The sequence below is a fragment of the Vibrio sp. ArtGut-C1 genome (assembly GCF_002105475.1).
GTDB classification, from domain to species: Bacteria; Pseudomonadota; Gammaproteobacteria; order Enterobacterales; family Vibrionaceae; genus Vibrio; species Vibrio diabolicus.
Genome location: NZ_NCTH01000011.1, coordinates 1 through 57,671, shown reverse-complemented (window position 1 = coordinate 57,671; position 57,671 = coordinate 1). Strand labels below are relative to the sequence as shown.

49 protein-coding genes and 1 riboswitch (1 of these 50 running past the window's edge) are annotated in these 57,671 nt (G+C 43.6%); of the genes, 26 read left to right on the top strand and 23 right to left on the bottom strand.

The genetic code is table 11. The features are described 5' to 3' along the window. Nucleotides 1-639, bottom strand: partial view of a tRNA uridine 5-oxyacetic acid(34) methyltransferase CmoM gene (gene cmoM / locus B7360_RS11790; RefSeq protein WP_031780158.1) — the 5' portion only. It extends 153 nt beyond the left edge of the window; the window shows 639 of its 792 coding nt (coding positions 1-639); it begins with the start codon at nt 637-639; its stop codon lies beyond the left edge, outside the window. Between the two features lie 114 nt (nt 640-753). Between cmoM and elyC the strand changes: the two genes are divergently transcribed. Next, nucleotides 754-1,539, top strand: a complete 786-nt coding sequence (gene elyC / locus B7360_RS11785; protein ID WP_006742121.1) for an envelope biogenesis factor ElyC — start codon at nt 754-756, stop codon at nt 1,537-1,539. A 72-nt stretch (nt 1,540-1,611) separates the two neighbouring features. On the opposite strand, the gene torR is transcribed toward elyC, so the two are convergent. After that, nucleotides 1,612-2,322 carry a two-component system response regulator TorR gene (torR, locus tag B7360_RS11780; protein WP_005390726.1) on the bottom strand — a complete coding sequence of 237 codons (711 nt, stop codon included), beginning with the start codon at nt 2,320-2,322 and terminating at the stop codon, nt 1,612-1,614. 266 nt (nt 2,323-2,588) lie between these two features. On the opposite strand from torR, the gene torD reads away from it, so the two are divergent. From torD to B7360_RS11755, 5 genes are all read left to right on the top strand, one after another. Beyond that, the gene (gene torD / locus B7360_RS11775) at nt 2,589-3,236 is read left to right on the top strand and encodes a molecular chaperone TorD (RefSeq protein WP_065645390.1); all 648 of its coding nucleotides are present in this window, start codon (nt 2,589-2,591) and stop codon (nt 3,234-3,236) included. 467 nt (nt 3,237-3,703) lie between these two features. Further along, nucleotides 3,704-4,708: an HTH-type transcriptional repressor PurR gene (gene purR, locus B7360_RS11770; RefSeq protein ID WP_053807169.1), complete on the top strand. Its 1,005-nt coding sequence runs from the start codon at nt 3,704-3,706 to the stop codon at nt 4,706-4,708. A gap of 285 nt (nt 4,709-4,993) precedes the next feature. After that, nucleotides 4,994-5,083, top strand: a riboswitch (cyclic di-GMP riboswitch). A gap of 116 nt (nt 5,084-5,199) precedes the next feature. Then, nucleotides 5,200-5,790, top strand: a complete 591-nt coding sequence (locus B7360_RS11765; protein ID WP_005390721.1) for a TfoX/Sxy family DNA transformation protein — start codon at nt 5,200-5,202, stop codon at nt 5,788-5,790. 115 nt (nt 5,791-5,905) lie between these two features. Beyond that, the gene (locus B7360_RS11760) at nt 5,906-6,592 is read left to right on the top strand and encodes a TVP38/TMEM64 family protein (RefSeq protein ID WP_046874737.1); all 687 of its coding nucleotides are present in this window, start codon (nt 5,906-5,908) and stop codon (nt 6,590-6,592) included. A gap of 20 nt (nt 6,593-6,612) precedes the next feature. After that, nucleotides 6,613-6,933 (top strand): hypothetical protein, encoded by a 321-nt coding sequence (locus tag B7360_RS11755; protein WP_005390719.1) that lies wholly within the window; start codon nt 6,613-6,615, stop codon nt 6,931-6,933. A 37-nt stretch (nt 6,934-6,970) separates the two neighbouring features. Here the strand turns inward: B7360_RS11755 and B7360_RS11750 are convergent, their stop codons facing one another. From B7360_RS11750 to topA, 4 genes are all read right to left on the bottom strand, one after another. Then, complete coding sequence (locus tag B7360_RS11750; RefSeq protein ID WP_006742124.1) at nt 6,971-7,774, bottom strand: alpha/beta fold hydrolase; 804 nt, start codon at nt 7,772-7,774, stop codon at nt 6,971-6,973. 110 nt (nt 7,775-7,884) lie between these two features. After that, on the bottom strand, nt 7,885-9,342 hold the full coding sequence (gene glgA, locus B7360_RS11745) for a glycogen synthase GlgA (RefSeq protein ID WP_101911861.1): 1,458 nt from the start codon (nt 9,340-9,342) through the stop codon (nt 7,885-7,887). Further along, entirely contained in the window at nt 9,332-10,549 is a 1,218-nt protein-coding gene (gene glgC, locus B7360_RS11740; protein ID WP_005390714.1) for a glucose-1-phosphate adenylyltransferase, read from the bottom strand. Before glgC ends, glgA begins: the two co-directional genes overlap by 11 nt. Nucleotides 10,550-11,159: 610 nt before the next feature. Further along, a complete protein-coding gene (topA, locus tag B7360_RS11735; protein ID WP_005390711.1) occupies nt 11,160-13,790 on the bottom strand; it encodes a type I DNA topoisomerase in 2,631 nt (876 codons plus the stop codon). Between the two features lie 438 nt (nt 13,791-14,228). Here topA and B7360_RS11730 point away from each other — a divergent pair, with 438 nt between their 5' ends. Then, the gene (locus tag B7360_RS11730; protein WP_005387884.1) at nt 14,229-14,477 is read left to right on the top strand and encodes a YciN family protein; all 249 of its coding nucleotides are present in this window, start codon (nt 14,229-14,231) and stop codon (nt 14,475-14,477) included. Nucleotides 14,478-14,542: 65 nt separating this feature from the next. On the opposite strand, the gene aroA is transcribed toward B7360_RS11730, so the two are convergent. Together aroA and B7360_RS11720 are read right to left on the bottom strand one after the other, a co-directional pair. Then, entirely contained in the window at nt 14,543-15,823 is a 1,281-nt protein-coding gene (aroA, locus tag B7360_RS11725) for a 3-phosphoshikimate 1-carboxyvinyltransferase (RefSeq protein WP_005390707.1), read from the bottom strand. A 289-nt stretch (nt 15,824-16,112) separates the two neighbouring features. Further along, entirely contained in the window at nt 16,113-16,589 is a 477-nt protein-coding gene (locus tag B7360_RS11720; RefSeq protein WP_085343563.1) for a glycine zipper 2TM domain-containing protein, read from the bottom strand. A 39-nt stretch (nt 16,590-16,628) separates the two neighbouring features. On the opposite strand from B7360_RS11720, the gene aat reads away from it, so the two are divergent. From aat to infA, 3 genes are all read left to right on the top strand, one after another. Further along, nucleotides 16,629-17,336: a leucyl/phenylalanyl-tRNA--protein transferase gene (gene aat, locus B7360_RS11715; RefSeq protein WP_085343562.1), complete on the top strand. Its 708-nt coding sequence runs from the start codon at nt 16,629-16,631 to the stop codon at nt 17,334-17,336. Continuing rightward, entirely contained in the window at nt 17,333-18,034 is a 702-nt protein-coding gene (locus B7360_RS11710; RefSeq protein ID WP_085343561.1) for an arginyltransferase, read from the top strand. Before aat ends, B7360_RS11710 begins: the two co-directional genes overlap by 4 nt. A gap of 81 nt (nt 18,035-18,115) precedes the next feature. Then, on the top strand, nt 18,116-18,334 hold the full coding sequence (gene infA, locus B7360_RS11705) for a translation initiation factor IF-1 (RefSeq protein ID WP_001040192.1): 219 nt from the start codon (nt 18,116-18,118) through the stop codon (nt 18,332-18,334). A gap of 139 nt (nt 18,335-18,473) precedes the next feature. Here infA and clpA read toward each other — a convergent pair whose 3' ends face one another. Both clpA and clpS read right to left on the bottom strand, forming a co-directional pair. Next, entirely contained in the window at nt 18,474-20,741 is a 2,268-nt protein-coding gene (clpA, locus tag B7360_RS11700) for an ATP-dependent Clp protease ATP-binding subunit ClpA (protein ID WP_085343560.1), read from the bottom strand. A 50-nt stretch (nt 20,742-20,791) separates the two neighbouring features. Continuing rightward, the gene (gene clpS / locus B7360_RS11695; protein ID WP_031780157.1) at nt 20,792-21,112 is read right to left on the bottom strand and encodes an ATP-dependent Clp protease adapter ClpS; all 321 of its coding nucleotides are present in this window, start codon (nt 21,110-21,112) and stop codon (nt 20,792-20,794) included. A 704-nt stretch (nt 21,113-21,816) separates the two neighbouring features. Here clpS and cspD point away from each other — a divergent pair. Next, nucleotides 21,817-22,035 carry a cold shock domain-containing protein CspD gene (gene cspD / locus B7360_RS11690; RefSeq protein ID WP_005378407.1) on the top strand — a complete coding sequence of 73 codons (219 nt, stop codon included), beginning with the start codon at nt 21,817-21,819 and terminating at the stop codon, nt 22,033-22,035. A 187-nt stretch (nt 22,036-22,222) separates the two neighbouring features. Here the strand turns inward: cspD and B7360_RS11685 are convergent, their stop codons facing one another. Next, the gene (locus B7360_RS11685) at nt 22,223-24,448 is read right to left on the bottom strand and encodes an NADP-dependent isocitrate dehydrogenase (protein WP_085343559.1); all 2,226 of its coding nucleotides are present in this window, start codon (nt 24,446-24,448) and stop codon (nt 22,223-22,225) included. A gap of 311 nt (nt 24,449-24,759) precedes the next feature. Between B7360_RS11685 and B7360_RS11680 the strand changes: the two genes are divergently transcribed. Next, entirely contained in the window at nt 24,760-25,461 is a 702-nt protein-coding gene (locus B7360_RS11680; protein WP_085343558.1) for a pseudouridine synthase, read from the top strand. Between the two features lie 85 nt (nt 25,462-25,546). Here B7360_RS11680 and B7360_RS11675 read toward each other — a convergent pair whose 3' ends face one another. Both B7360_RS11675 and B7360_RS11670 read right to left on the bottom strand, forming a co-directional pair. Continuing rightward, on the bottom strand, nt 25,547-26,224 hold the full coding sequence (locus B7360_RS11675; RefSeq protein WP_085343604.1) for a DUF2057 family protein: 678 nt from the start codon (nt 26,222-26,224) through the stop codon (nt 25,547-25,549). Between the two features lie 76 nt (nt 26,225-26,300). Then, on the bottom strand, nt 26,301-27,380 hold the full coding sequence (locus B7360_RS11670) for a porin (RefSeq protein ID WP_005378424.1): 1,080 nt from the start codon (nt 27,378-27,380) through the stop codon (nt 26,301-26,303). A gap of 515 nt (nt 27,381-27,895) precedes the next feature. Between B7360_RS11670 and dinG the strand changes: the two genes are divergently transcribed. The 5 genes from dinG (at nt 27,896) to xthA (ending at nt 32,378) form a co-directional block, all read left to right on the top strand. Further along, nucleotides 27,896-29,971, top strand: a complete 2,076-nt coding sequence (gene dinG, locus B7360_RS11665) for an ATP-dependent DNA helicase DinG (protein ID WP_085343557.1) — start codon at nt 27,896-27,898, stop codon at nt 29,969-29,971. Between the two features lie 14 nt (nt 29,972-29,985). Then, nucleotides 29,986-30,771 carry a TSUP family transporter gene (locus B7360_RS11660; RefSeq protein WP_005390688.1) on the top strand — a complete coding sequence of 262 codons (786 nt, stop codon included), beginning with the start codon at nt 29,986-29,988 and terminating at the stop codon, nt 30,769-30,771. After that, complete coding sequence (locus B7360_RS11655; RefSeq protein WP_012841995.1) at nt 30,768-31,313, top strand: primosomal replication protein; 546 nt, start codon at nt 30,768-30,770, stop codon at nt 31,311-31,313. Before B7360_RS11660 ends, B7360_RS11655 begins: the two co-directional genes overlap by 4 nt. Next, nucleotides 31,313-31,477: a pleiotropic regulatory protein RsmS gene (gene rsmS, locus B7360_RS11650; RefSeq protein ID WP_085343556.1), complete on the top strand. Its 165-nt coding sequence runs from the start codon at nt 31,313-31,315 to the stop codon at nt 31,475-31,477. The genes B7360_RS11655 and rsmS overlap by 1 nt, the downstream gene beginning before the upstream one ends. A gap of 94 nt (nt 31,478-31,571) precedes the next feature. Continuing rightward, nucleotides 31,572-32,378 (top strand): exodeoxyribonuclease III, encoded by an 807-nt coding sequence (xthA, locus tag B7360_RS11645; protein WP_085343555.1) that lies wholly within the window; start codon nt 31,572-31,574, stop codon nt 32,376-32,378. A 97-nt stretch (nt 32,379-32,475) separates the two neighbouring features. Here the strand turns inward: xthA and B7360_RS11640 are convergent, their stop codons facing one another. The 6 genes from B7360_RS11640 to B7360_RS11615 form a co-directional block, all read right to left on the bottom strand. Then, a complete protein-coding gene (locus B7360_RS11640; protein WP_085343554.1) occupies nt 32,476-35,196 on the bottom strand; it encodes an ImpA family metalloprotease in 2,721 nt (906 codons plus the stop codon). Between the two features lie 154 nt (nt 35,197-35,350). Next, nucleotides 35,351-36,028 (bottom strand): ABC transporter permease, encoded by a 678-nt coding sequence (locus tag B7360_RS11635; RefSeq protein WP_005390676.1) that lies wholly within the window; start codon nt 36,026-36,028, stop codon nt 35,351-35,353. 3 nt (nt 36,029-36,031) lie between these two features. Next, entirely contained in the window at nt 36,032-36,772 is a 741-nt protein-coding gene (locus B7360_RS11630) for an ABC transporter permease (RefSeq protein ID WP_006742137.1), read from the bottom strand. An 81-nt stretch (nt 36,773-36,853) separates the two neighbouring features. After that, nucleotides 36,854-37,624 (bottom strand): ABC transporter substrate-binding protein, encoded by a 771-nt coding sequence (locus tag B7360_RS11625; protein ID WP_012841998.1) that lies wholly within the window; start codon nt 37,622-37,624, stop codon nt 36,854-36,856. Between the two features lie 82 nt (nt 37,625-37,706). Then, on the bottom strand, nt 37,707-38,477 hold the full coding sequence (locus tag B7360_RS11620; protein ID WP_005378438.1) for an ABC transporter ATP-binding protein: 771 nt from the start codon (nt 38,475-38,477) through the stop codon (nt 37,707-37,709). A gap of 264 nt (nt 38,478-38,741) precedes the next feature. Beyond that, entirely contained in the window at nt 38,742-40,217 is a 1,476-nt protein-coding gene (locus tag B7360_RS11615) for a 54K polar flagellar sheath protein A (protein WP_085343553.1), read from the bottom strand. Between the two features lie 455 nt (nt 40,218-40,672). Here B7360_RS11615 and B7360_RS11610 point away from each other — a divergent pair, with 455 nt between their 5' ends. From B7360_RS11610 to B7360_RS11570, 9 genes are all read left to right on the top strand, one after another. Beyond that, nucleotides 40,673-42,220 carry a DUF3360 family protein gene (locus B7360_RS11610; protein WP_005390668.1) on the top strand — a complete coding sequence of 516 codons (1,548 nt, stop codon included), beginning with the start codon at nt 40,673-40,675 and terminating at the stop codon, nt 42,218-42,220. Between the two features lie 305 nt (nt 42,221-42,525). Then, a complete protein-coding gene (gene pflB / locus B7360_RS11605; protein ID WP_005390666.1) occupies nt 42,526-44,802 on the top strand; it encodes a formate C-acetyltransferase in 2,277 nt (758 codons plus the stop codon). A 152-nt stretch (nt 44,803-44,954) separates the two neighbouring features. Then, nucleotides 44,955-45,932, top strand: coding sequence for a lipid A deacylase LpxR family protein (locus tag B7360_RS11600; RefSeq protein ID WP_085343552.1), 978 nt, complete (start codon nt 44,955-44,957; stop codon nt 45,930-45,932). A 211-nt stretch (nt 45,933-46,143) separates the two neighbouring features. Next, nucleotides 46,144-46,884 carry a pyruvate formate lyase 1-activating protein gene (gene pflA / locus B7360_RS11595; protein WP_005390663.1) on the top strand — a complete coding sequence of 247 codons (741 nt, stop codon included), beginning with the start codon at nt 46,144-46,146 and terminating at the stop codon, nt 46,882-46,884. 154 nt (nt 46,885-47,038) lie between these two features. Continuing rightward, nucleotides 47,039-47,704: an energy-coupling factor ABC transporter permease gene (locus tag B7360_RS11590; RefSeq protein WP_006742143.1), complete on the top strand. Its 666-nt coding sequence runs from the start codon at nt 47,039-47,041 to the stop codon at nt 47,702-47,704. Nucleotides 47,705-47,840: 136 nt separating this feature from the next. Further along, nucleotides 47,841-48,341, top strand: coding sequence for a YfbU family protein (locus tag B7360_RS11585; RefSeq protein WP_005390659.1), 501 nt, complete (start codon nt 47,841-47,843; stop codon nt 48,339-48,341). Nucleotides 48,342-48,827: 486 nt separating this feature from the next. After that, on the top strand, nt 48,828-50,762 hold the full coding sequence (locus B7360_RS11580) for a PrkA family serine protein kinase (protein ID WP_005390658.1): 1,935 nt from the start codon (nt 48,828-48,830) through the stop codon (nt 50,760-50,762). A 47-nt stretch (nt 50,763-50,809) separates the two neighbouring features. Next, nucleotides 50,810-52,081: a YeaH/YhbH family protein gene (locus B7360_RS11575; RefSeq protein WP_005390656.1), complete on the top strand. Its 1,272-nt coding sequence runs from the start codon at nt 50,810-50,812 to the stop codon at nt 52,079-52,081. 11 nt (nt 52,082-52,092) lie between these two features. After that, nucleotides 52,093-53,652: a SpoVR family protein gene (locus B7360_RS11570; protein ID WP_006742146.1), complete on the top strand. Its 1,560-nt coding sequence runs from the start codon at nt 52,093-52,095 to the stop codon at nt 53,650-53,652. A 77-nt stretch (nt 53,653-53,729) separates the two neighbouring features. Here the strand turns inward: B7360_RS11570 and kdsB are convergent, their stop codons facing one another. From kdsB to msbA, 4 genes are read right to left on the bottom strand one after another with little or no spacing between them, the layout of a single operon-like run. Then, nucleotides 53,730-54,485, bottom strand: a complete 756-nt coding sequence (gene kdsB, locus B7360_RS11565) for a 3-deoxy-manno-octulosonate cytidylyltransferase (RefSeq protein ID WP_085343551.1) — start codon at nt 54,483-54,485, stop codon at nt 53,730-53,732. Continuing rightward, nucleotides 54,485-54,664, bottom strand: a complete 180-nt coding sequence (locus tag B7360_RS11560; RefSeq protein WP_085343550.1) for a Trm112 family protein — start codon at nt 54,662-54,664, stop codon at nt 54,485-54,487. Before B7360_RS11560 ends, kdsB begins: the two co-directional genes overlap by 1 nt. After that, nucleotides 54,645-55,652 (bottom strand): tetraacyldisaccharide 4'-kinase, encoded by a 1,008-nt coding sequence (gene lpxK / locus B7360_RS11555; RefSeq protein WP_085343603.1) that lies wholly within the window; start codon nt 55,650-55,652, stop codon nt 54,645-54,647. The genes B7360_RS11560 and lpxK overlap by 20 nt, the downstream gene beginning before the upstream one ends. A 5-nt stretch (nt 55,653-55,657) precedes the next feature. Continuing rightward, entirely contained in the window at nt 55,658-57,406 is a 1,749-nt protein-coding gene (gene msbA, locus B7360_RS11550; RefSeq protein ID WP_085343549.1) for a lipid A ABC transporter ATP-binding protein/permease MsbA, read from the bottom strand. Nucleotides 57,407-57,671 lie beyond the last annotated feature (265 nt).

Below are 57,671 nucleotides of genomic sequence, written 5' to 3'. Positions count from 1 at the left end.
GGAACGAATACCAGATTTGCCACAAATACTAAAACCAGAATCTTCTATCCATTGGTAGACTTCTTCAGGTTTTAAGCCTTTTTGTGGCTGTAGTTTAAATCTTTTTCGGTGGGGCATGCCGTCTAATATATGAGGAATGTTGCCACAAACCACGTTTTTATAGACTAAACCATGGTGGTTATAGAACATCACTGATGCAATGCCTCCCGGTTTTACTTGTTCTAGTACCGTTTCAAGTGCGGCCTTAGGATCGACCAACCACTCCATGACGGCGTGAAACATAACAAGATCCACCTGTTCACCCATATGCTCACCAATGGATTGGACAGGCGAATGAATCAGGCGATACTGCTCAAGCAAACCGTTTTTTTCAATATCCTGCTTAGCCAACTGCAGCATTTCCGAAGATAGATCACATAAAGCGATTCGATGTCCGAGCTTAGCAAGCTTTTGCGACATTTGTGCCAAACCACCACCGGCATCCAACACCTCTAGGGGTTGCTGGTCAGCATCTAATTCACTTAGAATCTGTAGAAAATCTTCCCACACAATGATTTGGCGGATCTCCCCTTTGTCGGAGCCGTAAATATTTTTTGCAAATTTGTGGGCGATATCGTCGAAATTGCGGTCTTCTGTCACTTCTGCTGAGTTATCATAACGGATTGTGCCGCTATTCTGGCACAAGGAAAGCAGGAATAAAGAGGGGTACCCTCATTTTTATTATCAATTGATGTTTTTTCGGACTATTTATGTATGTTTGAGCTGAAAAAAGTAGTGTCAGCCTTGCTTATGCCACTTCCGGCATTGCTGCTGATAGGCTTGTTGGGTCTTGCTCTCATTAGTTTTACCACAAAACGTAAAACTGGCTGCTTCGTTGTTCTATTCTCTTTTGTTGGCATTTTTCTTGTTGCCTTCCAACCTGTATCAACCAAGCTTCTTATGCCATTAGAGCGAGAGCATAAAGCCTTTTTGCCAGTTTCTGGCACCATCGACTACGTGATGGTTTTAGGGAATGGTCATGTTATCGATGACGAAATTCCACCCACCTCGCAGTTAAGCCGTGCAGCATTAATGCGCTTAACTGAAGGCATTCGTATTTTAAGAATGTATCCAGGTGCTAAATTAATTTTGTCTGGCTATGCTGGCGGTTCTGAAATTAGCCATGCGAGAATGATGGCGAACGTTGCCCTTGCGTTGGGAGTCGCGAAATCCGATATCATTTTATTAGAAGATGCGAAAGATACGTGGGAAGAGGCGCGTCAAGCGGCTGCATTCGTTCAACAAAAGGAGATTGTGTTAGTGACTTCTGCGAGTCACATGAGCCGTGCATTGTATGAGTTCAACGCAGCAGGCATAAAACCAATCCCAGCCCCGACCAACTTCTTAGCTATTAGCGAAATCAGTCAACCTTGGGATAAATACTCACCTAAAGCGCGTTACTTAGAACAAACAGAGCTTTATTGGCATGAGTACTTGGGCAGCATTTGGCAAAGATTGCGTGATACTGTCGGCCAAACACCAATGGTTGAAGCAAAGTAGTACTATATTGAAACCACAAAAAAGGAGAGCCGAAGCTCTCCTTTTTCTTTTTAAGACTTAGGTTTGTTCAGTTTAATCACCAGCAAACATATAGCCTTCGCCGTGCACCGTCACAAAAATTTGCGGATTCTTTGGATCAAACTCCATTTTTGCACGCATACGTCGAATAAGAACATCAATAGTACGATCATTGGGAGCATCAACTCGGTGGCTGATCATATTCAAAATACGCTCGCGACTTAACACCTGGTTAGGGTAAGACGATAACGCCACCAAAAGTTCGTATTCTGCTTTGGTCAATTTTACGGGTTCGCCGTTACGGCTCAGCGCACGACGTTGAATGTCGAATGTCCACTCTCCAAAACGTACAATATGTTCTTCACTGGTTTCGTTCGCTTTCGCGCTACCGCTACGCGCTGCTGAAATACGCCACAGCAAGTTTTTTACGCGAACCAACAACTCCCTCAATTCAAAAGGTTTTGTCACATAATCGTCAGCGCCCATTTCTAGGCCTACGATTTTATCAATGCTATCCGTGCGTCCTGTTACTAATATGATACCAATATCCGATTGGCTACGTAATTCACGAGTAAGCATCAGGCCGTCTTCACCCGGCAGGTTGATATCCAGCATGATTAGGTCTACATCACCCGCTTGCAGGACCTCACGCATTTCTGCGCCACTCTCTGCTTCGCTGACTTGGTAACCCTCATTTTGGAAATATCCCGCAAGCTTACTACGAGTTACAACATCATCTTCTACGACTAATACGTGATAGCTCATTTACACCACTTTTCTGTCTTCTTATTATCCAAGACGTATTCTATTCATAACTAGTAACATTTCTAGTCATAGATACATTAAAAAGCAAGATTTAGCGTTTTTATTGATTCAAAACAAGCTTACCCATCGCTATTAATAAACGTTAATTTTTGACCATAAAACATAATAATTATAGTTACTGCTATTCATTTTAATTGATTACACTTAGGGGATATCCCTAATTGACTTTGTGATGCACAACTTGAAGCATCATTCAGGAGCCCAAAATGCAAGAAGTGAAAGCTTTTAATGAAAAACGCGCTGAAATTTACTGGTGGTTTTCGAGCTTGTTCGCAAAAGAGCTAACAGAGAAAGAGCTGGAAGCCTACCACAGTGTTGAAATTCGTAGTTTTCTAGCAGGTTTAGGTGAAAATGAGTCGCTGAAACCAGCCGTTGATAGCCTCGTTGATGCGCTAAACCGATTGCAAGATCGTGAAGACGCTCAATTGGAGCTTGCTGCTGACTTTTGTGAACTGTTTTTGAAGACAGAAAAATACGGCGCTCTTCCTTACGCATCGATGTACATCGGTGAATCAGGTTTGCTGAATGACAAGCCAGCCGAGGAAATGGAAAAGTTGATGGCAGAATTTGGCGTTCAAGTAGATGAAAATCTAAAAGAGCCTGCGGACCACTTAGCCGTTGAACTCGACTTTCTCGGCAACATGATTATCCGCTCAAACGAGCTTGAGCAAGAAAAACACATGGAAGAAGCCTTCGTTAAACAAAACGACTTTATCCAGCAACAGTTGATGTCTTGGCTACCTCAGTTTGCAGACAAATGTAAACAATTCGACGAATTTGGGTTCTACTCGAACGTCGCGAAACTATTAGTTGCATTTTGTAAACTAGACAGCGCTTACCTTCTTGGGGAATAATTGCTGCCTATTTTTTTAAGGAGCCCGCCTATCGGGCTTCCTGTATACCTGAAATAACTGAATGTAAGTAAGTTGGGTATATTATTCGTTTGCCTTAACTTAGCTCAAAGACGCTTGGTTATTTAGCAGTCAAAATGTGACTTCAAATACACAAATCTCTTGCTGAAAACATTGCTAGTCAGTCCACATAGGGCTAAAATGTGAGCGCAAACGATTAAATATGATTTATATGTAAACCGCTGAAATATAGCGGTTTTTGTGTTTTTTAACAGGTTGATGGCAATTTCTCATCAGATAGAAAAAAGATAAAATTCATCGACCGATGCTGCTACGTACCCTTTTGTCGTGCTTGGACCAACCGCTGCCGAAACACTTAGCGCCAACCTTAGATTGCTGGGTGTAAACCATTAGAGCATCAGGTACATCCAACACGACATATTTCAGTAGCTCGATACAGGACACCATTTATGGCCACTATAAAAGACGTTGCTCGCTTAGCCGGCGTTTCCACTACGACAGTTTCGCACGTTATCAATAAAACGCGTTTCGTTGCAGAAGCAACGCAAGAAAAAGTAATGAAAGCCGTGGACGAGTTGAATTACGCGCCAAGTGCGGTTGCACGCAGCCTAAAGTGCAACTCAACTCGTACGATTGGCATGTTAGTAACGCAGTCAACCAACCTATTCTTCTCAGAAGTGATTGACGGGGTTGAGAGCTACTGTTACCGCCAAGGCTACACTCTGATTCTGTGTAATACGGGTGGGATTTACGAAAAACAACGCGATTACATCCGTATGCTGGCTGAAAAACGTGTTGATGGCATCCTAGTGATGTGTTCTGACTTGACCGAAGAGCTTAAAGAGATGCTTGACCGTCATGCCGACATTCCTAAAGTGGTCATGGATTGGGGTCCAGAAAGCTCACAAGCGGACAAGATCATGGATAACTCAGAAGAAGGTGGCTACATCGCAACCAAACATCTGATCGACAATGGCCATACTGATATTGCTTGTCTAAGCGGTCATTTTGAAAAACTTGCTTGCCAAGAGCGCATTGCAGGTTTCCGTCGCGCGATGAGCGAAGCAAACCTAGCTGTAAATGAAGATTGGATCCTTGAAGGTAACTTTGAATGTGATACGGCCGTATTAGTCGCAGATAAAATTACAGCAATGGACAAACGTCCGACAGCGGTATTCTGTTTTAACGACACAATGGCTCTGGGCCTAATGAGCCGCCTACAACAAAATGGTATCAAAGTTCCTGATGATATTTCAGTGATCGGCTACGACAACATCGAGCTTGCGGAATACTTCTCTCCACCGTTAACAACTATCCACCAACCTAAACGTCGTGTGGGTAAAAATGCGTTCGAGATCCTACTTGAGCGAATCAAAGATAAAGAACACGAAAAGCGAATTTTCGAAATGCAACCTGAGCTTGTAATTCGAAACACCGTGAAGAAAATGAACTAAAATTCGCCAAATATAACGATGTCAAATAAGCGCTCTAAAAGGGCGCTTATTTTTTACCTCTAAATAACTTTTCCCTGACTTAGGTTTGTTAGACAAAAAATCCCGAATCTCTAAGTCTCTGTTTTATATGTAGGTAAATCACACTCCCTCACAACCTCGAGATCATCCCGCCTTATTCTCAAATATGCACAAACATGCGCTTGCCGACACTTTTTATTGAACCAAAATCACACTTTTACGGGTAAAACGTGATGTTAATTCAATATACGAAGTATGCTCATTCTGTCACGCACAGGGCAAACCATTCGAAAGGGTGGGACGCAAAGCCTCCGGCCTGAACCATAGTACTATATGGAAGGTAGCGGGGTTACCGATGGCAAGTGTGCAAGCGATGACTTTACCCTGTAATGACATTGCTTTTGCGCATGTTTGCTACTCTCTCGGACCTGACTTTTGGTGGCGTAATATTAATTACACCGAGATAACAAAACATGGATAAACCAATACTCAAAGACTCTATGAAGCTATTTGAGGCACTTGGTAATATCAAGTCGCGCTCAATGTTTGGTGGCTTCGGACTATTCGCTGATGAAACAATGTTTGCACTAGTTGTAAATAATCAGCTTCATATAAGAGCAGACCAACAAACTTCATCTGACTTCGAGAAACAAGGGCTAAAGCCTTACGTTTATAAAAAACGTGGCTTCCCAGTCGTTACTAAGTACTACGCAATTTCCAACGATTTATGGGAGTCTAGCGAACGCTTAATCGAAGTAGCTAACCAATCGTTGAAAAAGGCAAAGCTTGAAAAAGAACAGCAAGCAACTACAAAGCCTAATCGCTTAAAAGATTTGCCTAACTTACGACTGGCTACTGAACGCATGCTAAAAAAAGCAGGCATTGAGTCAGTAGAAAAACTGGAAGAGGAAGGTGCACTTAACGCTTATAAAGCGATAAGAGATACGCACTCTGCAACCGTCAACATTGAACTGTTATGGGCACTAGAAGGTGCTATTAACGGTACTCATTGGAGCGTTGTACCTCAAGCTCGCCGAGATGAGTTGATGAATGGCCTCCAATAAAAGTCGGCCTTAAAAACTATCTTGTAAAACCGCAGTCTAATCTGCGGTTTTTTTGTGAAATTTTTTCGACTTTCCTTCTGTCTTATTACATATATCCCAAATTGGAATCATAAATATGAATAAGAAACTGATATTAGGCCTAATCCTGGTCGCGATCATTATCTTTTTAGGCGTTAACTTTAGTCAGTATTTAACGTTGGAAAATGCAAAAGCCCAACAAGAAGCGCTGACCACATACATCGATCAGAACTTTGTTTTTTCGGCAGCTATTTACTTTTTTGCCTACATTGCAATTACCGCTTTTTCTATTCCTGGGGCTGCTGTGGTTACATTACTTGGTGCGGCTCTATTTGGTTTTTGGACGAGCTTATTACTGGTTTCTTTCGCCAGTACTATGGGTGCAACGCTAGCATTTTTAAGCAGCCGATATTTGCTGCGTGACTGGGTACAAAACAAGTTTGGCAATAAGTTAATCGCAATTAACCAAGGTGTCGAAAAAGACGGTGCATTTTATCTATTTTCCTTGCGTCTCATTCCGGTATTCCCTTTCTTTCTTATCAACTTGTTGATGGGCTTAACGCCAATGTCTGTAGGTCGATTTTACCTTACTAGCCAAGTAGGTATGTTGCCAGGCACTGCAGTTTACTTAAACGCCGGTACTCAGTTAGCAACAATTGAAAGCCTGTCAGGCATTATTTCACCTGCGGTATTGGCCTCTTTTGCGTTACTGGGGCTGTTTCCAATCATCACTAAATGGGTTATGAATAAAGTAAGGCCAACACCGAGTCAGCAAAACTCATAATTAGTAAGTGGACGTGTTTAATGAAAATATTCATTGCTAAAAACCCAGCAGAAGCGCATATCGTGTGCGAATTATTGAAAACCGAGCAAGTCTACTGTGAAGTCCGCGGAGAAGGTATTTTCGGTTTAAAAGGAGAGCTGCCGTTTAGTGATGATACCGATCCTTATGTCTGGCTTTTTGACGCCAAACAACAAGTAAAAGCAGAAGGAATAGTACAAGCCTACCGCAAACAATCCGATGGAAATGAGTATCAAGATTGGCAGTGCCCGAAGTGCCATGAGGTAAACGAGGGGCAGTTTGGTGCTTGTTGGCAATGTGGACATCAAATAGGGGAGCCTTAATAACTCCCCTACTCCTACTCAATCGATTTATTCAGCGCTAAGCAGAAACCGTTTGCTGCTTAATAAATTCGATGGAATGTTGATTGAAATCTTCAGGGCGCTCAACATTACAAACATGACCACAGTTGGGGATCTCTCGTAAAACACTAAGCTTATGCGCCGCAACCATTTCTTTAACAGGCTTAATAAACATGTAATCTCTGTCGCCCATTAAATAGAGTGTGGGAATGGGTAACTCTCGATCTTTAAAATACTTCATTAAAGGATTTACATCAGCAGCAAGAATAAACCAACGTTTAAATTCTTTTTGGCAAAGCTTCTTGGCCTCACGAATAAAAAGATGGCGAGACTCTCGCTGGCTTCTCTGTGGCATAACAATGTACGCAAAAAGTTTGTAGAGCCACATGTACGGCAGGATATGCTTACAAAAATTACCTAATTTAACCAATATTTGAGAACGAGTATTGAGCCTTGTGACAGCGCCACCGAGTACCATTGAACGCACGCGCTCTGCTGATAATTCAGCAAGGTTTCGAACAATAATGGTACCAAGTGACATACCGACAAAATGAGCGGATTGGATCTTTAAATGATCCAATACTTTCAAAATATCTTGGGTAACTTCCGTAAAGGTATAACGGCTGGCAATGAGCTCTTTAAGTAACTGATTTGACTTTCCATGACCTCTTAAATCGATCAGCAATAAGTTAAAGTGTTGCTTGTAAGCTTTGATTTGCTTGAACCAGATAGAAGAGCTACCGCCAGCACCATGCACAAATACAACCCACTCATGACTAGTAGGGTGCAAATAGGTTTTATGAAAAAGTAGCGGCTGGGTCATATTCAAGTATCAAAAAGGTCGTGCTATTGAGTAAAAAGCCATCCTACCACACTCCCCTTACTCAAGATAATAAAGGCACCTCATTCGGTGCCTTTCGTTACAATTTTAAGTTAATTTAACGCCGAATTGTAAAGTTGCAAATAAGCTTCTGCGGCCTTTTGCCAACAAAAATCTTGTTGCATCGCGTGCAACTGTACTTTATTCACTTCAGGTTCGTTTTGAGCATAGAGCAACAGTGCCCTTAGCATCGTTAACAACAATGCCTGCGGTGTCGGTTCGAAAAAAACAAACCCCGTCGCTTCAGAAGGGTTCACATCATAATCGTTGACGCTGTCTTTTAGACCACCGACACCACGTACTATCGGCAATGTCCCATAAGCCATACTATAGATTTGGTTTAAACCACATGGTTCAAACTCAGAAGGCATCAGAAAGAAATCAGAACCCGCTTCAACGATATGCGCAAGTTCATTATCATAGGCTTCTACGAAGACAAATTTACTAGAAAACTGTGCAGCAACCTCTTCTAGCTGAGCGGCTAGTACAGGGTCTCCGGTCCCAACGACAACTAGTTGAACATCGTGCTTCAAAAAATCGGCCAAAGCAGGCAACAAGTAATGCACACCTTTTTGCTGGGTCAACCGACAAACCATACCGAACATGGCTACATCTTTTTCAGGCAAATTTAGCCGCAGTTGTAATGCTTGTTTACACGCTTTCTTGCCTTGCGTCATACTTTGTTGGTCAGCGCAGTAATTAACTGGCAAGTAAGTATCCGTTTCCGGGTTCCAAGCACTGTAATCACAACCGTTCAAAATACCAACTAAGTCCTGCGCGCGTTGCTGAAACTCCCAAGCCATTCCATGACTGCCAAGCTCTGTTTTGAGTTCCTCTGCGTAAGTAGGGCTGACCGCGTTTATCTTATCTGCATTCATTACACCAGCTTTGAGCATCGTAATATGCGTTGCACTCACCGCAGCATCGGGAACGTTTCGACAATGAAACTCTGGCAAGCACTGTACGTCTTCATAACTAAATACGCCTTTAAAGACCGCATTGTGAATTGAAATGACGCTTTTAGTATGAGCAAAAAACGGATCATTGCTATACCTGTGCTTGAGCAAAAATGGAACAAGACCAGTGTGCCAATCGTTCGCGTGTACGATATCCGGCTGAAAAGCAAGCTTCGGCAACATGTCTAAACATGCCGCACTAAAAAACGCAAAGCGCTCACCGTTATCGGTATACGCTTGGTTGTTCTCCGCATACATCGATGGTCGATTGAAATACGGCGGACAATCAATCAGGTAAACAGGATTTTGACCTAACATGAGCCGCAAAACTCGATACTCCGAATGCGGCCATGATGTTAATTCTGTTTCTAATACAACTTCTGCGTCTGCGAGTTTATCAATACTGCTGTACGCAGGGATGGTAATTCTTACGTCTTGCTGTAGGTTTTGAAGGGCTTCCGGTAGTGCCTTGGCAACATCTGCCAAGCCACCACTTTTAATGAGGCCTTCAACCTCAGAAGCTACAAACAGAATAGATAAGTTGTTAGTAGCCAACTCGAGCTCCTTTCGGAATAACAACAATGCCCTCCTCAGACACATGGAAGTGTTTTTTATCTTCTTGAAGATTCACACCAATCTGAGTACCAGGAGCAATATCGGCATCCTTATCGACAATCACACGACGTAAAACACAGCCTTCGCCAATTTTCACGTCACCAAGAAGGATACATTCGCTGATATCGCAAGCAGATGCAATATTACTGCGGAACCCAAGCACCGACTTTTCTATTCTTGAGCCTCTGACGTAACTGCCATTACATACCAAACTGTCGATGATCTGAACACGGCCATTGTCAGAGTCTGTAAATGTCGCTGGCGGCAATGGAGGATAATAAGTATGCAGCGGCCATTTACGGTTATATAGTGAAAACGGTGCGTCTTTTTCTAGCAGATCCATGTGCGCTTCCCAGTACGCATCAATGGTTCCCACGTCACGCCAGTACACCTCTTCTCTTTCACCGCTGATTTTGTTAGTACTGAAGTCATACACGAACACGTCACCTCGAGGGAACATCTTAGGAATAATATCCTTCCCAAAATCATGTGATGAAGCTTCATTATCCGCATCTTCAACCAACTCAGAGAATAACACCTGAGCTTCAAAAACGTAGTTACCCATTGAAACTAAAGCGTAATCAGGATCGCCAGGAATTGACTTCGGGTTTGCTGGTTTCTCTTCAAAGCCTATCATGCGACCTTCACTGTCCACTTCGATAACCCCAAATTGCGACGCCTCTTTTAGTGGCATACGCAATGCAGATACCGTCAGAGAAGCCTGCTTTTCTGAATGGAAGTTCAGCATTTGTTTGATATCCATCTTATAGATATGGTCAGAGCCAAAAATACAAACTTGCTCTGGTTCCTCTAATTCCATAAAACGGAGATTTTGATAGATCGCGTCTGCCGTTCCTTCGTACCAACGCTTACCAGTGCGCATTTGAGCAGGAATAGGATCGATAAAGCGGTCAGTGATGCCATTAATGTTCCAGCCCTTTTTTAAATGATGGAACAAAGATTGAGATTTAAATTGGGTGAGGACGTAAATGCGCATTAAATCCGCATTTACAAAATTGTTTAGAGCAAAATCGATCAATCGATAGCTACCACCAAACGGTACCGAAGGTTTACTACGAGATTCTGTTAAAGGTCTCAAACGAGAGCCTTCACCGCCAGCAAGAATCATTCCCAAAACACCAGCCATTTGTTGTTCTCCATATCGTTATAGCTTGGATTTGGTACTCGCTTGAATGAGTCATACTCGGGGAGTCAAGCGAATACATTTAGTAACCGTATCAGGAGTTTCTTTGAACTCTTACAACACGATAAAAAAGCTACGGCACTTCCAGTATGCAACGTCCACTCTTTTCTTATTTTTCGACGCAAAATGCACACAGTTGCACTAATTTTTGTAATAAATTATCTAAGCAGGTTCTAAATTACAATTTTTAATACGCCATTCTGTGTTCCATACAGTTCTTGCTTACTCAAGACGATATCTAGATCACACATGCAAAAGCAAACGATTACATTATGAAAACAATTTACGAACGGATTCACTACACCACCGACTTTTTGAGCTTAATATATAACAAATATATGAACGCAAAATGAAAGTTACGACGAATGTTTTTTACATAAAAAATACGTTCGCTACCAATAAATCGTGACTCTGGTGTTTTCTAGCGACAATGGTGCTTGTTAAAGTGAGGAAAGGTCGATTAAAGGAAGAATGCGCAGGAGAAAACTGTCGGCCCCTACGCAAAAAAGGCAGCGATATCGCTGCCTTTTTACATTACCTTAATGGTGCATTTTTATGCTTTCGCTTTTTTACGCTTATCTGTGACTTCCCACTTACCTTCAACAAAGAGCGCTGTCCAACCAGATGGTTTGCCGTTCTCTTCCGAACGAACGTAGTTCTCTTTTGTTTTGCGACTAAAGCGTACAACTGCAGGACGACCATCAGGATCTTCTTGCGGTGCGGTCGCTAGGTATTTGAACTTCTCAGGTAAACGCTCTTCAAAACGTGCCAGTTCCGCAACCAAAGGAGCACGTGTCTCGCGCGATTTCGGGAAGTTGCTTGCTGCCATAAATAGACCTGAAGCACCATCACGAAGTACGAAATACGCATCTGAGTTTTCACATGGTAACTCGGGGAAATGAACAGGATCTTCTTTCGGTGGCGCGACTTCGCCATTCTTAAGAATCTTACGAGTGTTCTTACACGTTTCACTCGTACAGTCCATGTATTTACCAAAGCGACCGTTCTTAAGCACCATATCAGAGCCACATTTGTCACATTCAACAACTGGACCATCATAGCCTTTGACTTTGAACTCACCGTATTCAACAAGGTAGCCCTCACAGTTCGGGTTATTACCACAAACATGCATCTTACGCTTGTCATCAATCAGGTATGCGTCCATCGCTGTTTCACAGATCGGACAACGCTTTTTAGCACGAAGAGCTGCGGTTTCAACGTCTTCTTCTAGAACGTTAATAATACCTTCTTCGTCACCCAAGTTGATGGTTGTCTTACAACGCTCTTTTGGTGGTAACGCGTAACCTGAACAGCCTAAGAACACACCTGTCGAAGCAGTACGGATGCCCATTGGACGGCTACACGTCGGACACTCGATATCCGTCATGACGATGTGGTTTAGCTTCATGCCACCTTCTGACTCATCCAATTCCGCTTTTTCAAGATCGCCAGTGAAATCAGCAAAGAAGTTATCTAGCACTGCTTTCCAGTTCACTTCACCTTCAGCGATTTGGTCCAGTTTCTGTTCCATGCGGGCAGTGAAGTCGTAGTTCATTAAATCGTTAAAGCTGTCATCAAGGCGGTCGGTAACAATTTCGCCCATTTTTTCGGCGTAGAAACGACGCTGATCAACTTTTACGTAACCACGATCTTGAATCGTAGAAATGATCGATGCATAAGTCGAAGGACGGCCAATGCCTCGTTTTTCCAGCTCTTTAACCAGTGCTGCTTCAGTGTAGCGCGCAGGTGGCTTTGTAAAGTGCTGTTTAGGGTCAAGTGACTCTAAGCTTAGCTTATCGCCAAGTTGTACCGCAGGAAGGATTGTATCCTCGTTTTTGCCCATTGGACGCTGTACACGAGTCCAACCGTCAAATTTAAGGATACGGCCTTTTGCTTTAAGCGTGTATTCTGCCGCTTTTACGCTGATGGTTGTTGAATCGTATTCTGCTGGTGTCATTTGACACGCGACAAACTGATTCCAAATCAAAGCGTAAAGTTTGTGCGCATCAGCATCGACACCTTGCAGGTCTTCCGCTTTAACACCCACATTTGAAGGACGGATCGCTTCGTGCGCTTCCTGTGCCCCTTCTTTACTGCCATACGTCAGCGGTTTCGCTGGTAAGTACTTATCACCAAATTCAGAACCAATAAAGTCACGTACAGCGTCCACAGCCTCGGCACTTAGGTTAGTCGAGTCAGTACGCATATAAGTGATGTAACCGGCCTCATAGAGGCGCTGAGCTAGCATCATGGTCTTTTTCACGCCGTAGCCCAGACGTGTACTCGCTGCCTGTTGAAGCGTAGAGGTGATGTAAGGTGCTGAAGGCTTGCTCTTCGTCGGGCGATCTTCACGCTTACATACTTCGTAACTTGCATTCTCAAGCACAGACATCGCTGCTTTGGTTTCTGCCTCATTAACTGGCTTAAACGCAGAACCATCTTTCTGAGCAACAAGTAGTTTAAAGTCCGCTTTGTCTTTCGTTTTCGTATTCGCATGAATATCCCAGAATTCTTCTGGTACAAACGCGTTAATCTCACGCTCACGCTCAACTAATAGTTTCACCGCAACAGACTGCACGCGACCAGCAGATAAACCACGAGCCACTTTTTTCCAAAGTAGAGGTGAAACCATAAAACCAACGACACGGTCCATGAAGCGACGTGCTTGTTGGGCATTTACACCATCCATGTTCAGCTCACCAGGTGTCTGGAAAGCTTGTTGGATCGCGTTTTTCGTAATTTCGTTAAAAACTACACGTTTGTATCGCTCTTCATCGCCACCGATGATCTCACGAAGGTGCCATGCGATTGCTTCCCCTTCGCGGTCCAAGTCGGTTGCGAGATAAACGCAATCTGCGTCTTTGGCGAGTTTTTGTAGTTCGTTGACAACTTTTTCTTTGCCTGGAAGGATTTGGTAATTCGCTTCCCAGTCATGATATGGGTTAATCCCCATTTTTTTGATCAACGCTTTGCGGTCTTTCTCTTTTTTAACGCGCGCTTTCTCTTCCGGACTCATCCCTTTTGTTGAGATGGCTGCGGCTTTTTTCTCACCAGTGCTTTGACCGGCCGTAGGCAGATCACGCACATGACCAACACTAGACTTAACAATAAAGTCTTTACCAAGGTACTTATTTATCGTCTTTGCCTTGGCTGGTGACTCCACTATAACGAGTGATTTACCCATAACTGACTCTAACGTCCTTCATAATAATGCGGGTAGAAACCTTGTTTAAAGGCCACCCGCATAATGTTCTATTTCATTGCTTCTTTTTTTACTATTGTGCGAGATGAAAAGAAGATCAACTGCTTTTTTGAAATTCAGATCCGATTGGTTGACAATTCATCGTCTTTATACTTCAAAGAGACAGGGTTCTGAAAGGTATTGAGCGGCATATCTAAACAGGCAAACTTAGCATCCGCTAATCCAATGCAATAAATTTTGTTACGCATCACAAAATAGTTTCGTTCAGTGGCTCTGTCATACTCCTCCAACTAATCATACTTACACTCTAAAAATTGATCTGTTTAGGCTAAGTGAACGATTGACTGAATTAATCATGCAAACCCATTTTAGTTGTAGGTATACTCAGCGTTCTCAACTGAAATGAATGGTAGAAAAAGTATGTCTGATAGAACGTTTATCGAAGAGTTCGACCTTCTTTTGATCGCTAACCAAATCATCCAAGAGCACGATGATTACATCGAAGGGATGCGAGCAACAAGCGTAGAAGAAAAAGAAGGTGTTTTAGTTTTTAAAGGTGAATACTTCCTTGATGACAAAGGTTTACCAACTTCAAATACGACTGCAGTATTCAATATGTTCAAATACTTAGCGCATCACCTTTCCAAGGAATTTACGCTGGTTAAATAGTAGCGGAAAACAAAAAAAAACCAGAGTGTTATTCACTCTGGCTTTCCTGTTTCAGGTCAGGATATTTAGCAGCTTAAAGCCTTAAGTTTGTCGAAGTAGTCAGGGAACGTTTTCGACGTACACTTTGGATCGTTGATCGTCACAGGCGTATCACTAAGTGCCACCAGCGAAAAACACATCGCCATTCGATGATCATCGTAAGTATCAATCGCAGCATGCTTTAACTGAGAGACAGGTTTGACGATGATGTAGTCGTCCCCTTCTTCCACTTCCGCACCAACTTTACGTAATTCCGTCGCCATAGCTGACAAACGGTCTGTTTCTTTTACACGCCAGTTATAAACGTTACGAATAGCAGTAGTGCCTTCGGCAAATAGCGCTGTTGTCGCGATGGTCATTGCAGCATCAGGGATATGGTTGTAATCCATATCGATGCCTTTCAATTGACCAACACGTGAAATTACGTAGTCATCACCCCATTCAATTTCTGCACCCATTTTTTCAAGCGCATCAGCAAATTGAATATCACCTTGAATGCTGTTTTTACCGATACCCGTGACTTTAACTTCTCCGCCTTTGATGGCTGCCGCCGCTAAGAAGTAAGAAGCAGAAGACGCGTCACCTTCAACCAAGAAATCACCTGGAGCGATGTATTGCTGACCGGCAGGAATCACAAACTCTTGATAGTCGTTGTTGATCACATCGACCCCAAACTGCTTCATGATATGCAGGGTGATATCGATATAAGGCTTAGAAACCAACTCGCCTTCGATGTTGATGCGAATTTCACCTTCAGCCAATGGCGCAGACATTAAGAAAGCGGTCAAGAACTGACTTGAAATGGATCCATCGATAGAAACTGTACCTGCTTTTAGGCCAGTACCGACTATTTTGAGAGGCGGAAAGTTCTCGTTTTCCATGTACTCAACGTTCGCACCAGCATCTTTCAGTGCCGTGACAAGGTGACCAATTGGACGCTCTTTCATACGAGGTTCGCCCGTCAGTACATACTCCCCTTCTCCAAGACAAAGAGCCGCAGCTAATGGTCGCATCGCAGTGCCAGCATTACCGAGAAATAACTCTACCGGTTCTGAGACAGAAAACGGACGCCCAAGGCCTTCAACGAGACATTCTGTTTTATCTTCGGAAAGTTGGTATTGAACGCCGAGTTTAGTCAGCGCATTCAGCATATGACGGATATCATCACTGTCGAGGAGGTTAGTAAGGCGAGTTCTGCCTTTAGCAAGAGCAGCAAGTAAAAGAGCTCGATTAGAAACGCTTTTAGAGCCAGGAAGATTCACTTCCCCTTGAATTTTATTGATAGGTTGTAACGTTAGGCTTTCCATTAAAAGTTGATAATCCTTTGTGCCCTCAACATACGATTTTTATGAGGGCTAAACAATTCTTCGTGAATTCAGACTACCCAAAAAAACACGACAAAACCAGAGTAAATCGGCGCTAATTAATGAATATCCTCAAGCAGCCTAAAGATACAGAATTAAAGGCATTACCAGCGATGTAAATAAGAGCGAAAGAAGCACGACGAAACAGCAAGCTATTTCGACTTTATTTGACGATAAGCCAGCCCTACTGTGCATGCCTGGTTAGGCTACCTTAGGTTAAAATAACGTAGGATTAATAAGCGATATCAACCCTAACTCCATCATCAAAATATAAGATACGAACTTCATCCCCTCGACTAAATAGCATATTTTTATCAACATCTTGGATAACATTAATCAGCTTGTCGCCCTTCACTTTGATGAGTAGCTCAACTAACTTATATTCAACCGTGTATTGGTAATTACTTTGATTTTGTGCAACCGCTGCACCTGCAAGTGCACCCACTGCCGTCGCAACTTCTCGTCCAGTACCACCACCAAATTGATTGCCGACTAAACCGCCTATTGTGGCACCAAGTAGCGTTTTCCAACCATTATTTTTCGATTGAACGACCTCTTGCTGAGTAATATAACGGACAGAGTCAATCTTCCCATACACCACTTCATTTACCGGCTTGGCAACATTTCTTTCATATGCTGCGTTGGCGACAAGTGGTAAAAACAGTATGATCCCAAGCCATACTTTTACGATATTTCTTAACCAGGTCATCATAAACTCCTCTGACTCCAATGTTGGTAACGACTTCTTATGGCTATTTATTTAACTGAACTCGATGAAACGTTCAACTTTCCCTCACCCTATAAAGCACTCAGCGATCCCAATGGTTTGCTTGCTTTTGGCGGTGACTTAGATCCCATGAGAATCCTCAATGGTTACTATCAAGGCATTTTCCCTTGGTATGGTCCTGGAGAACCTATTCTATGGTGGAGCCCTTCCCCACGCGCTGTTTTTGATCCCTTAGCGTTTAAACCGTCTAAAAGTCTCAAAAAATTTCAGCGTAAACATAACTATAAAGTAACGCTCAATTTCGCGACAGAAGAAGTGATTAGACTATGTTCATCAACACGTCCTGCAGAGGAAACTTGGCTCAACGAGGAAATGCAAGCATCTTACACTGAGTTAGCTAAACTTGGTCACTGTCACTCTGTAGAAGTATGGCATGACAACGAGCTAATTGGGGGACTATATGGCATCTGCGTTGGTCAACTTTTTTGCGGAGAGTCGATGTTCAGCCTAAAAGATAACGCATCTAAAATTGCATTGTGGTACTTATGCAACCATTTGGCGTCAAAGCAAGGTCAATTAATCGATTGTCAGGTTATGAACTCGCACTTAGCATCACTTGGCGCATTTGAACTAGAGCGTAACGAGTTTATGCAAAAACTACTATCTTTAAGAGAAAAACAAACACTATTTGATACCTATAAGCCCCAAGTTTTGCAGGATTCAGTATGAGTACGGATATACAACATATTCGAATTGGATTAACGAATAATCACCCTTGCAGTTACTTGCCTGAACGGCAAGAGCGCGTGGCGGTAGCACTTGATGCAGGGCTGCATACTGAAGAAAACTATCAACTGCTGATGGCCAACGGCTTTCGTCGTAGCGGAGATACCATATATAAACCGCACTGTGAGCATTGTAATGCTTGCCAGCCAATTCGAGTCTCGATTCAGGATGTGACGCTCTCAAAAAGCCAGAAGAGGCTGCTCAGTAAAGCACAACCTTTACGTTGGGAAATGAAACCTGAAATGGATGAGGAATGGTTTGAGCTTTACAGTCGGTACATCTGCAAACGGCATAAAAACGGCACTATGTACCCACCAAAGCGTGATGAATTTTCTCGGTTTGCCCAAACCAGCTGGTTGACCACTTCATTTTTACATATTTACGATGAGTCAAATCAATTACTCGCCATTGCGGTAACGGATGTAATGACTCAATGTTCGAGTGCGTTTTATACTTTTTTTGACCCTGACTACCCGTTATCTCTTGGCACTTTGGCAGTGCTCTATCAAATAAAATACTGCCAAGAAAACAGACAACAGTGGCTTTATTTGGGTTATCAGATTGATGAGTGCCCAGCAATGAACTACAAAACACGCTTTCAACGCCACCAAAGGCTAGTAAATCAGCGTTGGCGAGGGTAGAATACGCCTCAACTTTACATAATTACTATTTAGCGGCAGAATATAGCCCGCTAATATTGCCTAATTTCTAAAGAGGATTAAATGGCTAAAGAAGACGTAATCGAGATGCAAGGCACGGTCCTTGACACTCTACCAAACACTATGTTCCGTGTTGAACTTGAAAACGGTCACGTTGTGACTGCTCACATCTCTGGCAAGATGCGTAAGAACTACATCCGTATCCTAACGGGTGACAAAGTAACTGTAGAGATGACTCCATACGACCTATCAAAAGGCCGCATCGTCTTCCGCGCTCGTTAATCTCTGATTTTCGGATGCAATAAAAAACGGAGCAGTTTGCTCCGTTTTTTATTGCATGATTTTCATTTCCGAGTAGGTTCAGGCAAACAAAAAGCGCACGATAAAATCGTGCGCTTTTACTTCCCTTACGGGGCAGCGATTAATGCATCGCTGCCTCTTTCTCACTCAAATATTCAAATTTAAGTGTGTCGTTCACTAGCGTTACTTTCACAGTGCCGCCGTCAACTAGAGAGCCAAACAACAATTCATTAGCCAAAGGTTTCTTAAGTTGCTCTTGGATAACGCGTCCCATTGGACGAGCACCCATCGCCTTATCATAACCTTTATTCGCTAACCAATGGCGTGCATCTTGCGATACCTCCATTGATACGCCACGAGCATCAAGTTGCACCTGCAGTTCAACAATAAACTTATCAACAACTTGATGGATAACGCTTTCATCAAGGCTGTTAAACCAGATGATGTTATCAAGACGGTTACGGAACTCAGGAGTGAATACCTTCTTAATTTCCGCCATCGCATCGTGACTGTTGTCTTGCTGAATCAAACCAATTGATTTCTTCTCAGTTTCAGCCACACCCGCGTTGGTTGTCATAACGAGGATGACATTACGGAAGTCTGCTTTACGACCGTTGTTGTCCGTTAGCGTACCATTATCCATCACTTGCAATAGCAAATTAAAGATATCTGGATGCGCTTTCTCAATCTCATCGAGTAATACGACTGAATGTGGGTGCTTGATAACAGCGTCTGTTAGCAAGCCACCTTGGTCGTAACCGACATAACCAGGAGGTGCACCAATTAAGCGACTCACGGAGTGACGCTCACCATATTCCGACATATCAAAACGAAGTAGCTCGATCCCTAGAAGCTTAGATAGCTGCACCGTCACCTCTGTTTTACCCACCCCAGTAGGGCCAGCAAACAAGAATGAACCAACTGGTTTGTTATCCACGCCCAAACCTGCACGTGTCAGCTTGATCGCTTCGGATAATGCATCAATCGCATTATCTTGACCAAATACCAACATCTTCATCTTGCTATCTAGGTTCTTCAAGATGTCTTTATCTGAAGAAGAAACCGACTTCTCTGGGATTCGTGCCATCTTGGCAACCATCGCTTCGATATCGGCAACACCAACCGTTTTCTTACGACGGCTTGCAGGAGCAAGACGACTGCGAGCGCCAGCTTCATCAATGACATCAATGGCTTTATCTGGTAAATGACGCTCATTGATGTATTTCGCCGAAAGTTCTACCGCGGCACGCAGTGCTTTATTGGTGTAACGTACTTCATGGTGTGCTTCGTACTTCGGCTTCAAGCCCATCAAGATTTTAGTTGTGTCATCCAGAGAAGGCTCTACAACGTCAATCTTTTGGAAGCGACGGGACAACGCACGCTCTTTCTCGAAAATGTTGCTGTATTCTTGGTAGGTAGTCGAGCCGATACAACGTAACTTACCGCTACTTAGTAGAGGTTTGATAAGGTTTGCGGCATCAACTTGACCACCAGAAGCCGCACCCGCACCGATGATTGTGTGTATCTCATCGATGAACAAAATTGCATCTTCTTCTTTTTCAAGCTGTTTCAAAATCGCCTTGAAGCGTTTTTCAAAATCACCACGGTACTTAGTACCAGCCAATAGAGAACCGATATCCAATGAGTAAATCACGCTGTTTTGAATAACTTCCGGGACCTGCCCTTCTACAATTCGCCAAGCAAGACCTTCTGCGATGGCTGTTTTACCTACCCCGGCTTCACCCACTAGTAATGGGTTATTCTTGCGGCGGCGGCAAAGTACTTGAATAGTGCGCTCTAGCTCTTTATCGCGACCAATCAGTGGATCGATATTGCCATCTTTAGCGACCTGATTAAGGTTAGTCGCAAAGCTTTCCAAACGTTCTTCAGAATTCGGCTCTTCAACACTCTCTGAACTGAACGAATCTGATGATGGGTCTTCGCTTGCACCTGACGCTTTAGTAATGCCATGGGAGATAAAGTTAACAATATCTAATCGGGATATGTCGTTTTTCTTCAATAGGTAGGCTGCATGCGACTCTTGCTCACTGAAGATCGCCACAAGCACGTTTGCACCTGTTACTTCGTTGCGGCCAGACGACTGTACATGAAAGACGGCGCGTTGTAGCACACGTTGAAAACTCAAAGTCGGCTGGGTTTCACGCGTCTCATCACTGTCTGGGATAAGAGGCGTAGTTTGATCGATGAATATATCGAGCTCGTTACGTAAAGCGTCAAGATCCGCTTTACAAGCTAAAAGGGCTTCCTTAGCTGCATCATTTTCCAATAATGCAAGTAGGAGGTGTTCGACAGTCATAAACTCGTGGCGTTTATCTCGCGCCCGAGCAAATGCACCGTTAAGGCTTAACTCTAGTTCTTTATTTAGCATAAGTACCTCCCGAAAAAACAACTTGGGTTGTTCGAGCAAGTCTTCTTTGTTTACGCTTGCTCCATAGTGCAAAGTAGCGGATGTTCATTTTCCCTTGCGTACATCGTAACTTGCGCTACTTTTGTTTCGGCAATTTCTGCACTGTATGTGCCACAGATTGCCTTTCCTTCATAGTGAATCTTGAGCATGATCTGAGTCGCTTTATCAATGTCATGTGAAAAGAATCGCTCAAGTACCTCTATGACGAAATCCATAGGTGTATAGTCATCATTATTTAGTACAACATTGTACAGCTTAGGTGGCTGAACTTTCGTACTTTCTCGCTCCAGAAGATCAGAGTCCGGAGTGACCCATTCAAAATTTTTACTCATGGCAATTCAAAGATATCGTATCAAAGGGTTGATGTTTTCGACCTATAAAAACAATCTACCACAAGCGTGCAGCGCGGTGTAGTGAGATATGGCACCGAATTCGATCTTTGATCGATAAAAGTTGCTACCTAATATAGAGACTAATGCAGGTCTTGAGGGGGCGCAAATAAAAGATGCTTGTCGATAAGTTACACATTTTTACTTATAAAATAACTTTCTTTTTACCCCCTCCGAGCTATTGCGAAACATCTCTCAGTCTTCTACCGAGATCACACTTCCTAACTGAGAATGGGGTAATTATCACGAAAACTTCATTTTTTATTCAGTTAGAGGATTCATCTATCATAAGCAACACGAACAGTATGGTTTTTCCAGTGAATACTACTTTGCAGGCTAATTGACCAAACTTCCGCGTATATACGAAAAACTGTTTGCAAATTTGTTAATCTCAAAAGTGATTTGTTTTCAATTATGTTTCTGTTTGTTGCTTAATGCTATTGACTGTCGGGATTCATTGACTACAGTGGAAAGTGTTGATGCATAAATCGTCATTTTGAATCCATTTGTTTTTAAGCAGCTTGGTGAATGTGATTTCTCATTGACTAGATGTTTGTTAGCGTTCGCTGACAATAGTAGTACCAGGTTAAAGGTATAACTTGGTTGTTGTAACAACTCAGTAAAAAATGCATGAGGGATGTAAAAGCATGGCTACAGGTACAGTAAAGTGGTTTAACAATGCCAAAGGATTTGGGTTTATTTGTTCAGATGAAGAAGAGGGAGATATCTTTGCCCACTACTCAACTATCCAGATGGACGGTTATCGTACACTGAAAGCAGGCCAACAAGTCTCATACGAGATTGAAAAAGGTCCCAAAGGCTGTCACGCGAGTAGCGTCGTGCCTCTTGAAGGTCAAGCCAAATAATTAGAGCGCTGTCGAAAAATAAAAATATTGCTCTCGAAACATCATTTTGATGTTCTGAAGAGAAAAATAAACCCGCCAAGATAGCGGGTTTCTTACTATTTGTAGCTTATGAAATGCAGATAGACCACATACAAAGTATTGATAAAATAAGAAACAAGTCGAAAGCGACGTGCTCTTTTCATCTATTTTACTTGTTAATGATCGCGTTAAAGGTTTCGCTTGGGCGCATCAACTTAGAAACCAATGCATCGTCTAGCAGGTAGTAACCGCCCAGCTCTCCTTTCACACCCTGTGCGTTGTTTAGCTCAGCGACGATTTTTTCTTCATGCTCTGACAACGCTTTCGCAATCGGTGCAAACTCAACAGCGAGATCAGCATCGTCTGTTTGCTCGGCAAGTGCTTTCGCCCAGTAAAGTGCGAGGTAGAAATGACTACCGCGGTTATCTAATTCGCCCACTTTACGTGATGGAGACTTGTTGGTATCTAAAAACTCACCAGTCGCTTTGTCTAGCGTATCCGCCAAAACTTGTGCTTTCGGGTTGTTTGCCACCACACTTAGATGTTCTAGGGATGCAGCTAGTGCTAAGAACTCACCTAAAGAATCCCAACGAAGGTGATTCTCTTTTTCTACTTGTTGAACATGCTTAGGAGCAGAACCACCAGCACCAGTTTCAAATAGACCACCGCCATTCATCAATGGAACGATAGATAGCATCTTAGCTGACGTGCCTAACTCTAGAATTGGGAACAAGTCTGTTAGGTAGTCACGAAGAACGTTACCCGTTACAGAGATAGTATCCAGACCCGCTTTCATACGCTCTAGCGAGTACTTACAAGCATCAACAGGAGATAGGATCTTAATCTCTAGACCGTCAGTATCGTGCTCTGGTAAGTAGGTATTTACTTTCTTAATGAGTTCAGCATCGTGCGCACGGTTTTCGTCTAGCCAGAATACGGCTGGAACACCTGTTGCACGTGCGCGAGTCACTGCTAGTTTAACCCAATCTTGGATTGGTGCGTCCTTCACCTGACACATACGGAAGATATCGCCTTCTTCAACCGCTTGCTCTAACAATACGTTACCCGCAGTATCAACAACGCGAACGGTACCCGCTGCATCTAGAATGAACGTCTTGTCGTGAGAACCATATTCTTCTGCCTTTTGAGCCATTAAGCCAACGTTAGGCACGCTACCCATAGTGGTCGGGTCAAATGCGCCGTGCTCTTTACAGAAATCAATCACCGCTTGGTAAATACCTGCGTAGCTACGATCTGGTATCATCGCTTTGGTGTCTTTTTGTTTACCATCTGGTCCCCACATTTGACCAGAAGAGCGAAGCATTGCTGGCATAGAAGCGTCTACAATAATGTCACTTGGTACATGTAAGTTTGTGATACCACGATCAGAGTCAACCATCGCAAGTTCTGGTTGAGTTTGGTAAACCGCTTGAATGGCCGCTTCAATTTCTGCTTTTTGCGCTTCAGGTAGAGACTCAATTTTTGAGTAAACATCACCGATGCCATTGTTTACATCAACGCCTAGCTCTTCAAACAGCTTGCCGTACTTATCGAAAACGTCTTTGTAGTAAACTTTTACTGCATGGCCGAAAATGACAGGGTCAGAAACTTTCATCATTGTCGCTTTCATATGAAGAGACAGCAGCACGTCTTGTGCTTTCGCTTCAGCAATCTCTTTCTCGAAAAATTCAACCAGCGCCTTCTTCTTCATCACTGAAGTGTCAATGACTTCTTTATCTAGTAATGGGAAAGCCGGCTTAAGCTCTTTAACTGTACCGTCATTACCGACGAACTCGATTTTGACCTCTGTTGCGCCAGAGATGGTTGTCGACTTTTCGCTCCCAAAGAAGTCGTTATCTGACATGCTCGCGACATGAGACTTAGACTCTGATGACCACGCACCCATTGAATGTGGATTTTTCTTCGCGTAGTTCTTAACCGAAGTTGGAGCACGACGGTCTGAGTTACCTTCACGAAGTACTGGGTTAACCGCACTACCTTTGATTTTGTCGTAAGCCGCTTTAATCGCTTTCTCTTCGTACGTGCTCGGTTCTTCTGGGTAGTTTGGTAAATCGTAACCTTTCGCCTGAAGCTCTTTAATCGCCGCTTTAAGCTGAGGAACTGAAGCTGAAATGTTAGGTAGCTTAATGATATTTGCTTCTGGAGTTTGAGCTAGTTCACCAAGCTCTGTCAACGCATCGCCAATGCGCTGTTCTTCTTTTAGATGCTCTGGGAAGTTAGCGATAATTCGACCTGCTAGTGAAATATCACGAGTATCTACATTGATGCCAGACGATGCTGTGAATGATTGAATGATTGGTAGTAATGAATAAGTTGCTAGCGCCGGCGCTTCATCAGTGATGGTGTAGATAATTGTAGGTTTTTCTGTAGGCATGAAATTTCCCTATTTTTTAATCAACTTGTTGGCTGATCAACTCAGCGTCTGAGTTGGTTTAATTGACGCATTGCTGCACGTTAGCAGTACATGTCTCCTCACTAACGCCACATGCGGTTCGCACTCTTTGTTGTAGTATGAAGCTCTAAGCTCTGAATCCATGAGTGCACTGATATAATTAAACAAATAACACGAATTAGTCTATCATTCTGTGCGCGTTTGTTAGTTTTAGGCGCGCAAATCATATCCGATCATGAGAAAACTTAAAACTTTCAAACACAGTTCATTTACATTTTTGCAGGGTAGTTAACATGTCATCTCGTACAGGTCATGAAAAAGGTCGCGGTCGCAATCAATCCCAAACGGGCCGATTTAAACACTCAGGAGCTCGCAATAGCTCAAAGACTCGTACTCAAACAAACCGTCGCCCTGTTCGCTCAGCAAGAAACCAAAAGCCAAAAGTGGATCCAAAAGACCGTAAAGTCATTATATTCAACAAGCCTTACGACACGCTCAGTCAATTTACCGATGGTGATGGTCGCAAAACGTTAGCGGACTATATCCCAATCAAAGATGTCTATGCGGCTGGCCGATTGGACCGAGACAGCGAAGGTTTGATGGTGCTCACTAACGATGGCATCTTGCAGGCGAAGCTCACGCAGCCAAAGTCAAAATCCCCGAAGACTTATTGGGTTCAAGTCGATGGCGCTCCTCTAGAGCAAGATCTTGAAAAATTGAGAAAGGGAGTAGAGCTAAAAGATGGTATGACCCTACCAGCCGAAGTTGAAGTGATTCCAGAACCACAAGTCTGGGACAGAACTCCTCCTGTTCGTTTTCGCGCAAATATCCCTACCACTTGGTTAGCCATTACCATTATTGAAGGAAGAAATCGTCAGGTGCGTCGCATGACTGCGCACATTGGCTTCCCTACTTTGCGCCTCATTCGTCATTCGATGGGTGATATCGTCCTTAAAGACCTAATGCCTGGTGAATGGAGAGAAATCTCTCTCTAATAGGCAGAAAAGATAAAAGCAGGCTCAAAGCCTGCTTTTTAGATTCGTACTTTTTCAGTTAAGCCCTATCTAATGAACTAAGGGATTACTGCTCAGCAAGCCAGTTTTTAAATGCCGCTTTTTCCGCCGGAGACGCTTTCTGGTACATCGTCTTTAACACATCAACCATTGGACTGTCTTCAGCCACTGTTATTGTTCGGGTATCGCTAGTCTCAACTCGAGGCTCAATATCGCTTACTGATTGCTGATGCTGGTTCACAGTTACATAACTAACGGCAACACTCGCGATACCTCCTGCAATATTGTAGTTACGAGATTCTTGAGGGTAATTACGACCAATCTGAACACCATCTGACTCTAATACATCTTCGACCAAAGCAATAGGTTGACCTTTGGTGTCCAGCAGTTGCCAATCTAAAGGTGAGATGTTGTTTTGCGCTTGACGAAGAGTTTTAAACTCTGGTAGTTCAAACTTTAGTTTTTCATTTTCAACATCAAACTTAGCAATGATCACGTCACTGTAAACTGTCTTAAGGTTTTCGTTAATTTCGAATGTAGGTTGATATTTGAAGACAATTTGATTCGTTCCATCAGGTAGTTCGATTGTCTTCTCACTAGAAAAAAGACCACCTTCTAGATCTGGTTTCTCCATGTTGACGGCTAAAAGCTTCACGTCTTCAGGAACCACTAAAGTCGTTGCAGCGTAGAGGTTTGTACTGGCAAAAATAGACAACGCCATTGCCACTTTTAATGATAACTGCATAGAATTTTTCATCCTTATCTTCATAGTAAAAGACCCAGCATATAGCTGGGTCTTACAATATCAAACTGGGTATTGATTACCAGTAGAAACGAGCACCAACACCGAAGTTAGTTGCGTCGTCTGTATCTTTGTTGTCGAAGTCAGTACCTTCGAAAGTGTAACCCGCTTCTGCGAATACACGTGCCCATTTAGAGAACTTGTATTCAACACCAGCGTAGAACCAAGAAGAGTCTGCGTCTACTTTACCTGCTTCGTCAGTAGACTGAGCTAGGTACTCGTAACCAGAGTATAGAGTTGTTTTAGGAGCAACAGCGAACATACCAGCTACAACAATGTAGTGTGAATCAACTGTTGATTTACCTAGTTTATCTTCGTTTTCGTTGTAGTAGTACGTTGCACCCAGAGTGTGCTCGTTTAGTGCGTACTCAGCAGTTACTTCAAAAGATAGGTTTTCGTTATCAGTACGCTCTGTGTGAGAAACTGTTTGCTCTACACCATTAAGAACTAGTTTTTTCTCTTTAGTTACGTTGATGTCGTTGTTCGCAGTAAGTACACCAGCGTGTAGAGATAGGTCGTTGAAAGATTTACCAACGAATACTTCTAGTACTTCTTCGTTAGAATCTTTTTCGCCTAGCGCGTAACCAGCTTTTAGCCAGAATGCGTCATTTTCGTAAGCGTATTTGATTTGAGAATCGTTGTTCCAAGCGTGACCGTATGCAGTTTCCGCTGCGTTACCACCGAAGAAGTAAGAGTAATCTGCGAAGTATACGTCATCAGCCCAAGTACCTTCTTTACCGAAGCGAAGAGTACCCATATCACCCATATCAAAACCGATGATGTGGCGACGTACGTATACTGAATCATCAGTACGCTCGCTTGAATCAGCACCTGCGTCGTAGTTGTCACCTAGAGCAACACCGATCTCAACTTCACCCAGAACTTTTAGGCTTTCGTCAACAACGTAAACTGCGTTCACACCAGTACGAGAAGAGCTAGTGTTTAGCTCTGCTGTGTGATCAGTTTTTTCTGTGAATAGAAGAGTTGGACGTAGCTGACCGTAGAAATCTACAGAACCTTCTTCAGATTTGAATACTTCAGCTGCGTTCACTGAAGTTGCAGACGCAACTACAGCTAGTGCTAATAGAGTTTTTTTCATAATTAATCCACTGCCTTTTCTTAGTTCGGGATATCCTTGTCTGGTTCCCTTTTTTTATATGTTTGAGATAGAGCGTTAACAAAACGTTATACAGCGCCTTCTCAAAATCTGGAGCTAAGAGTGCAAAAGATTATTCTGGCTGTCAAATTTTCTAAATACCAATGCAAAAAAACAAAAATAACATTTAAAAACAATAACTTGAAAAGTTTATCTTTATTTATTCGACGAACATCTAATCAATCCTCTTGATTTTTCATAATTTATAAAACCATTAACAATGAGATTTTAAACCCAAAATAAATATTAAAAAACACAACATGCAGAATAAAAAACCACACAAATATCATATTTGGAGTTTTATATTTTTCATATAATGAAATTAATTTCATTTAGATAAGGTTCAATATTTTTTTGTGAAGAAGATCTACATTCCTCATAAAAGCATTCCGTTTTGTGAACTACTGTACAACTAGTGATGTGTGCTACTATTCGCCTCCAACGCATTTGAGGCCCGTATGCTGACCAGTAACATTCAAAAATCGATTCGTAATAGCTATCAAAACCTGCAAGATCAACTTGATAACTTTGTACCTAGAAGAGCACAAAACTACCTTGTTGCAGAGATTGCAAAAACGCTGTGCGGTCAGTACCACAAATCTAACCGAATACTGGTTGCAGAAGCAGGGACTGGAATTGGTAAGTCGCTCTCCTATCTAATGGCTGCCATCCCCGTGGCTGTACATAACAATAGAAAAGTGGTTATCTCAACGGCGACCGTAGCTCTGCAAGAACAGCTCATAAATAAAGACCTCCCTCTTTTTCGTCGGATTACCGACCGAGAGTTTTCTTTTATTTTGGCAAAAGGCCGTCAACGCTATTGTTGTGCAGAAAAACTTGCTTCAGCTTGCGGCGCTGATGGTGGTCAGTTAGCCATGTTCGAAACCAAGCCTAAGCAAAAAGATATAGAGCTGTTGGAAACAATGCATCGCTCTCTTGCGCAAGGTAAATGGGACGGTGACCGTGATTCTTGGCCTAAAACCATCGATGATAAGCTATGGCAACTGATTGTCAGTGATAAACACAGTTGCAATAACAGTTTACCGGGCCATCGCGGCTGCCCATTCCAAAAAGCGCGCTCAGAGTTGGATAAGAATGATGTCATCATTGCGAACCACTCTCTCGTCATGGCAGACGCAGACTTGGGGGGCGGAGTAATCTTACCTGAGCCAGAAAACACGATATACGTCTTTGACGAGGCACATCACTTGCCTCATGTCGCCCGCGATCATGCTTCAGCATCTGCGAGCTTAAAAGGTGCGGCAGCATGGCTTGAGAAGTTAAATCAGTCGATTAGCAAGTTTTCATCGCTCGCAGACGAGAAGCGCGTAGCTCGATTTCGCAACGACCTTCAAGACGCGGTTCAGAACTTGATACCAGCACTGACTCAACTGCCTAAACAGTTCGATCCAGCTCAATTTGAAGAGAGTATCGCCCGCTTTGAGCACGGTGAACTACCAGAATGGCTAGAGAACCAATCCAAAGAGTTAAAGCAGTTCAGTAAAAAAGCAAATCAAAGTGTGGCAAAAATTGCCGACCTTATTGCGGAAAGAGTAAAAGATGGGGAGCTTGCGACAAGATTGGCTGAACCAGCGCTTGCGGAGCTCGGCTTCTACATTCAAAGGTTAGAAAACCTAGCGCAAGTCTGGCGCTTGATGGCTGAGCCAACTCGTGAAAAAGGTGCGCCTTTGGCTCGCTGGTTAGAAACCCACCCCGATCGCGAGGGTGATTTCATTGTGAGTGTTTCTCCGCTTGAAATTGGATGGCAACTCGACCAACAAATTTGGAGCAGGTGCATTGGCGCCATTTTAGTTTCCGCAACGATGCGTGCATTAAACTCCTTCCATTACTTTTGCCATCAGGTTGGTATTGATGGAAAACCAGAATCAGGCACACAGTTTTTAGCGCTTGCGTCACCATTCGATTACCAAAACCAGGCAGAATTGCTCATCCCTGCGATGAAATATGAACCACCAGCGCCTCAATTTACTGAATATCTTATTGAGATATTGCCTAAGTACTTGGAAGACAAGAAAGCCAACTTAGTATTATTCTCATCCTATTGGCAGATGAACAAAGTTGCGAAGGCGCTGTCTTCGGAGTTCATAAAAAAAGGCTGGGCGTTGCAAGTTCAAGGTGAAAGCTCACGTCAAGAAATTCTAAAAAAACATAAAAAGCTAATAGAATCAAATAAAACCAGCATCTTATTTGGTACTGGCAGTTTCTCTGAGGGGCTAGATTTACCTGGCGAATTACTTGAAAACTTGGTGATTACAAAAATTCCATTTGGTGTTCCAACCTCTCCTGTCGAACAGGCTCACTCCGAATATATCGAGAAAAAAGGTGGGAACCCGTTTATGCAAATAACTGTACCTGACGCAAGCAAAAAGCTGATCCAGAGCGTAGGTCGCTTACTGCGTAAAGAGAGAGATTCTGGTAGAGTAACGATTCTTGATCGACGCCTAGTCACTAAGCGATACGGACAAGCCTTAATCGACTCACTACCTCCATTTAAACGTAAAATAGAATATTAGAAGAATCACCATTTATGGAAATGATTGAGCCAACTATGCTGTTGGTGTTGGCGCTTGTCGCTTTTGTCGCTGGATTTATTGATGCAGTTGCCGGTGGTGGTGGCATGCTAACCGTACCTGCTCTACTATCGTTGGGCTTGCCGCCCCATATTGCACTAGGCACCAATAAACTTGCGGCTACCTTTGCCTCTTCTACTGCGGCATTTACGTACTACAAGAAACGTTTATTCAAGCCTCAATGCTGGGGAAGAGCATTTGTTGCGACGCTTGTCGGAGCAACATTAGGTACCCTACTTGTGGACGCGATTAGCACGGATTGGCTAGAAAAAGGGTTACCTCTTGTTATTTTAGCGGCGGCGTTATACACCGTCTTCCATAAAACACCGCACTCTCCTCATCAAAGTCCAATTCCCGAGCCTTGCCCAAAACTTCATAGAAAACAGTACATGCAAGGATTATCCATAGGGTTCTATGACGGGCTCGCAGGGCCTGGAACTGGGGCTTTTTGGACGGTAAGTTCAATGGCTCTGTATCGGCTGAATATCTTGCTCGCCTCTGGCTTAGCAAAAGCAATGAACTTTACCAGCAACTTTACCTCTTTGATTACGTTTGCAGTCCTCGGTCATATCAACTGGGTGCTAGGCTTAACAATGGGGGTATGTTTAATGGCTGGCGCTTTTGTTGGCGCGCATTCCGCCATTCGGTTTGGTTCTAAATTCATTCGCCCTGTATTTGTTACTGTCGTCAGTATACTGGCCATAAAATTGGCTTATGACGCATGGTTTGTAGGTTTGTCATGAACATTTCTCAACTCCAGGAAAACCTAGAACAAATGGCGAAGCAAGCCGCTGTTCTTGACCGTCAAAGAGGCGAACACCATGTTCCGCTTTTTGATGAGCGCTTATTTGGTTGTCGCTCTCGCTTACTTACTCCTTGCGTAAAAGAAGCAAAAGCCACGCTGGATGCGATTGTGCGTGAGCAAAATGAAGGTAAGCTCACCGCTTTGCGTGCTGAGTACCTCACTGAACGGTTAGTAGCGCAAATAGGTGCGATTCAACGCGAGATTTCTACCACCAAAATTCGCAAGAATGAGATCAAACATAGCAGCCATTTCCGCAAGCCTATTAACGTGCTTTATCAGGAACTCGCTCAACACCAAGAGTGGGCAAGACGCTTGCGCGAAATGGTGTTAGAAAAAGAACGTGCTGTCGAAACCGCTCCTAGTTTTATGCGTGCCGAGGCTCAGAAAGTGTTACTAGCGACCGAGCAACGTTTGGCACGTTGTGAGGCAGCGCTTCTGAAACTAGAGAACCAAATTACACATAGGGAAAAACACCAATAATGGCCGAACAACCAACCTCGCCTTTAGATGACGCACCTGAAGAGATCAAATTGGCTGTCGATTTGATCTATTTACTTGAGAGCAATGAGATAGATCCAGAAGTTGCGCTTAACGCTTTGAAGATCGTGCAAAGCGACTTAGAAAACAAATTAAAAACAAAGTAGCCCAACGTTTCGCTCCTTTCACCGAGACTCGTTTTCAGTGCTCTTGCACAATGATACTATTCATAAAAAAGTACGCCCTCAAAAAGGATAAACAATGAAAGTAATCAGCTTTAACATCAATGGACTACGTGCGCGACTGCACCAACTCCAAGCGCTAATCGACAAACACCAACCAGATGTGATTGGCCTTCAGGAAATTAAAGTTCACGATGAAGCATTCCCGATTGAAGCTGTCGAAGCCATGGGCTACAAAGTGTATTTCCATGGTCAAAAAGCGCACTACGGTGTCGCAATGCTTTGTAAGCAAGAACCTCTACACGTACAAAAAGGGTTCCCGACGGATAACGAAGAGCACCAAAAGCGCATGATCATGGCAACGTTTTTAAATGAAAACGGCGAAAAGGTCACGGTGCTAAACGGCTACTTCCCTCAAGGGGATAACATCAGCCACGAAACAAAATTCCCATACAAACGTCAGTTCTATAAAGATCTGATGACTTACCTAAACGATCATCACAATAGCGACGAGCAATTGATTGTTATGGGTGACATCAACATTAGCCCTATTGATGCAGATATCGGTATCGGCGAACCAAACCGTAAGCGTTGGCTAAAAACAGGTAAATGTTCATTCCAACCGGAAGAGCGCGAATGGCTGAAAACCTTGCTAGATTGGGGCTTTGAGGACACCTTCCGCAAGCTATATCCAGAAGTGAACGATAAATTCTCGTGGTTTGATTATCGCTCTCGCGGGTTTGATGATAACCGAGGTCTACGAATTGATGTCATTTTGGCGACCCCTTCTCTCGCGAAAAAATGTATTGACTCGGGGATCGATTATGAATTACGCGGTATTGAAAAACCTTCAGACCACGCTCCAATTTGGTCGACGTTCAAGTAATACATAACTGAGCAATAAGCGGGACTCAACGCTAAGCTTACCCCATGAAAAAGGGAGACTCTGTCTCCCTTTTTCATGCAAGTTACTTTCTACTCAGCTAGTTCAGCGGCCAAACCGTTTGACCATCAACACTGACTGGCGTTTGAGCAAATTCGTTCAGACAGTAGCCGGTATTGCTGCTTGCAAAGTAAGTGAGAGGCATCGGCGGTAGATTCAGCGCCACAACCTGCTGTTTCGCTTTTTCTGTGAACGAGAAGCCCCACATATCTAAATAGCTCGTCATGTCTCGCTGAGAGATGTAGCTCAGAGCAATAAGCAACCAGTCGTTGTTTGAGATGCTATTTGCCTCTTCACGAGAGTAGTTGGTGAAACCAATACTCAATCGTCTCTCATGCCAAAGCGCATCATCCGATTTCAAGCGGTTAAACTCACGTTCAATCAGGTGCAATCGCGCCAATAAATGCCAACCATTTTGCAGTACACCTTCATGCTGCGTCGCCATCATCATTTGAATGTAAACGCGAGCTCCCCAACTCCAACCAGTTTGATTTTTCGCTGCCATGTAAGCGTTTGGATCCGCTTGAGTTCGGCTTGCTTGCAATAATTCAAACTGGCCTTTGAAATCTAAGCTTTGGCAAGTTGAAACTTTCCCCGTATTCTGGAAGAAACGAGACTTACTGTAATACGAGTAGTAATTAGTCGTTGAATGCCCTTCCCAGCCTGCAAATCGGAATCGACCTTTTTCCAAGCCATGACCAAGCTCATGTAAATCACCGTGACCGAGTGGGCTGAATGACCAGTAAGCATCGTATGGGTTACCAGAACAGCCGTAACCACACGTCGCTTGGTCAGCGTTCATATGCTTCACCATATCAATATTGGCGATTTCCCAACCTTGTTTTTTGGCATACTGGATAATTTCCGGAACCTCATCGATACCCGGCCCTTGGAAACCAGCCAAGACATGTGGGTAGTTATGAACATACTCTTCTGTCGCCAGCGCCATTTCAGCTGGTGTCGACCACATCTCATCGTTGACAGATTCAAGCATTTTGTCACGTTTAGAATGTACCTCAAATCCAGGCGTGATCAGTTCGGCCCAATCGAACAAATTCGCTTCAAGCTCCTGAATAAACGCATCGTTATCCTTTTCACTTCTCCATACAGGGTGTTGCGCTACATGGCTAAATGTTAGAGCTACTGGTACATCATTATTGTTAAAGTGAACCTGGATAGGCCCGCCATAAGGTGAAGTCAGCGTGATGGTTTCACCCGGCTTCACCTCATAGGCGAAAGAAGTCAGCATTTTTGGTCGCGTGTATCCATCTTTGCTGAACTCATGAGTTGCGCCACTTCTTAAACTGTTGATGACAATTTTAGTCGTCACTTCATTACTGTCATTGCGCGTGACCGTAAAGGTCTCCCCAGGAAGCGCATACACACCAGCAGAGCGGAAGTTACGCTTTGATTCCATATTAATCGTTGCGCTGATTCTCTTTACTTCAGGGCTAAACTCACTACGGCTGAAGTTCCCCATATTTGGTTGTTTTGGGTTTACGCTTCGGCTGTTGTATTGCACGTAATCGGCAAAGTACGACTTTAGGAATTCGGTCGTTTGGGTTGATTGTTTGTCCATTGGGAACACAACCGTTTGACGATAGTGATCAGCCAGCAATACCATGAGTTTTTCGTATTGGTAGCCATCTTGATTAAACAAATCTACTTTTTGTTCATCAAGCTTTTTCAACCGATGGCGAATACTGTTTGCCCCTGCATAAAATTGACTTTCCATATTCGCAGTGTCAGGACAAGATTTGTCATCACACTGTGACAAGTCAACATTGAAGTTTTGAGATTCAAAACGAGACAACAGCGCTTGTTGCGTAGCAACAGACTCTGGCACGAAGTTCATGAGTGATGAAGGCGCCCAATCAACCAAGCCTAACTTACGCCAATAGTTATCTCCCACATAATCAACATGGAATTTTTCCAAAATGTCTCTGCCAAGTTCAGTTAGTCCTCCACCCCAATGCAGGTATAGAACAGGAATTTGGGCTTGCTCAGCGTATGCCAGAGCATCGAGTACTTGTTGGTTGGTGTCGCCAGATTGCAGATGCTGTGACAAGATCAATAAGTTTGGAGTATTGGTTTGCAAGCAGCTAAGTAGCTTTGAACCATCGCATAGGTCGGCCTCATTAAACGCCAACTCTTGTGAAACATTGTCTTTCAGCCAATTCCGAGTCGCTTGCTCATCAGGGAAGTAATAAGACTGATCCATTTGCGCGATGACAACGTTTGAAGTAGTTCCGCCTGACAACCAAGTGACCAGGTTGCTTAGCCATTGAGTCATCGCTGCATTCGAAGACTCGGGAAAGCGTTGTGCCGTTCTAAATGGATTACTACCTAATAGCGCATAACGTTGACCATTAGCTTTTTCTCCAGCAACGCCAATTGACAACGCCTGATCTTTATAACCGTTGGCCATGGCCTTGTTGGTCATCAAGATGGTGTCGTTGAACCCATACTGAGGTGCCAAGATCGCTGCATCATGGGTTGGATCCCAATAAAGGCCAGAAAGGTTTTTCGCAATTGCAGATTTGATCGTATTCGACTGTTTCTTATGCCCTTCCACAACTTGCCGACTTTCTCGGATGAAATCGTTCGGGTCAGAAACGAGCAGTGCATTACCAGTTTCCAGAGCTTGTTGAACTGGATCTGGCGTTGGTTTTACTTGAGCATTAGGTTGTGATTCTCCCTCTCCCCCACCACATCCTGTGGCTAGGGCGGCAATGCCCAACGATAGAATTGTTTTTTTCATTTTTACTTACTAAACAATGAGTTTATCGAATGTTAATGTAAGTTAATGAATAATAAGAAAGAGTCTTCTACATCGGCTGGAAAAATAGGAATGAAGATAACAAAATTATCAAAAGCAATAGCACCCACTCCGGTGCTATTGCCTCTATTGATAATTAGCTTAAAGGACGCAGATAAGCTAAGAAGCGCTTCTCTGCCACTTTAAAGCACCACAAGATCATAAACGTCAGTGCCATGTAGAACAGCCCCGCCGTAAGGAAAGATTCAAATGGCGCATAGTAACGTGAGTTAACTAAACGCGCAGCGCCAGTTAGATCCATAATGGTAACGATACCCGCGACCGCACTACCGTGCAGCATGAAAATCACTTCGTTTGAATAAGCTGGTAATGCTCGACGCAGTGCACTAGGCAAGATGATACGTCTGTATGTCATAAACTTACTCATCCCATACGCTTTGGCAGCTTCTACTTCACCTTTGGGCAAGCCATTAATCGCACCACGAATAATTTCTGCTGTATAAGCCGACGTATTAAGAATAAAAGCGACTAAAGCACAAAACCAGGCGTTTTCCCACAAGGTATCTTTCACAGGAAAGAACTGATCCATACCGTAATAAATCAAATACAACTGGACCAACAACGGTGTTCCACGGAAAAAGTAAATGAATCCCCAAGAAGGTAAGCTAAAGGCATAATTCGTACTATTACGTGCCACGGCTAATGGAATCGAGACACACAAACCGATAACCAACGCTAATCCTACCAGCCAAACTGTCGTCCAAAGTCCCTGAAGATAAGTTGGGAAGCTTTCAATAATCAAAGAAAAATCCATAACTTACCTCGCATGAATACTGAACTTACGCTCAACAAGCTTGAGTAGCCCGGTCGAAACGCTGGTAAAAAACAGAAAGATGAGCGCGACAGCCATGTAAAAGGTAAACGGCATTTTCGTCGTACCTGCCGCCAACGAGCTCATTCTCACCATGTCATCCAGGCCGATGATGGACACTAACGCAGTGGTCTTGAGTAACACTAACCAGTTATTACCAAATCCAGGTAATGCATGACGAATCATCTGAGGCAGTAAGATTCTTCTAAACGATAAGGCTGAGCTCATACCATAAGCTTTTGCTGCTTCTAGTTCACCTTTGTCCACCGCCATGATCGCTCCGCGAAAAGTCTCCGCCATGTAGGCACCAAAGATAAAACCAATCGTGAGTACACCTGCAATAAATGGGCTGACATCAATATAGTCGGGTAAGTAAGACGTCCATTCATGGTTTGGATCACTCGAAGCAAACCACTCATTGAGCGTTTCGTTAATGGAGTACAGGCTATTGTTTAAAAGTATTTGTCCACCAAAGAAAATCAGCATCATCAGAACCAAATCTGGAATGCCGCGAATGACGGTGGTGTAAAGAGTGGCAATCGCCCTTGCCCATTTGTAAGGCGCTAGCTTAGCTAATGCGCCAAGCATACCTAAGATCACCGCAAGAAGGAGTGAAAGCACTGCAACTTCTATCGTTACTAAAGCCCCTTTTAAAATCGAAGCTTCGTATCCTTGTAAATCTAGCATAGGTGAGTTCCTAATCCCTAAACTCAAAAAATCGACCGTTGACTACTTCTAGGAACAAGCCAACGGTCGCTTAATTACGGTTTATTCACCGTACACATCGTAGTTAAAGTATTTACCAGCAATTTCTTGATAAACACCTTTCTCACGTAGTGAAATTATCGCCGCGTCCAATTTCTTCGTTAGATCTTTATCTTGTTTACGCACGGCAATACCAAAACCTTCACCGAACCACTTAGGATCGGTCAGTGACGGACCAACAAACTCGTACGCGTCGCCGCCCGCTTTATTAAGCACACCTTCTTCTAGAGCAGAGGCGTCGCCCAATACAGCGGCAACACGACCATTGGCTAAATCTAGGTAAGCCTCATCAAAAGAACCGTAACGAACAATTTCTACTTTATCGCCATAGTTATCTGTCAGATATTTGTCGTGTGTTGTTGCACGTTGAACGGCGATTTTCTTACCATCTAGGTTGTCAAAATCCAGATTCGCACCCTTCTTGGCAATAAATTTGTTTGGAATCAGTGCGTATTTGCCAGTGAAATCGACTTTCTTCTTACGTTCTTCAGTAATAGACATCGCAGCGATGATTGCGTCGTACTTACGCGCTAATAGAGAAGGAATGATGCCATCCCAATCTTGCGCGACAATCTTACATTTCACTTGCATTTCTTCACAAAGCGCGTTGGCCATGTCTACGTCGAAGCCTTTCAGAGAACCATCCGTTTCTGTCCAGCTAAACGGAGGGTAAGCACCCTCAATGCCAAAGCGAACTGTTTTCCATTCTTTCGCTTGAGCGACACCAGATACTGCCGTTGCAGCGATCGTTGCTGCTAATAACCACTTTTTCATTTCCATACTCCTGTGATTGCTATTTTATTTCGTTTTGTTTGTTGTGCTGGCTTAGGAGGCAATAGTCTGCCGCCTAAAAATATTAGTAAATGGATGAGATAAACTGCTGTAATCGTTCTGAATCCGGGTTTGTAAATAGCTTAGCTGGATTTCCCTGTTCTTCCACTAAGCCTTGATGCAAGAACATCACATGGTTTGATACGTCTCGCGCAAACGCCATTTCGTGCGTGACCACCAGCATGGTTCGTCCTTCATCTGCCAAATCTCTCATTACCCCTAATACTTCCCCAACTAGTTCTGGGTCAAGCGCAGAGGTTGGCTCGTCAAACAACATCACTTCAGGGTCAACTGCTAGCGCACGGGCAATAGCGGCACGTTGCTGCTGACCGCCAGATAAGTGTCCAGGATAATAGTCTTTACGCTCATATAGGCCTACTTTCTTAAGCAAGACTTCTGCGTTTTCAATCGCTTGGGCTTTTGGTACGCCTAGAACATGAACAGGGGCTTCAATCACGTTTTCTAGTACTGTCAGGTGTGACCATAAGTTGAAACCTTGGAACACCATCGCTAGACGTGAGCGAATACGTTGCACTTGCTTTTCATTAGCAGGAACAGATTCCCCTGCTCGGTTGTTCTTCATTTGGATTAATTCACCATTCACCCAAATTTCGCCTGCGGTAGGCGTTTCTAGCAAGTTGATACATCTAAGAAAGGTACTCTTACCAGAACCGGAAGAGCCAATGATGGAGATGACATCTCCTTTGTGCGCGGCAAGAGAAATTCCCTTGAGAACTTCATTTTGTCCAAATGTTTTGTGCAGGTCTTTTATATCTAGCGCTGGTACATCATTCATGCGCTCTACTCCCTGTGTTTTTGTCACTGCAATTAAGGGACTCCGCCCTCTCTAATTCGGAACAAATTAGCACCACACCCTGAAACTTGCAACAAATTATTAACCTAAATAATTCGAATAGAAAGATACGATAGCCAAATTAATATGCAATATATAGCAACTTATTCTTCAAAAGCTGAATATTAAATATAAAAAAGCCCCTTTAGAAGGGGCTTAATAAATTTACAAAAGTGTTAATTGAAACTTATTTAGGGTCGTAATGAATTAATTAAAACGACTGACTACCAATGAGTTTGAAGTACGTAACGTCACTTCATTTTCTAGGCCTTCTTTTTCAGAAGTAATGATGCCATCCAAGTCTTCATCTAGCTCAGGCTCTGACGCTTCACCATTAGAAAAGAAGCTCATGAAAACTTTAGAGTCGATATTGCTATCGTCACTCAATACCAAAGCAGTGCGATTAAAATCGTCCGAAGCTGAAACTTTCAAACCGTTAACGGCTGATGTTGGGAAATTGTAGTAATGGAGCTCAGGAACAACAACAGAGTCACTGTCGCTCTTTGTGAAAATACGATGTGTGACTTTATAGTCGCCTGAAGCCGCAAAGTAAGCGACACGAGTAAAGCCTTCTGTAGACGATGTTAAACCCATGTCCAGATCAATCACCGAGTCTGCACTTCCTTGTGTTGATACACTTGGTTTTGTGTTTGGCAGGTTATCAATATTTAAGTAAGAGCTTGGATCAACGTCAATATCCCATCCATCAGAGACCGTTTCGTTAAGTAGAGAGTCCCAACCATTAACTTGATTCTCTGAGAACGCCATGTAGACCCAAGTTTCTTTATTCGTTGCACTAGGGCGATTATATTCAACGGCCGTTTTATCTAGCTTCAGCGCATCATACGCAAAGCCGTTAGTAATAAAACCAATGTGGAGAGTGTCGTAAGTATAATCAGAAGACGAATAAATGTTTGACGTATTATCCGCTCTGACTAAGGCGATCTCACCAGTCCCCCACGAACCAATACCATACTGGTAAAGCGCTTTGTCGCTTGAACCAGATTCATACTGGAACAACGCCGTAGGCTCACCTTTAAGCCCCATAAGCTCATCGGTAGGCAACATATCAGGGTTAGGTGACGTGAAAACATCGGTTTGCGAGACAAAGTTGTAGTCTCCACCACCTGATTCAGCATTTCGGTAATCTAGGTTAGTAAACTTATTGCTTGCTAAGTTACCGCCAGTAAAGCACTTGTTCAAAGAGTCTCGGTTAAGGGCAAACGTGGCATTACGTAGTTTCTTATCTTGTAAGAATTCTTTTGAAAACGTATTTACGCGAGCTTCTCTACCGTTAAATTCTATTGCTTGAAACGTTACAAAGCCGCCGTCAGGAATATCTTCAAGATAAAACTTAAAGTTATCAGTGGTTGGTTTGATGATGTCTCCGGCTCTTTTGCCATCTGCATCAGAGTAGTAACCGATAACATAGTTAGTCACTTGCTCTTTTGACGCTGCGCTATAGGTTAAAACCGTTTTATCACCGTTCAGCTCAGTTTTGTGGTCATACACCGTACAACCTTTCGCAGTAGCTTCACTTTCAGTCATTGTTGCTGGTATAGCAAAATCAAAAGTAAACGCTGTTTTCGGCGCAGCACCACCGCCGCCACCGCCACCGCCGCCACAACCGACCATTAACCCTGAGATGATTGCCACTAGTGGCAGTACTTTAAGCTGTTTCATGTCTTTTTCCTAAACTGAGCGGCAATGATTAGCCAAAAAATCGTCTTTGCCCTGTAGAAAGCAAGAATAAAGCCAGCTTTATATAATCATCATGAATATTGATATTTACCCTGCATCCCAGAACGATAAGAGCAACAAATTCTAATTTTATGCAACTTGTGTAATGAAATTACACAAGATTTCACCATCTCATTCGCATGCCAGAAACTTTCTGTAGTTTTATTTCACAACCATTCTTAAAGTGATCTAAATCAATCACCCTAAATGGCTATCTTGCTAGACTCCTGCCAAAAGATGAGGATTTTTTTGTGCCTCAACACAATAAGTTATTAGCTATGCTTAGGCACAATGTCGACGTGTAACAAATCTAATAATAGCTAGCATAAGCGTGCCGCAGGATGCGGATTAACACAATTGAATGAAGAATTCATAACTTTTAAATATATGAGGAATCTATGTCAGACGCAGTTAACAAAACGCACTCTGATTCAGATATCGAGACCAAGAGCTACCGTGAGCTTCATCGTCCAGCATCTGAGTTCGCAAGCCGTTCAGACTACCTAGACCACGAACTACAAATTATGAAGCCGCGTCGTTTCGGCTTAAACTTGCCAGGTCGTGACTTCCGTTTTGAACTTGAAGATCTTGTTCCAGCACTTGCCGGTACGATTGGTATTATCGCAATGTACTCTGCGGTAATGATGTCTTGGGCTGAAGGCCTAACTGCCGCATGGGACCATGTTAATCTGGGCAAAGATTTCGCCATCGAAGTTGCCCGTGTAGAGATGCTCATCCCTGCACTTCTTTTCTGTGTACTTGCTTCTGGCTTTATTAACCCTAAAGCCAACCTAGCAGGTAACCACGGCCCAATGATCCCTCTTATTGGTACCATCGCGCTAGCTGGTGCTCACCCTCTTGCATTGGCAATTCTTATTGGTGTGTTTGGTTTAATTCTGAGCCTGTTAAAAGGTGGTTCAAAACTGGTTAACCTCACCTCTGAAGGTACGGCTGGTGGCCTTCTCATCTTCTTGGGTTTAACCGGAACGATGAGCCAAATTAATTCCATTCAAGCTTGGGCTGTTGGTTTGCAATCCGACACAGTTGCCGCAGGTAGCATGGGTTACATCGGTCTAATCGTTCTTGCGGTTACCATTGGCCTATACGCGTTCCTTGCTAAAGTGAACAAACGCTGGCTAGCAATCCCTGTTTGTGCCTTCACTGGCCTTGCAATCGCACTTGTTCTTGGCGCAGGCTTCGATATTAAATTCGTAACCGAGACGGGTCTTCCAAACCTAAACCCAATCTACTGGTGGGGTTCAACAGAAGAAGGTTGGATGCTTGGTCTTCCTAATATGGAACACTTCATTGCTTCTCTACCATTCGCAATTCTTGCTGTAGCAATGTGGTCTCCTGACTTCTTGGGTCACCGCATCTTCCAAGAAATGAACTACCCACGTAAGAGTGAAAAAGTACTGATGGACGTTGATGACACAATGACAATGTGTTCTGTGCGCCAAATGGTCGGTACCGCTGTCGGTGGTGGTAACATCACATCATCTTGGGGGACTTACATGATCCCTGCAGCAATCGCGAAGCGCCCTATTCCTGGCGGTGCAATCTTACTAGGTTCTCTATGTATTATTGTTGCAATCCTTGGTTTCCCTATGGATGTTGCTGTATGGCCACCAGTTATGCGCGTTGCTCTTCTCGTTGGTGTATCTCTACCACTACTTGAAGCAGGCATGCAGATGGTGAAAGACTCAAAAGATTCACAAGCAGCAGGCATCTGTATCTTTGGTTCAGCAGTCGTTAACCCTGTTCTAGCTTGGGCACTAACTATGCTTTTAGATAACAACGGCTTAATTGGTGATAAAGAGCGCGCGTCTCGCTTGTCGTTTGTAGACAAGATTGTGATCCCAGTAAGCGTACTTATTATCTGTTTAGTTGCTATGCTTGCAGTTGGTATGCTTGAAGGTCAATATGGCATCCAAGCTTGGCTGTAAAGCTGACAGTTCAGAAAATGTGTGGGTAGCGCTAGTCGCTACCCCATTTTTATCGAGATTTTTGAGGATTTATTGATTTAGTTTAAGGTTTGCAAAAAAATTTTAGTTTAACCTCTAACTGTTGCTTAAAAAGAGAAACGTTAAAACTAGTGACAATATTTATAGTTTTGTAACTCGAACATTTAAATTTAAGACTATAAATATTGTTATTCATAAGAGTGTACTGTTCCCCTCTTTAACTTGGGGATAGCTGGCTCAACGGCGAAGCAGTACGTATTTTTTTCTACTAAAAAGGTAGGTATGTCATGGCAGAGCAATTTGCTAAAGCTTGGGAAGGTTTTGCTGCAGGCGACTGGCAAAACGAAGTAAACGTTCGTGATTTCATTCAGAAGAACTACACTCCGTACGAAGGCGACGAATCTTTCCTAGTTTCTGAAGGTACTGAAGCGACTAACAAGCTTTGGGCTAAGGTAATGGAAGGCATCAAACAAGAGAACGCGACTCACGCTCCTGTTGATTTTGATACTTCAGTTATCTCTACCATCACTGCTCACGATGCAGGCTACATCGAAAAAGACCTAGAAACTATCGTAGGTCTTCAAACTGACGCTCCTCTAAAACGTGCGATCATCCCTAACGGTGGTATCCGTATGGTTGAAGGTTCATGCAAAGCCTACAACCGCGAGCTTGACCCACAAGTTAAGAAAATCTACACAGAATACCGTAAAACTCACAACCAAGGCGTTTTCGACATCTACACTCCACAAATCATGGCGTGTCGTAAGTCTGGCGTATTGACTGGTCTTCCTGATGCATACGGTCGTGGTCGTATCATCGGTGACTACCGTCGTGTTGCTCTATACGGTATTGATTTCCTAATGAAGGATAAATTCGCACAGTTCTCTTCTCTACAAGAGCGTTTCGAGAACGGCGAAGACCTACAAATGACAATGCAGCTTCGTGAAGAGATCGCAGAGCAACACCGTGCTCTAGGTCAAATCAAAGAAATGGCTGCAAAATACGGTTGTGACATTTCTCGTCCTGCTGAAACTGCACAAGAAGCTATCCAGTGGACTTACTTCGGTTACCTAGCTGCTGTTAAATCTCAAAACGGCGCGGCAATGTCTCTAGGCCGTACTTCTACGTTCCTAGACATCTTCATCGAGCGCGATATCGCTGCTGGCCGCATCACAGAAGAACAAGCTCAGGAAATGATCGACCACTTCGTAATGAAACTACGTATGGTTCGTTTCCTACGTACTCCTGAGTACGATGATCTATTCTCTGGCGACCCTATCTGGGCAACTGAGTCTATGGGTGGTATGGGTCTTGACGGTCGTACGCTAGTTACTCGTACAAACTTCCGTTTCCTAAATTCACTATACACAATGGGTCCTTCTCCAGAGCCAAACATCACTGTTCTTTGGTCTGAGCAACTACCTGAAGGCTTCAAGAAGTTCTGTGCGAAAGTGTCTATCGATACTTCTTCAATCCAGTACGAAAACGACGACCTAATGCGTCCAGACATGAACTCTGACGACTACGCAATCGCATGTTGTGTATCTCCAATGGTTGTTGGTAAGCAAATGCAGTTCTTTGGTGCTCGTGCTAACCTTGCGAAAACTATGCTTTACACCATCAACGGTGGTGTGGATGAGAAGCTAAAAATCCAAGTTGGTCCACAAATGCCGAAGATCGAAGGCGATGTCCTGAACTACGATGAGTTGTGGGAGAAAATGGACCACTTCATGGATTGGCTAGCGAAGCAGTACGTGACTGCACTAAACGCTATCCACTTCATGCACGACAAGTACAGCTACGAAGCGGCACTAATGGCTCTACATGACCGTGACGTTAAACGTACTATGGCTTGTGGTATTGCTGGTCTATCTGTTGCGGCTGACTCTCTGTCTGCAATCAAATACGCAAAAGTTAAGCCAATCCGTGACGAAGACGGTCTAGCAATCGACTTCGAAATCGAAGGTGATTACCCTAAATTTGGTAACAACGACCCACGCGTTGATGATATCGCATGTGAACTTGTTTCTGTATTTATGGGCAAAATCCGTAAGCTTAAGACTTACCGTGATGCAATCCCTACTCAGTCAATTCTTACTATCACTTCAAACGTGGTTTACGGTAAGAAAACTGGTAACACACCTGACGGTCGTCGTGCTGGTGCTCCATTTGCTCCAGGTGCTAACCCAATGCACGGTCGCGATGAGAAAGGTGCCGTAGCATCACTAACTTCAGTTGCAAAACTGCCGTTTGCTGACGCACAAGATGGTATCTCTTACACATTCTCTATCGTACCTAATGCACTAGGTAAAGATGAGGGTTCACAACGCGCTAACCTTGCCGGTCTGATGGATGGTTACTTCCACCACGAAGCGGGTATCGAAGGTGGTCAACACCTAAACGTGAACGTTCTTAACCGCGAAACTCTAGAAGACGCCGTTAAGCACCCAGAGAAATACCCTCAGCTAACAATCCGTGTATCTGGTTACGCTGTTCGCTTTAACTCTCTAACTGCAGAGCAACAAGCTGACGTAATCGCACGTACATTCACAGAGTCTCTATAAGACTTTAGTGAAATAACGTTTTAGTGATACAACAAAGGCTGATGCTTCTAAGCATCAGCCTTTTTTTATTTCTTGAATGAAAGTTGTGATATTACGAAAGATTTTGCCCACATTCTTACGTATGATGCGAAAAAAGTTAGTAAATAAAGTATATGAAACTCAGTAAATTAATTGTTCTTACTCTTCTTTCTCCAGTTGCGATGGCATCCACTAAGTCTACGGTCTCTTTTACACTCGACAATGATGGTATTTTCGGCGTCGACCAAGACTACACAAATGGTATTTTTCTTTCCTACGCAACAGGCCAACTGAAACAAGAAAGCCAATGGAAATGGCTGAGTCTGGCTGACTCAGAACACGCCAATATCGATAAAATAGAGTTGGTTCTTGGCCACAAAATGTGGACTCCGAGCGACATTGAAGCGGATTATCCACTGGTCAATGATCGCCCATATGCGGGTTATCTACATACTGAGATCAACTATCTTTCTCTGACTGATGACAAAGCCGTCCGCTACAACTTCACCATCGGTGCAACAGGTGAAAGTTCGCTTTCAGAAAAAGCGCAAGAAATCGTTCACGGCATAACAGGCTCGACTGACCCACAAGGTTGGGATTACCAGATCGACGATAAAGTGGCGTTTAGCCTTGGCTACCGCGTATTTAATAAATTGATGCGCAGCGAAGAACAAAAAACGCAATGGGAAATCACCAACATTAACGATATCAATGCGGGTAACTTCCGTAGTGATATCTCTCAAGGCGTCATGTTTCGTTGGGGTACAAACCTAGCAAGCAGCATCGGAGCCGCCAATATTAGTGTTGAGAGCCCGTTCTCAGCGAGTATGCTCGCACAGGATACTTCAAGCTGGTTCTTATTTACGGGGTTTGAAGGTCGTTACCGTTTCAATGACATGACCATCGAAGGCGATCGCCCTGGTATTCCTGAGCCATCCGCGCCATACGACGTCACACTGCAAAATTGGCAAGCAAGCGCCGTAGCGGGTGCAACTTGGTATAACCAAAATTACGGTGCAAGCCTAACCTTTACGATAAAAACGCCAGATTATGAAGAATCCCAAACTGATGTTTATGGGACAGGCTCCTTCTCTGTGTTCGCCTTTTTCTAAAAGCTGACTTATCCCTGTATCCGCACCAATCTAAATACGAGGCAAGTTCTCTCGTTTGGTATTAACCAACCCTGTGATCAAGCATTTATTTAGATTGGTCTATCTATTTTCTTTCTTCACATAACCTTGCCTTTAGTACCGACAAAGCTGTTTTAACCCTGCTTTTTGTAATAAAATAACAGCTAGAATTTACTAGTAATGAGAGCAAAAGATGTCAACAACTGGTCGTATTCACTCATTTGAGTCATGTGGTACCGTAGACGGACCTGGTATTCGTTTTATCGTCTTCTTGCAAGGTTGTTTGATGCGCTGTAAGTATTGCCACAATCGCGATACATGGGATACGCATGATGGCAAAGAAGTTACGGTTGAAGAGATCATTTCCGAAGCGAAAAGTTACCGCCACTTCATGAATGCATCAGGTGGTGGCGTTACTTGTTCTGGCGGCGAAGCGATGCTTCAACCTGAATTTGTACGGGACTTTTTCCGCGCAGCTAAAGCAGAAGGTATTCATACGTGTCTAGATACGAACGGCTATGTTCGTAAACACACTGATGTTATTGATGAAGTACTGGATGCAACAGACTTAGTAATGCTTGATATCAAGCACATGAAAGATGAAGTGCACCAAGATCTCATCGGCGTATCGAACCGACGTACATTGGACTTTGCTCGTTACTTGCAAAAAATCGGAAAGAAAACTTGGATTCGCTATGTAGTCGTGCCTGGTTACACGGATGACCCTGAAGCGGCACACATGCTTGGTGAGTTTATTAAAGATATGGATAACATCGAAAAGGTCGAGTTACTTCCTTATCACAAATTGGGTGCCCATAAATGGGAAGCATTGGGCTTAGAATACCCACTCGAAGGGGTAAACCCTCCACCGAAAGAAACGATGGACGAGATTCAATCCATTCTTGCGCAGTACAACGATAACGTAAAATACTAAGTGAACAGCAAGACTAACCTCTTTAAAATACCAGCAATATGCTGGTATTTTTTTAACTATACCTAAGTACCTTCAATGAATCTCTATGAGGTGATTTAGGTATAAAAAGAACAATAGAAATGATTGCGTCATGATCGCATAGGAAGGAAGTAACATGGATTGGTTTAACTTGGGCTCTCTGGTTGTCATACTTTGGATAGTGCTCGCCTACTGTCTACCAGATTGGAAAAAAGTCGTTTGGCCCAAGCTTGAAAAGGAAAAAGCATTTCAGCACCTCGTTTTCGCAACACTCTTTTTTTTCAGCATCTTATGGGCAACCCAAGCTGGCGTAAAAGAAGGACTACAGATTCATTTTCTCGCGCTAACAACGCTGACGATGATGTATGGTTGGCGTATGGCCTTTCTAATCAGTATCCCCGCAATGCTGGTCAACCACCTGCTACATGATGTGTCGTTGTTGCAGTTACCCACATCTTTAGTATTGTCTGCCCTGCTTCCTATCTTCATTAGTTACCTCGTCTTTCTTTTGAGTTATCACTACTTGCCAAGAAACATTTTTGTATTCATCTTCGTTGCAGGTTTTTTCAACGGCGCGATAACAGGAAGCCTGCATCTGCTGATTAACTCCTTTTACCATTTATCGGTTGGTCATTACGATTGGGAAACCATTCAACATAACTACTTTATTTTTGTACCGTTGCTTGCCTTCCCTGAGGGCCTATTAAATGGTATGTCACTGGCGGTTTTAACCGTATTCAAGCCAGAGTGGCTAAGAGTATTTTCAGACCGAGACTACATATACAATCATTACCATAAATAAGTGTTTTTAAACTGGTCAAAAGTGACAGTTCTTGCCATTTTTTAGTATTAAATATGTGTTGAGATCATGTTTCACTCATGTCTTAAGCGTTAACCTAAGCACATTAAAAATGTATTAGATATCTAGTGAGGTCATCATGGAAATGTCAAACGCTCAACGTTTGATTCTATCAAACCAATACAACCTTATGTCTCAACTTGATCCAAGTAATGCGGCCAAATACAAACGCTTACAAACGATCGTTGAACGTGGCTATGAGCTACAAATGCGTGAGTTGAATAAAGATTTCGGCTGTCTGTCAGAAGCGGAGTGTCGTGAGATCATCGACGTTATGGAGATGTATCACGCGATGCAAGAATCTTACAACATGCTCGATACCGAAGATCGTAACAAAGTGGATCAGCGCCGCTTGCAGTTCCTTGGGTTTGATATTGCTTCAGAGGCCCAACAAGTCCATTACGTACGCTTCCTTATTGATTCTGAAGGTCTGTACCCTCAATTTGATAAAGCAGACCATCACTTTAACAGCCAAATGCCAATGCTGGATAAATACCGTCGTATGCTACAAACTTGGCGCAACTGCCCTCGTCAGTACCATTTATGCGAAAACGAGCTTGCACAAATCTTCAGCGCATAAACTATTCGTCTACGAAAAGGAAAGCACTCGCTTTCCTTTTTTATTTGCCCTGTCACAACCTTACCGCTGCTTTTTCACCTTCTTACGCTTCCCTTGTGCGATGTAGAGCAATGAATCACTGAGACCCTTCTGTCTTTGCCAAATATCTGATTTCTATTGCACCTATTCACGACATAAATTCATCTTCAGTGAAAGAGTGATTCAAATGTCACTTTTGCAATAAATTCATAATTGTTAAGCAAAATTGCAAATCCCCGACTAGGCTTAAGTAGAGAAAGGCTGTGATTGAAAGATTCATACCCACCGCTCACCGTTGTAATGAAAAAACTGTCCATAAAGCAAAGTCTTTGGTGTCGCCAATCTTACATTCTGTACGAACCAAATGTGATAACAGGACGTATATTCAAACAACAAGGAGCATAACAATAGGTGGGAAAGCCTGAATCAACGTTCGTCGGTAGACTGACTATTAAAGGGGAAAGCGACATGAGTATTTTCGACCACTATCAATCAAGATATGAAGCTGCAAAAGATGAAGAGATGTCGTTACAGGAGTTTCTAGCCCTGTGTAAGGATGACAAAAGCGCTTATGCTAATGCAGCAGAACGCCTACTGATGGCGATCGGTGAACCAGAGATAATCGATACGGCAAAAGACCCGAGATTGAGCCGCATCTTCTCGAATCGTGTTATCTCTCGTTATGAAACCTTTAAAGATTTTTATGGTATGGAAGATGCCATAGAGCAAATTGTGTCTTACCTAAAACACGCGGCGCAAGGTTTAGAGGAACGTAAGCAGATCCTTTACCTACTCGGTCCTGTCGGCGGTGGTAAGTCCTCACTTGCTGAAAAACTTAAGGCTTTGATGGAACAGATGCCTATCTATGTTCTTACTGCTAATGGCGAACGTAGCCCAGTGAATGACCATCCATTCTGTCTATTCAAAGCCACGGAAGACGGCGATATTTTGAAAAAAGAATATGGCATCGAGCAACGTTATCTTCGCTCGATTATGTCGCCATGGGCCGCTAAGCGCCTTCATGAATTTGGCGGCGATATCACTAAATTTAAGGTAGTGAAAGTTCGCCCTTCAATTCTCGATCAGATCGGTATTGCTAAAACAGAACCTGGGGATGAAAACAACCAAGATATTTCATCACTGGTTGGTAAAGTCGATATCCGCAAACTCGAACATTATTCGCAAGACGACCCAGATGCCTACAGCTACTCCGGTGCGCTGTGTAAAGCAAACCAAGGTTTAATGGAATTCGTTGAGATGTTCAAAGCGCCGATCAAAGTACTTCACCCACTATTGACGGCAACGCAAGAAGGTAACTTCAACGGTACTGAAGGTCTATCTGCGATTCCATTCGACGGTATGATTCTGGCTCACTCGAACGAATCTGAGTGGCAGACCTTCCGTAACAACAAAAATAACGAAGCCTTCCTCGACCGTGTGTACATTGTAAAAGTACCTTACTGTCTCCGCGTATCCGAAGAAGTGAAAATTTACCAAAAACTGCTTGAAAACAGTGAGCTGTCTCAGGCTCCTTGTTCTCCAAGCACGCTCGAAACTCTAGCGCAATTCAGTATTCTTTCACGCCTGAAAGAGCCTGAAAATTCATCCATTTTCTCAAAAATGCGCGTCTACGATGGTGAAACGCTCAAAGACACCGATCCAAAGGCAAAAAGCTATCAAGAGTATCGTGATTATGCGGGTGTCGATGAAGGCATGAATGGTCTCTCTACACGTTTCGCCTTTAAGATTTTGTCGCGCGTATTTAACTTCGACCAAACCGAGGTGGCAGCCAACCCTGTACACCTGTTCTATGTGATTGAACAACAGGTTGAACGTGAACAGTTCCCTGCTGAAACGGCAGAGAAATATCTCGAGTTCTTGAAAGGCTACCTAGTGCCTCGCTACGTTGAATTTATTGGTAAAGAGATTCAGACCGCTTATCTCGAGTCTTACTCTGAATACGGTCAGAACATCTTCGACCGCTATGTCACCTACGCAGACTTCTGGATTCAAGACCAAGAGTACCGAGATCCAGAAACTGGTCAGCTATTTGATCGCTCTTCACTGAATGCTGAACTAGAGAAGATCGAGAAAACCGCTGGTATTTCTAACCCGAAAGATTTCCGAAACGAAATCGTTAACTTTGTGCTTCGTGCGAAAGCGAATAACAATGGTCAAAACCCGGTTTGGACCAGCTACGAAAAACTGCGCACAGTAATCGAGAAGAAAATGTTCTCCAATACTGAAGAGCTACTTCCGGTTATCTCATTTAATGCGAAAACCTCTTCTGAAGATCAGAAGAAGCATGACGACTTTGTCGCTCGCATGATGGAAAAAGGCTATACCGAGAAACAGGTTCGCCTACTTTCTGAGTGGTACCTACGAGTACGTAAGTCATCCTAACCCAGTATTGAGTTAGGTCGCTTGTGAAACATGAAGAGGGCTATTTCATGGCGCAATTTATAGACCGAAGGCTCAATGGCAAGAACAAGAGCGCTGTTAATCGACAGCGCTTCTTGAAGCGCCACAAAGAGCAAATAAAAGAGTCGGTAGCAGACGCAGTGAATCGACGCTCGATTACGAATACGGAAACGGGCGAAGACGTCTCTATCCCTCACAAAGACATCAATGAGCCGATCTTTCATCAAGGCAAAGGTGGTGTTCGCGAACGAGTTCATCCCGGCAATGACCAGTTCATTACTGGTGATAAAATTGAGCGTCCTAAAGGTGGCGGTCAAGGTAGTGGCTCGGGAGAAGGCAATGCCAGTCCAGATGGAGAAGGCCAAGACGAATTTGTATTCCAAATATCAAAAGATGAGTACCTAGATATTTTGTTCGAAGATCTCGAGCTGCCTAATCTAGAAAAAAACCAAATTGCCAAAATTACTGAATGGAAAACGCACCGCGCAGGCTTTCAAACTGCTGGTATCCCTTCAAACATTGCGGTAGTACGTTCGCTACAACAATCTCTTGCACGACGTACGGCAATGACCGCAGGTAAGAAACGTCTTCTCAAAGAGCTAGAAGATGAACTTGCTCGTATCAAAAACATTGAACCCGCTCAGCAGTTTGAAGAGAACCGCTTGAAGGCTGAAATTGAAGAGCTGCGTAAGAAAATTGAGGGGGTTCCATTTATTGACACCTTCGACTTACGCTTTAAAAACTATGAAAAACGCCCTGTACCATCTAGTCAAGCTGTGATGTTTTGTTTGATGGACGTATCGGGCTCGATGGATCAAGCAACGAAAGACATCGCAAAACGTTTTTACGTTCTGTTATACCTGTTTTTAACTCGTACTTACGAGAATGTAGACGTCGTCTTTATTCGCCACCACACCCAAGCGAAAGAAGTGGACGAACACGAGTTCTTCTACTCGCAAGAGACCGGGGGCACTATTGTATCCAGCGCATTGAAACTGATGGACGAAATCGTAAAAGAGCGCTATCCAATTGGACAATGGAACATTTATGCTGCGCAAGCATCTGATGGCGATAACTGGGCAGATGACTCGCCAAGATGCCGCGATCTATTAGTGAACAAACTACTGCCAAACTGTCAGTACTACTCCTACATAGAAATTACGCGACGCTCGCACCAAACTCTATGGCATGAGTACGAAAAACTCACCGATGAATTTCCGAACTTCGCAATGAAAAACATTCGCTCTGTGGAGGATATTTTCCCAGTCTTCCGTGAACTATTCCAAAAAGAAACGGCGTAAGGAGGCTAGCGATGAGTACCGCAACGAAAAACCTCTCAGGAGAGGCACCTAAGAAGCGTAATAGTAAAATGCTGCCAGATGGACCGGATTGGACATTTGAGCTGTTGGAACGCTACCACAAAGAGATTAAGCGTGTCGCACAACACTATCGCCTAGACACTTACCCTAACCAGATAGAAGTGATTACTTCCGAACAAATGATGGATGCCTACTCAAGTATTGGTATGCCCATCAATTACAACCACTGGTCGTTTGGTAAAAAGTTCATCCAAACGGAACAGAACTATAAGCATGGTCAAATGGGGTTAGCCTACGAGATTGTCATTAACTCCAATCCGTGTATCGCCTATTTGATGGAAGAAAACACCGTGACAATGCAAGCGCTAGTGATTGCTCACGCTTGTTACGGGCACAACTCTTTCTTCAAAGGTAATTATCTGTTCCAAACCTGGACGGACGCTAGCTCCATCATCGATTATTTGCTGTTTGCCAAAAAGTATTTGGCTGAATGTGAGGAGCGATATGGAGTACAGGAAGTGGAAAAACTGCTCGACTCCTGCCACGCCTTAATGAACTTTGGTGTGGATCGTTACAAGCGACCAGAAAAAATCTCCATTACCGAAGAGAAAGCGCGACAAGAAGAACGCGAGGCATACTTACAGTCTCAAGTGAATGAATTGTGGCGCACAGTACCAAGAGCCAAAACCAAAGAGGAAGATCTTAAAGAGCGGTTCCCAAGCGAGCCTCAGGAAAACTTGCTCTACTTTTTCGAAAAGCATGCCCCGCTACTAGAGCCGTGGCAACGTGAAGTCGTGCGGATTGTACGCAAAATCAGTCAGTATTTTTATCCGCAAAAACAAACGCAGGTCATGAACGAAGGCTGGGCAACATTCTGGCATTACACCATTCTCAACCATCTTTACGATGAGGGTTTGGTATCCGAAAAGTTCATTCTAGAGTTCTTACATAGCCATACCAGTGTAGTAGCTCAACCGCCTTATAACAGTCCTTACTTTAATGGTATTAATCCATACGCCTTGGGCTTTGCTATGTTCCGAGATATTAAACGTATCTGTGAAGAACCCACTGATGAGGACAAGGAGTGGTTTCCGGACTTGGCAGGAACCGATTGGTTAGATGCGGTACATTTCGCGATGCATAATTTCAAAGATGAAAGCTTCATTAGCCAATACCTTTCTCCGAAATTAATGCGTGATTTCAAGCTGTTTGCGATCAACGATGATGACCACAAAAACTTTATTGAAGTCGCCGCGATACACGATGAGATGGGTTATAAACGCATTAGAGAAACCTTAGCCGCTCAGTACAACTTATCTAATCTTGAGCCAAACATTCAGGTATTTAATGTCGATGTTCGTGGTGATCGCTCACTCACGTTGCAATACGTACCTCATAACCGAATCCCGCTTGATGACAGTTACGAAGAAGTTCTGAAACACGTATACCGATTGTGGGGATTTGATGTCATTCTGCAAGAAGTAAAAGACACAGGTCACCGAGAAGTCTTAGCGACCTGCCCTAAACGGAATCAATATGACACAAACATCTAACTAATACTTGGGCATAAGCAACAAAAAGGCTCCTAATTCAGGAGCCTTTCTCGTTCTTAATTCAATGTGACCTTTAGTTATGCTTGCTTCGCCACAATAGCGCGCACCGCCTCTAGATCTTCTGGCGTATCAACGCCGGCTGCTGGCGCTTCTTTCGCTACCGCTACATGAATTTTTTCACCGTACCAAAGCACTCGTAGTTGCTCAAGGCACTCGATCTGCTCCAATGCGCTCGGAGCCCAGTTTACATACGTATTAATAAAACCAGCTCGATAAGCATAAATACCAATATGACGCATTAATGGGTTGGCAATGATTTTGTCTTGTTTGGCAAAGTTATCGCGATCCCAAGGGATAGTTGCTCGACTAAAGTACATCGCATAACCTTGCTCATTAGCCACAACTTTAACTGCATTCGGATTGAACACTTCTTCTTCTGAGTCTATTTCTACGGCTAATGTCGCCATCGGAGCATCACATCCCGATAAGTTATCAGCAACCTGACGAATGATAGACGGTGGAATCAAAGGCTCGTCCCCTTGCACATTAACAATAATGTGGTCTGCAGGAATAGCCATTTTTTCAACAACTTCAGCAAGGCGTTCAGTACCTGATTCGTGGTTAGGAGAGGTCATACAGACTTTACCACCAAACGACGAGACAGCATCAGCAACACGCTCGTCATCAGTTGCCACGATAACATCTTCCGCACCCGCTTGTAGCGCTTGATCGTAAACCCACTGAACCATTGGCTTACCGCCAATATCCGCTAACGGTTTACCAGGCAAACGGCTCGATGCGTAACGCGAAGGAATGACAACCGTAAAAGACATTAGCGTCCCTCATCCATATTCATAGTACGAGCCTCAGGCTCGAGCAGAACGGGAATACCCTCTTTGATTGGGTAAGCGAGGCGATCCAATTTGCAGATCAACTCTTGATTCTCTTTATCGTACGTCAGCTTACCTTTGCAAACAGGGCAAGCTACAATCTCAAGCAGACGGTGATCCATAAGCCGCTTTAACCTCTTTTATTCTATTTAAAATTTGCTCTGCATCGTTTGGTTCAAACTGGGCAGATACAGGCAGATACCACCAATTATCTTGCGCATAATGGCTGCACTTGACGGCATCTTTCTCGGTCATAATCACATTGGCTCCTTGTTGAGCCAATGCTTCTAATTCTTGTTGGTTAAAGTCTTGATGGTCAGCAAAACCTTTTGTGACTTTAACATCTGCGTTCATCGAGTTTAGTGTATGAAAAAATCGTGGTGGATGCCCAATCCCTGCAAATGCCACTAGCTCTTTTAATTCAGAAACGTCCACAAGTTGCTTAGTCTTGAGGTTAATGGCTTTAGATGGCGCTAAAGTCATTGCGATTTCGCCCGTATGTGCTTGACCGCCATTGGTGATGATAAAGTCGACTTCAGCAAGACGCTCGACCCCTTCACGAAGTGGGCCAAGCGGAATGAGGCTTTCATTCCCAAATCGGCGATTCCCATCCACAATCACTAACTCAATATCACGGCCTAACGCATAATGCTGTAACCCATCGTCCGTAATAATGATATCTACACCCGACTCTAGCAGTGCTTTCACTGCATTTGAACGCACCGGGTCTACCGCAACAGGTGCTCCTGTGCGGCGATGAATCAACTTAGGTTCATCACCACAATGTTTCGCAGGCGTATCTTCTTTTAGCACTAACGGATAGGCAGGCGCTTTTGCTCCATAGCCACGAGAAACGACCCCTGGCTTAAGCCCAAGCTGTTGCAGTTGCTCAACAAGCCAAACCACAACTGGTGTTTTGCCATTACCACCAGCCGTGATATTGCCGACAACAATAACAGGGATAGGCGCGTTGTAGGCTTGCTTACGGCCTGTTTGATATTGCTTTCGCTTAGACTTACTTATTGCTCCAAATAATACACTCAGTGGCCACAAAAGCGGCCACAAGAGGTATTTTATTGGATGGTTTTCAAACCAGATTTTTTCAACCACCACGTCTATTCACCAAACTGAATACGGTGCAATTGTGCATACGCACCATTTTTTGCAATAAGATCGGCATGGTTGCCACGCTCAATGATGGCGCCATCATCAACCACAAGAATCTCATCGGCTTTCTCGATAGTTGACAAGCGGTGCGCAATCACGAGTACCGTTTTGTCTTTCTGCAGCTCATCTAATGCAGCTTGGATAGCGCGTTCTGATTCCGTATCCAAAGCAGAGGTCGCCTCATCAAGAATCAATACCGGTGCATCACGCAATAGAGCACGTGCAATAGCGACACGTTGACGTTGACCACCAGATAGACTCGCGCCATTTTCACCAATCATGGTATCAAGTCCATCATCCATTTTGCTGATGAATTCCATTGCATGCGCGAGTTTTGCCGCTTTCTCGATATCACTGCGCTCGTATTTTCCATCCGTTGCGTAAGCAATATTGTTTGCAATCGTGTCATTAAATAAATGCACATTTTGTGATACTAGCGCAAACTGCTGACGCAAGTTCTTTAACTCGTATTCACGAATATCATGTCCGTCTAATGTGATGGAGCCACTATCAACATCATAGAAACGATTGAACAAGTTCGCGATGGTACTTTTACCGGAACCGGAACGACCAACCAGCGCAACGGTCTTCCCTCTTGGAATATCGAAGCTGACATTTTCCAATGCTGGCTTTTCTGCGCCAGTATAAGTAAAGCTTACGTTTTTAACTGAAACATCGCCATTTGCGCGTTCAACTGTCAACTTACCTTCGTTTTTCTCAGGCTCAAGGTCAATCAACGCAAAGAGCGTTTGGCTCGCGGCCATACCACGTTGGAACTGAGAGGTAACGTTAGTAAGCGCTTTAAGCGGACGCATCAAACCAAACATCGCAGTGAAGACAACGGTAAATGTACCTGGAGTCAGTTGCTCTTTAATCGAGTCAATACTTGCTAAGTAAAGAACGGCAACAATAGCAAGTGACGCAATCATTTGGATGATAGGGTTAGCCGCCGCTTGAGCCGTCACCAACTTCATGCTTTGTTGACGCATTTGGTTGCTGACCTTCTCAAATCGTTGACGCTCGATATCCTGGCCGCCGTAGCTCAACACGACTTTATGGCCTTTCAGCATCTGCTCTGCTGACGCAGTTACGTTGCCCATCATTGTCTGCATATTTTTGGATATGTTTCTAAAACGTTTAGAAACGACACCAATACCCCACGCGACAACAGGACCAACAGCAAACAGCACTAACGACAACTGCCAGCTGTAGTAAAACATCAGGACTAACAGGCCAATGATACTTGCACCTTCGCGAACGATGCTCACTAACGCCTGGCTGGTTGCCGCAGATACTTGCTCTGAATCGTAGGTAATACGTGACAATAAATTGCCCGTTTTTTCCTTATCGAAGTAAGACACTGGCATATGCATAAAGTGATTGAATACCATGCGGCGGACTTGCATAACCACATTGCCGGATACCCAGCTCAAACAGTATGTGGAGACAAATCCACTTATGCCACGGACAAACATCATGGCAAAAATAATCAATGGAAGCGTGCGTAGAAAATCAGATTCAGCGTTCCCAAAACCTTCATCTAGTAATGGTTTTAATAGGGAAATCATATAGGTATCTGATATAGCATTAATAACTAATGCAATGACTGCAACGACAAGACCTGACTTGTAAAGGCGAATAAATTGCCATAGACGCTTAAACGTCTGCCAAGTCGTTTCATCAGTATTTATCGACATAGAAGTGCTTTATTTTCTTACATTAAGACTCTCATTCTACTCCCTTACGCAGCATCTGCCTATACCAAGGCTCAAATGTATCGCTACGTTTGGTTTCTGAGCGCCAATTATCACGGTGAATAGAGAAGCTTACCTGACCATATTCCCCAGTATCAAGCCAAGTAATGTCAAGTGAAGTGGCATAGTGAATTTGGCCACCTGATTAAGAGGTGATGTATGATCATCTCGATACTAAAACAGGTGACATTATGACTAAGCGTGAAAG

Bases quoted from the DNA above. Each gene is read 5' to 3' on its own strand.
- clpA (WP_085343560.1), bottom strand. From the start codon at position 20,741: ATGCTAAATAAAGAACTAGAGTTAAGCCTTAACGGTGCATTTGCTCGG.
- purR (WP_053807169.1), top strand. From the start codon at position 3,704: ATGGCCACTATAAAAGACGTTGCTCGCTTAGCCGGCGTTTCCACTACG.
- B7360_RS11685 (WP_085343559.1), bottom strand. From the start codon at position 24,448: ATGCCTACAGAAAAACCTACAATTATCTACACCATCACTGATGAAGCG.
- B7360_RS11710 (WP_085343561.1), top strand. From the start codon at position 17,333: ATGAGTACGGATATACAACATATTCGAATTGGATTAACGAATAATCAC.
- B7360_RS11610 (WP_005390668.1), top strand. From the start codon at position 40,673: ATGTCAGACGCAGTTAACAAAACGCACTCTGATTCAGATATCGAGACC.
- B7360_RS11575 (WP_005390656.1), top strand. From the start codon at position 50,810: ATGGCGCAATTTATAGACCGAAGGCTCAATGGCAAGAACAAGAGCGCT.
- B7360_RS11660 (WP_005390688.1), top strand. From the start codon at position 29,986: ATGGAAATGATTGAGCCAACTATGCTGTTGGTGTTGGCGCTTGTCGCT.
- infA (WP_001040192.1), top strand. From the start codon at position 18,116: ATGGCTAAAGAAGACGTAATCGAGATGCAAGGCACGGTCCTTGACACT.
- B7360_RS11570 (WP_006742146.1), top strand. From the start codon at position 52,093: ATGAGTACCGCAACGAAAAACCTCTCAGGAGAGGCACCTAAGAAGCGT.
- B7360_RS11620 (WP_005378438.1), bottom strand. From the start codon at position 38,477: ATGAATGATGTACCAGCGCTAGATATAAAAGACCTGCACAAAACATTT.
- B7360_RS11675 (WP_085343604.1), bottom strand. From the start codon at position 26,224: ATGCAGTTATCATTAAAAGTGGCAATGGCGTTGTCTATTTTTGCCAGT.
- xthA (WP_085343555.1), top strand. From the start codon at position 31,572: ATGAAAGTAATCAGCTTTAACATCAATGGACTACGTGCGCGACTGCAC.
- B7360_RS11580 (WP_005390658.1), top strand. From the start codon at position 48,828: ATGAGTATTTTCGACCACTATCAATCAAGATATGAAGCTGCAAAAGAT.
- clpS (WP_031780157.1), bottom strand. From the start codon at position 21,112: ATGAGTAAAAATTTTGAATGGGTCACTCCGGACTCTGATCTTCTGGAG.
- B7360_RS11755 (WP_005390719.1), top strand. From the start codon at position 6,613: ATGAAAATATTCATTGCTAAAAACCCAGCAGAAGCGCATATCGTGTGC.
- pflA (WP_005390663.1), top strand. From the start codon at position 46,144: ATGTCAACAACTGGTCGTATTCACTCATTTGAGTCATGTGGTACCGTA.
- B7360_RS11630 (WP_006742137.1), bottom strand. From the start codon at position 36,772: ATGCTAGATTTACAAGGATACGAAGCTTCGATTTTAAAAGGGGCTTTA.
- kdsB (WP_085343551.1), bottom strand. From the start codon at position 54,485: ATGTCTTTTACGGTTGTCATTCCTTCGCGTTACGCATCGAGCCGTTTG.
- B7360_RS11720 (WP_085343563.1), bottom strand. From the start codon at position 16,589: ATGACCTGGTTAAGAAATATCGTAAAAGTATGGCTTGGGATCATACTG.
- glgC (WP_005390714.1), bottom strand. From the start codon at position 10,549: ATGGCTGGTGTTTTGGGAATGATTCTTGCTGGCGGTGAAGGCTCTCGT.
- pflB (WP_005390666.1), top strand. From the start codon at position 42,526: ATGGCAGAGCAATTTGCTAAAGCTTGGGAAGGTTTTGCTGCAGGCGAC.
- B7360_RS11600 (WP_085343552.1), top strand. From the start codon at position 44,955: ATGAAACTCAGTAAATTAATTGTTCTTACTCTTCTTTCTCCAGTTGCG.
- B7360_RS11670 (WP_005378424.1), bottom strand. From the start codon at position 27,380: ATGAAAAAAACTCTATTAGCACTAGCTGTAGTTGCGTCTGCAACTTCA.
- B7360_RS11560 (WP_085343550.1), bottom strand. From the start codon at position 54,664: ATGGATCACCGTCTGCTTGAGATTGTAGCTTGCCCTGTTTGCAAAGGT.
- B7360_RS11635 (WP_005390676.1), bottom strand. From the start codon at position 36,028: ATGGATTTTTCTTTGATTATTGAAAGCTTCCCAACTTATCTTCAGGGA.
- B7360_RS11655 (WP_012841995.1), top strand. From the start codon at position 30,768: ATGAACATTTCTCAACTCCAGGAAAACCTAGAACAAATGGCGAAGCAA.
- aat (WP_085343562.1), top strand. From the start codon at position 16,629: ATGGCTATTTATTTAACTGAACTCGATGAAACGTTCAACTTTCCCTCA.
- B7360_RS11625 (WP_012841998.1), bottom strand. From the start codon at position 37,624: ATGAAAAAGTGGTTATTAGCAGCAACGATCGCTGCAACGGCAGTATCT.
- torR (WP_005390726.1), bottom strand. From the start codon at position 2,322: ATGAGCTATCACGTATTAGTCGTAGAAGATGATGTTGTAACTCGTAGT.
- cspD (WP_005378407.1), top strand. From the start codon at position 21,817: ATGGCTACAGGTACAGTAAAGTGGTTTAACAATGCCAAAGGATTTGGG.
- elyC (WP_006742121.1), top strand. From the start codon at position 754: ATGTTTGAGCTGAAAAAAGTAGTGTCAGCCTTGCTTATGCCACTTCCG.
- B7360_RS11590 (WP_006742143.1), top strand. From the start codon at position 47,039: ATGGATTGGTTTAACTTGGGCTCTCTGGTTGTCATACTTTGGATAGTG.
- topA (WP_005390711.1), bottom strand. From the start codon at position 13,790: ATGGGTAAATCACTCGTTATAGTGGAGTCACCAGCCAAGGCAAAGACG.
- B7360_RS11585 (WP_005390659.1), top strand. From the start codon at position 47,841: ATGGAAATGTCAAACGCTCAACGTTTGATTCTATCAAACCAATACAAC.
- dinG (WP_085343557.1), top strand. From the start codon at position 27,896: ATGCTGACCAGTAACATTCAAAAATCGATTCGTAATAGCTATCAAAAC.
- B7360_RS11640 (WP_085343554.1), bottom strand. From the start codon at position 35,196: ATGAAAAAAACAATTCTATCGTTGGGCATTGCCGCCCTAGCCACAGGA.
- aroA (WP_005390707.1), bottom strand. From the start codon at position 15,823: ATGGAAAGCCTAACGTTACAACCTATCAATAAAATTCAAGGGGAAGTG.
- B7360_RS11765 (WP_005390721.1), top strand. From the start codon at position 5,200: ATGGATAAACCAATACTCAAAGACTCTATGAAGCTATTTGAGGCACTT.
- rsmS (WP_085343556.1), top strand. From the start codon at position 31,313: ATGGCCGAACAACCAACCTCGCCTTTAGATGACGCACCTGAAGAGATC.
- torD (WP_065645390.1), top strand. From the start codon at position 2,589: ATGCAAGAAGTGAAAGCTTTTAATGAAAAACGCGCTGAAATTTACTGG.
- B7360_RS11730 (WP_005387884.1), top strand. From the start codon at position 14,229: ATGTCTGATAGAACGTTTATCGAAGAGTTCGACCTTCTTTTGATCGCT.
- B7360_RS11750 (WP_006742124.1), bottom strand. From the start codon at position 7,774: ATGACCCAGCCGCTACTTTTTCATAAAACCTATTTGCACCCTACTAGT.
- msbA (WP_085343549.1), bottom strand. From the start codon at position 57,406: ATGTCGATAAATACTGATGAAACGACTTGGCAGACGTTTAAGCGTCTA.
- B7360_RS11680 (WP_085343558.1), top strand. From the start codon at position 24,760: ATGTCATCTCGTACAGGTCATGAAAAAGGTCGCGGTCGCAATCAATCC.
- B7360_RS11760 (WP_046874737.1), top strand. From the start codon at position 5,906: ATGAATAAGAAACTGATATTAGGCCTAATCCTGGTCGCGATCATTATC.
- B7360_RS11615 (WP_085343553.1), bottom strand. From the start codon at position 40,217: ATGAAACAGCTTAAAGTACTGCCACTAGTGGCAATCATCTCAGGGTTA.